Source organism: Actinomadura rudentiformis, from assembly GCF_008923185.1.
Taxonomy (GTDB): domain Bacteria; phylum Actinomycetota; class Actinomycetes; order Streptosporangiales; family Streptosporangiaceae; genus Spirillospora; species Spirillospora rudentiformis.
Map to the genome: position 1 here is coordinate 1 of NZ_WBMT01000011.1, position 56951 is coordinate 56951.

The 56951-nt window shown below is 68.9% G+C and carries 52 protein-coding genes and 1 rRNA gene (1 of these 53 running past the window's edge); 29 read left to right on the forward strand and 24 right to left on the reverse strand.

All coding sequences use genetic code 11. The features are described 5' to 3' along the window. The first annotated feature begins 8 nt into the window (after positions 1 to 8). A 5S ribosomal RNA gene (rrf, locus tag F8566_RS22930) occupies positions 9 to 125 on the forward strand. A gap of 39 nt (positions 126 to 164) precedes the next feature. On the opposite strand, the gene F8566_RS50055 is transcribed toward rrf, so the two are convergent. Beyond that, on the reverse strand, positions 165 to 314 hold the full coding sequence (locus tag F8566_RS50055) for a hypothetical protein (protein ID WP_192809819.1): 150 nt from the start codon (positions 312 to 314) through the stop codon (positions 165 to 167). 135 nt (positions 315 to 449) lie between these two features. Continuing rightward, the gene (locus F8566_RS22935; protein WP_151563166.1) at positions 450 to 647 is read right to left on the reverse strand and encodes a hypothetical protein; all 198 of its coding nucleotides are present in this window, start codon (positions 645 to 647) and stop codon (positions 450 to 452) included. Between the two features lie 452 nt (positions 648 to 1099). Between F8566_RS22935 and F8566_RS22940 the strand changes: the two genes are divergently transcribed. Continuing rightward, positions 1100 to 1375 carry a hypothetical protein gene (locus F8566_RS22940; RefSeq protein WP_151563169.1) on the forward strand — a complete coding sequence of 92 codons (276 nt, stop codon included), beginning with the start codon at positions 1100 to 1102 and terminating at the stop codon, positions 1373 to 1375. 123 nt (positions 1376 to 1498) lie between these two features. On the opposite strand, the gene F8566_RS22945 is transcribed toward F8566_RS22940, so the two are convergent. Together F8566_RS22945 and F8566_RS22950 are read right to left on the reverse strand one after the other, a co-directional pair. After that, the gene (locus F8566_RS22945) at positions 1499 to 2449 is read right to left on the reverse strand and encodes a hypothetical protein (protein ID WP_151563171.1); all 951 of its coding nucleotides are present in this window, start codon (positions 2447 to 2449) and stop codon (positions 1499 to 1501) included. Between the two features lie 56 nt (positions 2450 to 2505). Next, positions 2506 to 3006: a DUF523 domain-containing protein gene (locus tag F8566_RS22950; RefSeq protein ID WP_151563173.1), complete on the reverse strand. Its 501-nt coding sequence runs from the start codon at positions 3004 to 3006 to the stop codon at positions 2506 to 2508. Between the two features lie 117 nt (positions 3007 to 3123). Between F8566_RS22950 and ctaD the strand changes: the two genes are divergently transcribed. From ctaD to F8566_RS22965, 3 genes are all read left to right on the forward strand, one after another. Next, positions 3124 to 4791 (forward strand): aa3-type cytochrome oxidase subunit I, encoded by a 1668-nt coding sequence (ctaD, locus tag F8566_RS22955; protein WP_151563175.1) that lies wholly within the window; start codon positions 3124 to 3126, stop codon positions 4789 to 4791. A gap of 91 nt (positions 4792 to 4882) precedes the next feature. After that, positions 4883 to 5572 carry a class I SAM-dependent methyltransferase family protein gene (locus F8566_RS22960; RefSeq protein ID WP_151563177.1) on the forward strand — a complete coding sequence of 230 codons (690 nt, stop codon included), beginning with the start codon at positions 4883 to 4885 and terminating at the stop codon, positions 5570 to 5572. A gap of 180 nt (positions 5573 to 5752) precedes the next feature. After that, a complete protein-coding gene (locus F8566_RS22965; protein WP_192809820.1) occupies positions 5753 to 6838 on the forward strand; it encodes a PP2C family protein-serine/threonine phosphatase in 1086 nt (361 codons plus the stop codon). A 69-nt stretch (positions 6839 to 6907) separates the two neighbouring features. Here F8566_RS22965 and F8566_RS22970 read toward each other — a convergent pair whose 3' ends face one another. The 3 genes from F8566_RS22970 to F8566_RS22980 all read right to left on the reverse strand — a co-directional run bounded on the left by F8566_RS22970 (position 6908) and on the right by F8566_RS22980 (position 9681). Beyond that, positions 6908 to 7726: an SDR family oxidoreductase gene (locus F8566_RS22970; RefSeq protein WP_151563181.1), complete on the reverse strand. Its 819-nt coding sequence runs from the start codon at positions 7724 to 7726 to the stop codon at positions 6908 to 6910. Between the two features lie 219 nt (positions 7727 to 7945). Beyond that, the gene (locus tag F8566_RS22975; protein ID WP_404800332.1) at positions 7946 to 8992 is read right to left on the reverse strand and encodes an AurF N-oxygenase family protein; all 1047 of its coding nucleotides are present in this window, start codon (positions 8990 to 8992) and stop codon (positions 7946 to 7948) included. Next, positions 8989 to 9681, reverse strand: a complete 693-nt coding sequence (locus F8566_RS22980; RefSeq protein ID WP_225993432.1) for a TetR/AcrR family transcriptional regulator — start codon at positions 9679 to 9681, stop codon at positions 8989 to 8991. Before F8566_RS22980 ends, F8566_RS22975 begins: the two co-directional genes overlap by 4 nt. A gap of 231 nt (positions 9682 to 9912) precedes the next feature. Between F8566_RS22980 and F8566_RS22985 the strand changes: the two genes are divergently transcribed. The 3 genes from F8566_RS22985 (at position 9913) to F8566_RS22995 (ending at position 14530) form a co-directional block, all read left to right on the forward strand. Then, positions 9913 to 10695: an ABC transporter ATP-binding protein gene (locus F8566_RS22985; RefSeq protein ID WP_151563183.1), complete on the forward strand. Its 783-nt coding sequence runs from the start codon at positions 9913 to 9915 to the stop codon at positions 10693 to 10695. Then, positions 10692 to 13214 (forward strand): ABC transporter permease, encoded by a 2523-nt coding sequence (locus F8566_RS22990; protein WP_151563185.1) that lies wholly within the window; start codon positions 10692 to 10694, stop codon positions 13212 to 13214. The genes F8566_RS22985 and F8566_RS22990 overlap by 4 nt, the downstream gene beginning before the upstream one ends. Positions 13215 to 13315: 101 nt before the next feature. After that, positions 13316 to 14530 (forward strand): pyridoxal phosphate-dependent aminotransferase, encoded by a 1215-nt coding sequence (locus F8566_RS22995; RefSeq protein WP_151563187.1) that lies wholly within the window; start codon positions 13316 to 13318, stop codon positions 14528 to 14530. 110 nt (positions 14531 to 14640) lie between these two features. Here F8566_RS22995 and F8566_RS23000 read toward each other — a convergent pair whose 3' ends face one another. From F8566_RS23000 to F8566_RS23010, 3 genes are all read right to left on the reverse strand, one after another. Beyond that, on the reverse strand, positions 14641 to 15570 hold the full coding sequence (locus F8566_RS23000; protein ID WP_225993433.1) for an SGNH/GDSL hydrolase family protein: 930 nt from the start codon (positions 15568 to 15570) through the stop codon (positions 14641 to 14643). Between the two features lie 243 nt (positions 15571 to 15813). After that, positions 15814 to 17469, reverse strand: coding sequence for an alkaline phosphatase D family protein (locus F8566_RS23005; RefSeq protein WP_225993434.1), 1656 nt, complete (start codon positions 17467 to 17469; stop codon positions 15814 to 15816). A gap of 134 nt (positions 17470 to 17603) precedes the next feature. Continuing rightward, a complete protein-coding gene (locus tag F8566_RS23010) occupies positions 17604 to 19703 on the reverse strand; it encodes an ATP-dependent DNA helicase (RefSeq protein ID WP_225993435.1) in 2100 nt (699 codons plus the stop codon). 208 nt (positions 19704 to 19911) lie between these two features. Between F8566_RS23010 and F8566_RS23015 the strand changes: the two genes are divergently transcribed. Next, positions 19912 to 21585: a sulfatase family protein gene (locus F8566_RS23015; RefSeq protein ID WP_225993436.1), complete on the forward strand. Its 1674-nt coding sequence runs from the start codon at positions 19912 to 19914 to the stop codon at positions 21583 to 21585. Positions 21586 to 21597: 12 nt separating this feature from the next. Here F8566_RS23015 and F8566_RS23020 read toward each other — a convergent pair whose 3' ends face one another. Beyond that, positions 21598 to 22659 (reverse strand): fatty acid desaturase family protein, encoded by a 1062-nt coding sequence (locus tag F8566_RS23020; protein ID WP_151563189.1) that lies wholly within the window; start codon positions 22657 to 22659, stop codon positions 21598 to 21600. 259 nt (positions 22660 to 22918) lie between these two features. Here F8566_RS23020 and F8566_RS23025 point away from each other — a divergent pair, with 259 nt between their 5' ends. The 3 genes from F8566_RS23025 to F8566_RS23035 all read left to right on the forward strand — a co-directional run bounded on the left by F8566_RS23025 (position 22919) and on the right by F8566_RS23035 (position 25722). Next, on the forward strand, positions 22919 to 23758 hold the full coding sequence (locus F8566_RS23025) for a hypothetical protein (RefSeq protein ID WP_151563191.1): 840 nt from the start codon (positions 22919 to 22921) through the stop codon (positions 23756 to 23758). Between the two features lie 32 nt (positions 23759 to 23790). Continuing rightward, a complete protein-coding gene (locus F8566_RS23030; RefSeq protein WP_151563193.1) occupies positions 23791 to 24525 on the forward strand; it encodes a hypothetical protein in 735 nt (244 codons plus the stop codon). Between the two features lie 144 nt (positions 24526 to 24669). Continuing rightward, a complete protein-coding gene (locus F8566_RS23035) occupies positions 24670 to 25722 on the forward strand; it encodes an alpha/beta hydrolase (RefSeq protein ID WP_151563195.1) in 1053 nt (350 codons plus the stop codon). On the opposite strand, the gene F8566_RS23040 is transcribed toward F8566_RS23035, so the two are convergent. Further along, positions 25719 to 26924 (reverse strand): helix-turn-helix domain-containing protein, encoded by a 1206-nt coding sequence (locus F8566_RS23040; protein ID WP_151563197.1) that lies wholly within the window; start codon positions 26922 to 26924, stop codon positions 25719 to 25721. The genes F8566_RS23035 and F8566_RS23040 overlap by 4 nt on opposite strands. Before the next feature lie 362 nt (positions 26925 to 27286). Here F8566_RS23040 and F8566_RS23045 point away from each other — a divergent pair, with 362 nt between their 5' ends. The 5 genes from F8566_RS23045 to F8566_RS23065 all read left to right on the forward strand — a co-directional run bounded on the left by F8566_RS23045 (position 27287) and on the right by F8566_RS23065 (position 32302). Then, positions 27287 to 28123: an isocitrate lyase/PEP mutase family protein gene (locus F8566_RS23045; RefSeq protein ID WP_225993437.1), complete on the forward strand. Its 837-nt coding sequence runs from the start codon at positions 27287 to 27289 to the stop codon at positions 28121 to 28123. Positions 28124 to 28690: 567 nt separating this feature from the next. Then, positions 28691 to 29065, forward strand: a complete 375-nt coding sequence (locus tag F8566_RS23050) for a hypothetical protein (RefSeq protein ID WP_151563201.1) — start codon at positions 28691 to 28693, stop codon at positions 29063 to 29065. Positions 29066 to 29124: 59 nt separating this feature from the next. After that, positions 29125 to 30072, forward strand: a complete 948-nt coding sequence (locus F8566_RS23055) for an alpha/beta hydrolase (RefSeq protein ID WP_225993438.1) — start codon at positions 29125 to 29127, stop codon at positions 30070 to 30072. Positions 30073 to 30208: 136 nt separating this feature from the next. After that, positions 30209 to 31204 (forward strand): alpha/beta hydrolase family esterase, encoded by a 996-nt coding sequence (locus F8566_RS23060; RefSeq protein WP_151563203.1) that lies wholly within the window; start codon positions 30209 to 30211, stop codon positions 31202 to 31204. Positions 31205 to 31297: 93 nt separating this feature from the next. Next, positions 31298 to 32302, forward strand: a complete 1005-nt coding sequence (locus F8566_RS23065) for a DUF4192 domain-containing protein (protein ID WP_151563205.1) — start codon at positions 31298 to 31300, stop codon at positions 32300 to 32302. 251 nt (positions 32303 to 32553) lie between these two features. Here the strand turns inward: F8566_RS23065 and F8566_RS23070 are convergent, their stop codons facing one another. From F8566_RS23070 to F8566_RS23085, 4 genes are read right to left on the reverse strand one after another with little or no spacing between them, the layout of a single operon-like run. Beyond that, positions 32554 to 33003 (reverse strand): MaoC family dehydratase, encoded by a 450-nt coding sequence (locus F8566_RS23070; RefSeq protein WP_151563207.1) that lies wholly within the window; start codon positions 33001 to 33003, stop codon positions 32554 to 32556. Continuing rightward, positions 33000 to 34466, reverse strand: coding sequence for an acyl-CoA synthetase (locus F8566_RS23075; protein ID WP_151563209.1), 1467 nt, complete (start codon positions 34464 to 34466; stop codon positions 33000 to 33002). Before F8566_RS23075 ends, F8566_RS23070 begins: the two co-directional genes overlap by 4 nt. A 21-nt stretch (positions 34467 to 34487) precedes the next feature. Further along, entirely contained in the window at positions 34488 to 35369 is an 882-nt protein-coding gene (locus tag F8566_RS23080; RefSeq protein ID WP_151563211.1) for an amidohydrolase family protein, read from the reverse strand. 5 nt (positions 35370 to 35374) lie between these two features. After that, positions 35375 to 36343, reverse strand: a complete 969-nt coding sequence (locus F8566_RS23085) for an SDR family NAD(P)-dependent oxidoreductase (protein WP_151563214.1) — start codon at positions 36341 to 36343, stop codon at positions 35375 to 35377. A gap of 102 nt (positions 36344 to 36445) precedes the next feature. Between F8566_RS23085 and F8566_RS23090 the strand changes: the two genes are divergently transcribed. After that, the gene (locus tag F8566_RS23090) at positions 36446 to 37309 is read left to right on the forward strand and encodes a PaaX family transcriptional regulator (RefSeq protein ID WP_151563216.1); all 864 of its coding nucleotides are present in this window, start codon (positions 36446 to 36448) and stop codon (positions 37307 to 37309) included. Between the two features lie 87 nt (positions 37310 to 37396). Here F8566_RS23090 and F8566_RS23095 read toward each other — a convergent pair whose 3' ends face one another. Next, positions 37397 to 37768, reverse strand: a complete 372-nt coding sequence (locus F8566_RS23095; protein WP_151563218.1) for a hypothetical protein — start codon at positions 37766 to 37768, stop codon at positions 37397 to 37399. A gap of 205 nt (positions 37769 to 37973) precedes the next feature. On the opposite strand from F8566_RS23095, the gene F8566_RS23100 reads away from it, so the two are divergent. From F8566_RS23100 to F8566_RS23120, 5 genes are all read left to right on the forward strand, one after another. Next, positions 37974 to 38762 (forward strand): polysaccharide deacetylase family protein, encoded by a 789-nt coding sequence (locus F8566_RS23100; RefSeq protein WP_225993439.1) that lies wholly within the window; start codon positions 37974 to 37976, stop codon positions 38760 to 38762. 84 nt (positions 38763 to 38846) lie between these two features. Further along, positions 38847 to 39398, forward strand: coding sequence for a DUF1707 and DUF4870 domain-containing protein (locus F8566_RS23105; protein ID WP_151563221.1), 552 nt, complete (start codon positions 38847 to 38849; stop codon positions 39396 to 39398). A gap of 228 nt (positions 39399 to 39626) precedes the next feature. Then, complete coding sequence (locus F8566_RS23110) at positions 39627 to 40994, forward strand: FAD-binding oxidoreductase (protein WP_151563223.1); 1368 nt, start codon at positions 39627 to 39629, stop codon at positions 40992 to 40994. 113 nt (positions 40995 to 41107) lie between these two features. Beyond that, on the forward strand, positions 41108 to 42373 hold the full coding sequence (locus F8566_RS23115) for a class I SAM-dependent methyltransferase (protein ID WP_151563225.1): 1266 nt from the start codon (positions 41108 to 41110) through the stop codon (positions 42371 to 42373). A 202-nt stretch (positions 42374 to 42575) separates the two neighbouring features. Beyond that, on the forward strand, positions 42576 to 43925 hold the full coding sequence (locus F8566_RS23120) for a cytochrome P450 (protein WP_225993440.1): 1350 nt from the start codon (positions 42576 to 42578) through the stop codon (positions 43923 to 43925). 63 nt (positions 43926 to 43988) lie between these two features. On the opposite strand, the gene F8566_RS23125 is transcribed toward F8566_RS23120, so the two are convergent. Continuing rightward, entirely contained in the window at positions 43989 to 45323 is a 1335-nt protein-coding gene (locus F8566_RS23125; protein WP_225993441.1) for a YibE/F family protein, read from the reverse strand. A gap of 154 nt (positions 45324 to 45477) precedes the next feature. Between F8566_RS23125 and F8566_RS23130 the strand changes: the two genes are divergently transcribed. Continuing rightward, positions 45478 to 46095 carry an RNA polymerase sigma factor gene (locus tag F8566_RS23130; protein ID WP_151563229.1) on the forward strand — a complete coding sequence of 206 codons (618 nt, stop codon included), beginning with the start codon at positions 45478 to 45480 and terminating at the stop codon, positions 46093 to 46095. After that, positions 46092 to 47150 carry a CU044_5270 family protein gene (locus tag F8566_RS23135; RefSeq protein WP_151563231.1) on the forward strand — a complete coding sequence of 353 codons (1059 nt, stop codon included), beginning with the start codon at positions 46092 to 46094 and terminating at the stop codon, positions 47148 to 47150. Before F8566_RS23130 ends, F8566_RS23135 begins: the two co-directional genes overlap by 4 nt. Positions 47151 to 47284: 134 nt before the next feature. Here the strand turns inward: F8566_RS23135 and F8566_RS23140 are convergent, their stop codons facing one another. After that, the gene (locus F8566_RS23140) at positions 47285 to 48514 is read right to left on the reverse strand and encodes an MFS transporter (protein WP_151563233.1); all 1230 of its coding nucleotides are present in this window, start codon (positions 48512 to 48514) and stop codon (positions 47285 to 47287) included. A 104-nt stretch (positions 48515 to 48618) separates the two neighbouring features. On the opposite strand from F8566_RS23140, the gene F8566_RS23145 reads away from it, so the two are divergent. Both F8566_RS23145 and F8566_RS23150 read left to right on the forward strand, forming a co-directional pair. Continuing rightward, entirely contained in the window at positions 48619 to 49140 is a 522-nt protein-coding gene (locus F8566_RS23145) for an Lrp/AsnC family transcriptional regulator (RefSeq protein ID WP_151563235.1), read from the forward strand. Positions 49141 to 49253: 113 nt separating this feature from the next. Then, positions 49254 to 49805 carry a YceI family protein gene (locus F8566_RS23150; protein ID WP_151563237.1) on the forward strand — a complete coding sequence of 184 codons (552 nt, stop codon included), beginning with the start codon at positions 49254 to 49256 and terminating at the stop codon, positions 49803 to 49805. Positions 49806 to 49830: 25 nt separating this feature from the next. Here the strand turns inward: F8566_RS23150 and F8566_RS23155 are convergent, their stop codons facing one another. The 4 genes from F8566_RS23155 to F8566_RS23170 all read right to left on the reverse strand — a co-directional run bounded on the left by F8566_RS23155 (position 49831) and on the right by F8566_RS23170 (position 54520). Beyond that, positions 49831 to 50628, reverse strand: coding sequence for an SAM-dependent methyltransferase (locus F8566_RS23155; protein WP_151563239.1), 798 nt, complete (start codon positions 50626 to 50628; stop codon positions 49831 to 49833). Between the two features lie 82 nt (positions 50629 to 50710). Then, a complete protein-coding gene (locus tag F8566_RS23160; protein ID WP_151563241.1) occupies positions 50711 to 51724 on the reverse strand; it encodes a PD40 domain-containing protein in 1014 nt (337 codons plus the stop codon). Continuing rightward, positions 51721 to 53049, reverse strand: coding sequence for an MFS transporter (locus F8566_RS23165; RefSeq protein WP_225993442.1), 1329 nt, complete (start codon positions 53047 to 53049; stop codon positions 51721 to 51723). Before F8566_RS23165 ends, F8566_RS23160 begins: the two co-directional genes overlap by 4 nt. 94 nt (positions 53050 to 53143) lie before the next feature. Further along, positions 53144 to 54520, reverse strand: a complete 1377-nt coding sequence (locus tag F8566_RS23170) for an aspartate aminotransferase family protein (RefSeq protein ID WP_151563243.1) — start codon at positions 54518 to 54520, stop codon at positions 53144 to 53146. A 177-nt stretch (positions 54521 to 54697) separates the two neighbouring features. Here F8566_RS23170 and F8566_RS23175 point away from each other — a divergent pair, with 177 nt between their 5' ends. Further along, positions 54698 to 55558 (forward strand): alpha/beta fold hydrolase, encoded by an 861-nt coding sequence (locus F8566_RS23175; RefSeq protein WP_151563245.1) that lies wholly within the window; start codon positions 54698 to 54700, stop codon positions 55556 to 55558. 508 nt (positions 55559 to 56066) lie between these two features. Further along, a complete protein-coding gene (locus F8566_RS23180; protein ID WP_151563247.1) occupies positions 56067 to 56549 on the forward strand; it encodes a hypothetical protein in 483 nt (160 codons plus the stop codon). Positions 56550 to 56857: 308 nt separating this feature from the next. Here the strand turns inward: F8566_RS23180 and F8566_RS23185 are convergent, their stop codons facing one another. Then, positions 56858 to 56951 carry the 3' portion of an SDR family oxidoreductase gene (locus F8566_RS23185; RefSeq protein ID WP_151563249.1) on the reverse strand. It continues 647 nt past the right edge of the window, so only the last 94 of its 741 coding nucleotides appear in the window; its start codon lies beyond the right edge, outside the window — the gene reads right to left on this strand; the stop codon is at positions 56858 to 56860.

Genomic DNA, 56951 nt, shown 5'->3' on the forward strand with positions numbered 1-56951 from the left:
GTTGGTCGTTCGGTGGTTATGGCGAAGGGGAAACACCCGGTCCCATCCCGAACCCGGAAGTTAAGCCCTTCAGCGCCGATGGTACTGCACGGGAGACTGTGTGGGAGAGTAGGACACCGCCGGACACATATTAGGAAAGGCCCCGCCGTGAGGCGGGGCCTTTCTCATTTCCGTAGGTTCTCAGGAGCGGATTCGGGGTCGTACTCCAGGCGCTTGCGGATCTTCCAGAAGAAGCGGCGGACCCGGCCCCAGGGGGGTGGTTCGACGCCGGTCCTCGCCCACTCGTGCCACCTGGTGAAGAGCTCGACCGTCATGCGGTCATAGCGCGTTCTGGTACCGATTTCCTTGGCCCAGTCGATCTTTCCCCGTCGCCGAAGGCTCGGAGAATGTCCTCCGGCCATGGTTCCTCGGGGCATTCTCTGGGGCGAAGTTTGATCAGCCTCATCGCACTACCTCCCTGCATCACTCAGCGTAGCGCCGAGTGCGATGAACGTCATCGAGATGACGACAATGACCAGGGCTGCCCGCAATGCGAGGCGTCTGCGCACGATTTCTGACGCGATCTTGTCCTCATAGCCCGTTTTGAGCAGGACAAGGTAGCGAATCGTCTCGACGGATTCCTTGACGAGATACCGGCGCAGCCGCATGAGGTTCATCATGCGCCGACGCGGCCAGGGAAAGAGGGCGCAGAGGGCCATTACGGTGGCGGTGACCGCGGTGATGCGGCCCGCTTAGAAGAGTAACCGGTCGTCATTGCGGGTGAGCGTCACCAGTAGGCCGGTAAACGCGAGAGTGGCTGCCGCCTTGGCGTCGTTGCGCTCCGGACGTCTTGTCCAAGACATCCAGCCCACGTTGGGCTTCCTCGTTGACCACGGCCAGTGATGGGTCGTCCTTGTAAGTCATGGCCACAAGACTGACGCAGGCGAATTCGTGGGACCAGGAATTAGGCGTTCTGTGGATAACGCGTTTTAGATCTTGGTTCCGTGTCGGTCGTTCCGGAATTGGCACCCATACCCAATTGGGTAGCCGTCCGGGCTGGTGGTCCCATCTGTGACATCTTGTCCATGCGCACCCATCTGGGCCAGTGCTAGGAGGAACCATGCGCAACCCGAGACAGTTGTCGCAGCATGAGCACACCATGATGCGTAAACAGCTCAAGCGGCTATGGTGGCGCCTGCTCGGTGGGGGTCTTGTTCTTATTGCGGTGTCGATGGGCTTGGCCGTGCTCGATGAGGAGGGGCCGTCGCCCGTGCCGGGCTGGCTGATCAGCGGCGTGGGTTTTGCAGCCACCGTGTTGCTTGCGGGTGCAGCGGTGACGCTCATCATCCTCTACCTGTACTGGGCTGTCTCTCTTCATTCAAAGAGACGGGGATGATGATCTTCGCTGCTCCACGATGCGCGGGCCGCGCAGTCCCCACACGGTCACGTGCCTTCGTACATCCCGCCTGACATGCGCCGGATTTCTCACCCTGCGGGCGCCGGCCGGTTCCGGCAATCGTTACTCGTAGGGGTTGGGAGTGGCGAGGCTCATCCTGCCCAGTTCGATCACGTCGTCCTCGTCGTACTCGGCGGGGAGATCGAGGTCCAGGGCGCGGAAGAGGGCGCGGATCTCCTCGGTGGTGGGTTCCTCGCTAAGCGGCATGTCGCGGACGCGGTGCAGGGGGAGGCGGCGGGCCTGCTGGAGGCTGACGTGCAGTTCCGACTCCCAGCAGTCGTACGTCGGCGTCCCGCAGTCGATGATCGTGGCCGGGAACTCCGGTCCGCGCTGGGTGATGATCAGGCAGCTCTCGGTCAGCTCGTAGCGCAGGAGCGAGAACGTGGACGAGAGCCGGACGTCGATGTCGAGCAGTTCGTAGCGCTGCTGGTGCCAGCATGCCGCCAGGACGGTCGCGTACAGCTCGCGCCGGGTGCCGTCCATGGTCCAGAAACGTTCGGCGCTGTCGGGGCTCGTCGCCAGGCGCTGGTGGAGCGCGACGAACCGGTTGCACAAGCCCTCGTCGGCGGGGTCGAGGATCTCCAGCCGGAACGTGAGCGAACGGCGGGCGCGGCGGGAGCGTTCGACGCACTCGGGCAGCGTGACGGCCCGGACGTAGGTGCCGGTCGAGCCCTTGAAGAACCACCGGGCCGCGCCCTTGCGCGCCTGCGCCAGCGCCTCGCTGCACTCGTCGCCGGTGACCTCGCGCACCACCGCGGCCCGCTCCAGCCGCGCGAGCCGTTCGTTGGCGCGTTCGACCGACGTCAGCACGGCGGCGCCGCGCTCGTCCCCCCGCTGCCGGTCACGGAGCAACACGATCGCCACGACGGCCAGGGTCGCGACGGTCGCGTTCGCGACGACCTTGCTGGAGGCCACGCCGATGACGTCGAGGCCGAGGATCACGACGGCCAGGGTGAGCGCGACGAGGACGTCGATGTAACGGAAGAGCCACTCGAAAGCCCGTTTGATGCGCAACCGTAAGCCTCCGGGGGTGAGCCTTGCGTAGGCCCGATCTTACGGTCCGGGAAGCCTTACGGCCCGAGGGTTTCGAGCTGCTTCAGGCAGGCGGCCGCGGCCACGATCTGGTCCTCGTTGAAGACCCGGACTCCCGCGCGCTCCAGCAGCGCGGTCGTGACGCCGTGGCCAGGAACGGACGTTCCGGTGAAGTGGCCGTTGTAGACGCGCAGGCTGCCGCAGGACGGGCTGCCCTCCTTGAGGAGGGCGATCCGCGCACCGGCGTCCCGGGCGGCCTCGAGCGCCAGGCGTGCGCCGCGTACGAAGGCCTCGGTCACGTCGTCGCCGCGGTCAGTGCGCACGGCGGCGGTGCCGTCGAGGACCGCCGCGCCGTCACCGCCGACGATCTCCGCGGGCGGGCGCGGCACGGGCAGGCCGCCGGACACCTCCGGGCAGAACGAGACCAGGCGGCCCTCGGCCCGCCAGCGGTCGACGAGCTCGTCGTCCACGCGCTTGGCGGCGCCGTCGTAGCGCACCGGCCGGCCCAGCAGACAGGCGCTCACCAGGATCTTTTCCACATCTTTAGCTTATGTCCGGCCTGATGAGGCGGCGGTTGCGGGAGTTCTGGAATGTGTCTTGCGTCTCACTGGACGCTGGCGAATAGTTGAAGGATCCCGTCACCCAGGGAGTCCGGCATGGTCCTGCTCGGCCGTCCGCTCCCGGAGGCGCCGCCGCGGCCGCGTCCCCGGGGTTCCGTCCTGGTGTCCTGGCTCACCACCACCGACCACAAGGTGATCGGGTACCTGTATCTGATCACGTCGTTCGTGTTCTTCCTGCTGGCCGGTCTGATGGCGATGGTCATCCGAGCCGAGCTCGCCGAGCCCGGCACGCAGGTGGTGAGCAACGAGCAGTTCAACCAGATGTTCACCATCCACGGCACGGTGATGTTGCTGCTGTTCGCGACGCCGCTGTTCGTCGGGTTCGCGAACGTGATCATGCCGTTGCAGATCGGGTCGCCGGACGTGGCCTTCCCGCGGCTCAACATGTTCAGCTACTGGCTGTTCCTGCTGGGCGGGCTGATCGTCTTCTCCTCGTTCATCGCGCCGGGCGGGGCGGCGGCGTTCGGCTGGACCGCGTACTCGCCGTTGACGAGCGACATCCGATCGCCGGGTGTGGGCGCGGATCTGTGGATCATGGGGCTGTCGCTGTCCGGCTTCGGCACCATCCTGGGCGGGGTCAACTTCATCACCACGATCATCGGCATGCGCGCCCCGGGCATGACGATGTTCCGGATGCCGATCTTCACCTGGAACATCCTGCTGACCAGCCTGCTGGTGCTGATGGCGTTCCCGATCCTGGCGGCGGCGCTGCTGGTGCTGGAGTCGGACCGGCGGCTCGGCTCGCACGTGTTCGACCCGGCGGTCGGCGGCGCGCTCACCTGGCAGCACCTGTTCTGGTTCTTCGGCCATCCCGAGGTCTACATCATCGCGCTGCCGTTCTTCGGCATCATCACCGAGGTCATCCCGGTCTTCAGCCGCAAGCCGCTGTTCGGCTACTTCGGGATGGTCGGCGCGACGATTCTGATCGCCGGGCTGTCGATGGCGGTCTGGGCGCACCACATGTTCACGACGGGGCAGGTCCTGCTGCCGTTCTTCTCGTTCATGACGTTCCTCATCGCGGTGCCCACGGGGGTGAAGTTCTTCAACTGGGTCGGAACGATGTGGCGAGGAAAGTTGAGCTTCGAGACGCCGATGTTGTTCTCGGTCGGCTTCCTCGTCACGTTCCTCTTCGGGGGTCTGACCGGGATCATCCTCGCCTCGCCGCCGCTGGACTTCCACTTGCAGGACTCCTACTTCGTGGTCGCCCACTTCCATTACGTGGTCTTCGGCACGGTCGTGTTCGCGATGTTCGCGGGCTTCTACTTCTGGTGGCCCAAGATGACCGGGAAGATGCTGAACGAACCTCTGGGCAAGATCCACTTCTGGTTCCTGTTCATCGGGTTCCACACCACGTTCTTCGTCCAGCACATCCTCGGCGCGCAGGGCATGCCGCGGCGGTACGCCGACTACGCCGAGGAGTTCGTCATGCTCAACCGGATCTCCACCGCCGGCGCGTTCATCCTCGGGGTGTCGACCTTGTTCTTCATCTACAACGTCTACCGGACCGCGCGGCACGGCGTCCGGGTCGAGGCCGACGACCCCTGGGGCTTCGGAAACTCGCTGGAGTGGGCGACGTCCTGCCCGCCGCCTCGCCACAACTTCACGTCGATTCCACGGATCCGCTCGGAACGGCCGGCGTTCGACCTGCACTACCCGAGGCTTCCGGCGGAGAAGGTCAAGCACATCTCCGGGCCCGAGGGGTAGCCGTCCCACCCGAATGGGTATGTGGTGACCTAGAGTGGTCAGGTCGTCACGACGACCGCCGGTCTATCACGCTCCGTAATAGCTTGACCGCATGGAGGAACGTAAGGGCTCGGCCGGTCGAGACTGGGCCGAATGGCATGAGGCCTATGACGATCCCGGCTCGCCGCTGTCGCGGCGGCTGCGGACCGTGCAGCAGCGCATCCGGGACGTGCTTGACGAGGCGCCGCCCGGACCTGTCACCGCCGTGAGTCTGTGCGCGGGGCAGGGCCGGGACCTGCTCGGTGTCCTTGCAGATCATCCGCGTGGCGCCGATGTCGCCGCCCGGCTGGTCGAACTGGACGAGCACAACGTCCGGGCGGCGCGGGCCGCGATCGAGGAGGCGGGACTGGCCGCGATCGAGGCGGTGGCCGGCGACGCGTCGTGCACGGACGCCTTCGCCGGGGCGGTCCCGGCCGATCTGGTGCTGGTCTGCGGCGTGTTCGGCAACCTGGCCGACGCCGACATCGAACGGACCATCTCCCTGCTCCCGCAGTTGTGCGCGGAGGGCGCGCACGTGGTGTGGACGCGCAACCGGCGGCCGCCTGACGTGACACCCTGTATCCATTACTGGTTCGAGAAGCACGGCTTCGAGGAACGGTGGTCGTCCCCACCTCTGGAACGCGGCTACGGGGTCGGGCTGCATCGCTACACGGGTGAGCCCGCGCCGCTCGAACGCGGGGTGAGGCTGTTCACCTTCGTCGGATATGACGCCCTCCGGAAGGGGGCACCCTGGCCGAGGTGACGGCGCGCGGGCCACGTCTTCGTGCCGCACCAAATTCCGGGAATCCGTCTCATTCAGTGGCCAGACGGATACAATCGGCCACTGTCCATTCTGGGGTACGTGTCCTTGAGGACGGCGAACTTCATGCCCTGGCCGGAACACCCCTCGCACTGCGACTGCGGGAAAGCGATACCGGCAGCAATGATCCTGATGGTCATGCTGTGCGGGATCTTCTCACTCGATCTCGTGCTGCCGGGCCCGTACACGGCCATGCCCATGCTCGTGGCCGTGCCGTCGCTCGCCATGCTGACGCCGACCTGTCCGCGCTGTGCGGTGCTCATCGGTGTGGCTGTACTGCTGATCGCGGTCCCGCTCGCGCTCCAGCACTGGCCGTCGCGCCCGGTGGTCGTGATGAGCAGCCTCGCCGGCATCGTGCTCTCCGCGACGATGATGTGGGTGGCATGCTGCCGCCAGCAGCGCATCCACTGTGCGCAGGCCGACCTGCGCGAGGTCCTCGAGGCCATGCAGCAGGCGATGCTGCGGCCGGTGCCGCGGCGGCTCGGCCCGCTGGCCGCCGAGGGCCACTATCTCGCGGCGGCCGAGCACGCGCAGGTCGGCGGTGATCTCTACGAGGGGGTCGCCACGCCGTACGGCGTCCGGCTCATCGTCGGTGACGCGATGGGCAAGGGGCTGGGCGCCGTCGAGAAGGCCGCCGACGTGCTGGGGGCGTTCCGCGAACTGGCCTGCAACGAGACGTCCCTGACCGGGATGGCGGCACGGCTCGACGCGTTCCTGGCGGCCGGCGACCTCCGGGAGGAGTTCGTGACCGCGCTGCTCGTCGAGATCGCCCCGGACGGCCTCACCGCCGAGTTCGTGTCCTGCGGGCATCCGCCACCGCTGCTGCTGTCCGGCGGCCGGGTCTCCTTCGTCGACGCCGTGCCGTCCGCACCGCCGCTGGGCTTGTTCGGCATGGGCGAGTGCTGGCCCCACTCCATGACCATTCCGCTGTGCCAAGGAGACCGGCTGCTGCTCTACACCGACGGAGTAACTGAGGCCAGGGAAGGCGGCGGCCGCTTCTATCCGCTCGCCGACAGGGTCGCCGGCTTCTATGACGAGAGCCCCGGCGGTCTGATCGCCAAGCTGGTGGAGGATCTGCGCGCCCATGTCGGCGGGCGGCTCCACGATGACGCGGCGCTGCTGCTCGTCCGGTCCGAGCCCGCCGCCGTCCCCCTGCCGCGTTCCGGTGAACGGGTCGAAGCTGACCAGCGGTCGCGGACGGCGCCGTAGAGCGCCACAAGAAACGGCATCGCAGGACGGCATCGCAGAACGGCGCCGTAGGGCTCCTTGGGCGCCGGGTCAGGACTTGCCGCGGATGCGGTTGACCGCGAACGCGGAGACCTTCACGGCCCCGCCCGGGCTGAGGCGCACGCCGCGCCAGGCGGCACGGCCGTGGGCCGGGGCCACGATGAGAGCCTTGTTCCTGCCCACGCCGCGCATGATGTCGCGGGCCAGCTTCTCGGCTGTGTAGAGTCGGGGAGCGGCCTTCTTGATGTCGTCCTTGGCGTCGCCGCTCATCGATGTCTCCGGCAGACCCGGGTTGACGTTGGTGAGAAGCGGTGTGTCGACGAAACTCGGGCAGACCACGCTGACCTTGACACCGCGACCGGCGGCCTCGGCGCGCAGACCGAGGGAGAGGCCGACGACGGCGTGCTTGGTCGTGGTGTAGGGCAGGCCCAGCGGCATCGGCACCAGGCCTGCGAGCGACGCCGTGTTGACGATGTGGCCGGACCGCTGCTCCAGCATGATCGGGTACGCGGTCTGCACGCCGTGCACGACCCCCTTGAGGTTGATGTCGATGGCGCGGTTCCAGTGCTCGAGGGTGAGCTCCTCGGCCGCGCCGCCGATGGAGATCCCGGCGTTGTTGAAGACCAGGTCGAGCCGGCCGTGCTCGGCCTTCACGCCCTTGTAGAGGTCGGCGACGGCGTCGGCGTCGGTGACGTCGAGGGCGGCGGGGATCGCGCGGCCCTTGTTCAGGGTGCCGAGCCGGTCGGCGACCTTCTCCGCGCCGGCCGCGTCGAGGTCGGCGACGATCACGGTGTCGCCGCGGTTCACCAGGGACGTGGCGATCGCTCGCCCGATGCCGGATGCTCCTCCGGTCACGATCGCAATGCTCATGTGGGTGGCTCCGCTCAAAGCTCGGGGTGCCCACCGGAGGAGGATCCGGGCCGGGGCGGATGGGGAGTGGCCCCGGCCCGGAGCATGGTGGGGGAATCCGATCGCAGTTAATTGGATCAGGTGTTAATAAGAGGGGTAGTCTACTCGCCGGTAGCGAGGTCGTGTTGTGCCTGGGTGATGTTTTTCTTCACGCGACTTAGCACTTCAGCGTGAAATCGCCTAGGCGGCCTTTGCCGGTTTGCCGGCGGTCTTCGTGGCGGCGCCGCGCACCTGGGGTGTGTCCCAGATGCCCATGGCCTTCCAGATCTGCTTGTTGCGCCGGTTGATCAGGCCGAGCTCGGCCATCAGGTCGCGGATCTTGCCGACCGAGGCGGTGATCTCGGCACGGGCGGCTGGGTTCTTGTACGCCTCGCGGACGACGTCCTTGGGGATGCCGAAGTGGCGCACCATCGGGCCGGGCGGGGAGAGCATGATCCGCGCCATGACGCCGAGGATGACCGGGGTGGCCGCGCCCAGGATCCGCCGCCGTACGGGGGGCATGTTCGGCACCCGGTGCCTGAGGTAGTGCCGGGCGAACGAGATGTGCCGGGCCTCCTCGGCGATGTGGATCTTCATGATCGTCTCTTCGAGCGGATGCTTGATGTGCCCGCCCTTGAGCGACTTGCGCTGCACGTAGTCGATCGGGTCCTCGCCGCCGAGCACGAACACGAAGAACAGCTCGGTGTTGACCAGCGGGATCCATGGCGCCACCTGGGCGACCGCGCTGAGCGCCCGCGGCATGCCCTTGATCGGCATCCCGGTGCGGTTGACGAACTCCTGGAACATCATCCCGTGGTGACACTCCTCGGTCGTCTCGTGGTAGACGTACCGGAACTCCGGCCGCCCGTTCGGCAGCCGGTAGGCGTAGTTGAGCAGCCCGCGCTTGAGCAGGTTCTCGAACTGAAGGCCGATCTTCATGGCGGTGGCGACGCGCCACAGCCCGATCTGCGACTGGATCTCCGGCGGCTGCGACCTGTACCACTCGGTCTCGCCCAGCCGGTCGAACGGGGGCAGCACCCAGCGCGGATCGTCCGGGTCGACCTGGAACTCGGGGGCGTCCCAGGGGATGTCGGCGTAGGCCTCCCAGTGCTTGTCCACCGAGGCCTTGTTGAGACGGTCGATGACGCCGAGGTAGGACTTCTTGTCCTTGACCTGCTCGCGCACTTCCTCGGCGAGCTCTGTGGGGGCTTTGCTCATGTTGGGCGCTGTCATGTCGGGCGCTGTCATGTCGGGCGCTCCCTCTCGGGTGATGCGGCGGCGGTGACGCCGGGATCGGGGATGATCAGGCGGGCGACGCTCTTGACCTGGGCCAGCACGGCGGCCTGGTGCCCGTCGCGGTCGTCGTCGAGCGCGTTCTGCACCGACAGGCCGACGAGCATCGCGAAGATGCCGCGCAGGATGGTCGGCACGAAGTCCGCTGGCAGGCTCGTGCTCGGGAACAACCGCTCGAAGGTCTCCAGGATGACCTCGAGGACGCGCTCGTTGAGGTCGCGGCAGAGCGGGCGGAGCTCCTCGTCGGTGCGGGCGGCGACCGCCAGCTCCAGCAGGGCCTTGGCCGGGCGGCCGCGGAAGACCTCCCAGAGCAGGTCGAGCGCGCCCTCGACGTTGCGCCGCTCGGGGGGCAGGATCGCGAACGCGGTCTCGTACGCCAGCCGCTGTGCCTCCAGCATGTGTTCGAGCGCGGCGGCGACCAGCACCATCTTGGTGGGGTAGTGGTGCTGCTGCGCGCCTCGCGAGACCCCCGCCCGGCGGGCGACCTCGGTCGTGGAGGTGCCGGACCAGCCGAGGTCGACCAGGCACTCCATCGTGGCTTCGAGCAGGCGGGCCTGCGTGCGCGACCGCCGTTCCTCCTGGGTCCGGCGGCTGCGGCCCTCGTCGTGCCTGCGCGAATGGCGTCGGCGGTTGCTTACTGACACGCCTATGACGGTACGAGCGCACATACAAGCAAGCAAGCCTGCTTGTATGTTGCGCCCATCACAATTGGACACCGAGTCAATGAGTTCGAGACCGCCTGCCGCTACCGCCGTGGGCGTAGAGGGCCGGCGGCCCGTGCTCCGTGGGGCGCAGCGTCGATGCCTCTCCTCACCCGACGACGCCTCGGGAACCCTGCGGCGACGATCCTCGGCATGGGAAACGCAGCAGAAGCCATGGGAAACGCATCGCAGGCAAGGCATGCCTTGCCCACGACCGGCGCGGCGACGGCGGGTGGCGCCCGCACGGCCGGGCTGGCCAAGGTCTACGGGTCGGGTGACACGGCCGTACGCGCGCTCGACGGGGTCAGCGTGGAGTTCCCGCGCGGCCGGTTCACCGCGATCATGGGGCCCTCCGGGGCCGGCAAGTCCACGCTCATGCACTGCGTCGCCGGGCTCGACTCCGCGACGTCCGGGCAGGTCTTCGTGGGCGACGAGGAGCTCGGGGCGCTCTCCGACCGGCAGCTGACGAAGCTGCGGCGGGAACGGATCGGGTTCGTGTTCCAGGCGTTCAACCTGATCCCGACGCTCACCGCGCGGGAGAACATCCTGCTCCCGATGACGCTCGCGGGCACCAAGCCGGACCAGGAGTGGCTCGGGTCGATCGTGCGGGTGCTGGGGCTCGGCGACCGGCTCGGGCACCGCCCGTCGGAGCTGTCGGGCGGCCAGCAGCAGCGGGTCGCGCTGGCGCGGGCCCTGGCCACCCGGCCGCAGATCATCTTCGCGGACGAGCCCACCGGCAACCTCGACTCGCGGTCGGGCGCGGAGGTGCTGAGGCTGCTGCGGGAGGCGGTGGACGAGCTGCGGCAGACCGTCGCCATGGTCACCCACGACCCGGTCGCGGCGGCCCATGCCGATGCCGTGATCTTCCTGGCCGACGGGCAGGTCGTCGACATCATGACCGGCCCCACCCCCGCCCGCGTCCTGGACCGCATGGGTGAACTCGGAGGCACGTCATGACCGGGCCGGCCTTCACGGGACTCATCGTCAAGGAGCTCTGGGGCCACCGGCGGAGGCTGGCCGGCTCGCTGGTGGCGGTGTTCCTCGGCGTGGCGTTCCTGACCGGGACACTGGTGCTGGGCGACACGATGGCCAAGAGCATCGACCGGTTCTTCGCCAACGCGTACGCGGGCACCGACGTCACCGTGCGCAACGCGACCACCGTCACCGACATGCCGGGCCAGCTGCGCGGCGAGATCGACGGCTCGGCGGTGGATCGGGTCCGGGCGGTCGCGGGTGTGGCGGTGGCCGAGCCGGTCGTGCAGGGCTCGGGCCAGGTGCTGGGCGTGGACGGCAAGATCATCGAATCCGACGGCCCCCGGATCGCGGGGAACTGGATCACCGATCCCGAGCTCAACGCCTACCAGATCGTCGAGGGACGTGCGCCGCGGACCCCCGACGAGGTCGTGATCAACCGGGCCACCGCCGACCGGGGCAAGCTGAAGATCGGGGACCGGACCGTGGTGCTCACTCCACAACGGGTGCCGGTGACCCTGGTCGGAATCACCAAGTTCGGCGAGGACGACGGCTTCGGTGACACGTCGTTCACCGCGTTCACCCTGGAAGGGATGCGCAAACACGTGATCCCGGGCGACGACAAGGTGACCGCCGTGACGATCCGGGCCGCGTCGGGCGTCTCGCAGGAAACGCTCACCGAGCGCATCCGGCCTGTGTTGCCGCCGGGTGCCGAGGCCGTCACGGGCGAAGAACTGGCGGCGCAGGACCGTGAACGGGTCGACCAGTTCCTCGGTATCTTCCGGACCGCGCTTGCGGCGTTCGGCGGCGTCGCGCTGCTGGTGGCCGCGTTCAGCATCCACAACACGTTCGCCATCACGGTCGCCCAGCGCACCCGCGAGTCGGCGCTGCTGCGGGTGGTCGGCGCATCCCGCCGGCAGATCCTCACGCTGGTCAGCGCCGAGGCGGTGGCGATCGGTGCGATCGCGACGGTGGCCGGGCTGGCGGGCGGTATCGGCTGCGCGGCGCTCCTGAAGCTGCTCTTCGCGAGCTTCGGCATGGGACTGGTCGCGCAGGGGCTGGTGATCAGCCTCGGCACGCTGCTGATCGCGGCGCCGGTCGGTCTGGTCGTCACGCTGCTGTCTGCCCTGGGGCCTGCTCTGCGCGCCGCGAAGGTGCCGCCGCTGGCGGCGTTGCGCGAGGTCGCGGCGGAACGGCCCGGCCCGTCGGATTCGCGGATCGTCATCGGGTCGGTGCTGGCGGCGGTCGCCGTGGGCGGCATCGTCTGGGGCGCGCTCACCGAGTCGATGACCATGGCGGGCGCGGGCGCGGTGATGTGCCTGATCGTGATGGTCGTGCTCGGCCCCGTGGTCGCCCGGCCGGCCGCCATGATCGCCGGTGCCCCCGCGGCTCGCTGGCGCGGCGTGCCGGGCGTGCTCGCCCGCGACAATGCGACGCGCAGCCCGCGCCGTACTGCAGGCGCGGCGACCGCGCTCATGGTCGGGGTCGGCGTGGTCACCCTGATGACGGTCTTCGCCGGGTCGCTGCGCGCGTCGGTCGAGGACGGCGTGGCCGGGTCGTTCCACGGCGCGCTCGTGGTCAACGCCGGGTCGAACGAGCGGGGCGGTTACAACCCGCGGGTGGCCGACGAGGTTGCGCGGCTGCCGCAGGTGGAGAACGCGGCGGGGCTCGGGCAGGGCGCCGTCCGTGTCGGCAGCGACAACGCCGACGTGCGCATCGCCGACCCGGCACGGCTCGGCAAGGTGCTGGCGCTGGACGTGGCAGCCGGAAGCCTCGCGACCGCCGACACCTTCGCGGTGTCGCAGGACGCGGCCGACGATCACCGGTGGAGGGTCGGTTCGCCGGTCCCGGTGACCTTCGCCGACGGCTCCAAGCAGACGTTCACGATCGGCGCGATCTACCGGAACGACGACGTCGCGGGCGACTACCTGATGCCGCGCACGGCATGGAGCGCGCACAACCGCCAGGCGCTCGACCGGGTCACGTTCATCGAGCTCAAGCCCGGGGCCTCGGCGGCCGACGCGCACAAGGCGATCGAGGCGCTGGTCAAGCCGTACGGCACGCCCGAGGTGCAGGATCGGGACGCCTACATCGCAAGCCAGTCCGAGGAAATGAACGCGTTCCTCGGCATCGTGTACGCGATGCTGGCGCTGGCGATCATCATCGCGCTGCTGGGCATCGCCAACACCCTGGCGCTGTCGGTCCACGAACGGACCCGCGAGCTCGGCCTGCTGCGCGCGGTCGGCGCGACCCGTGGCCAGGTGCGCTCGATGGTGCGCTGGGAGTCGGTGATCGTCGCCCTCTTCGGCACCGCCGGCGGCATCGGCCTGGGGATCCTCCTCGGCTGGGCGCTCACCCGGGCGCTGGGCAACCCGTTCGCCGCCGAGACCCTGGCCCTGTCGATCATCGCCCTGGTGGGCGCCCTGGCCGGGATCCTGGCGGCCATCCGGCCGGCCCGCCGTGCCTCCCGGCTGGCCGCCCTCACCGCCATCGCGGCGCCGTGAGCCCATCAGCCGTCCTCGTCGGTCGCCGGCTCGTGGCACCCGCCACGGGCCGGCGACAGGCCCGCCGCCCGCGCCGCTGCCGGCCCGACTAGATTTGCTTTATGCAGGTGAAACAGTCGTCGAAGCTCACCAATGTCTGTTACGACATCCGTGGGCCGGTGCTCAAACGTGCGAAAGAGCTCGAAGCCGAGGGGCAGCGGATCCTCAAGCTGCACATCGGCAACCCGGCCCCGTTCGGCTTCGAGGCCCCGCCCGAACTCCTCCAGGACATGATCCGCAACCTGCCGGAGGCGCACGGCTACAGCGATTCCAAGGGGATACTGTCCGCCCGCCGCGCGGTGGTGCAGCGGTACGAGGACGAGCACGGCCTCACCGGTGTGGACATCGAGGACGTCTACCTGGGCAACGGCGTCTCCGAGCTGATCGTGATGACCCTCCAGGCGTTGCTGAACAACGGCGACGAGGTGCTGATCCCGGCCCCCGACTACCCGCTGTGGACGGCGGCGACCTGTCTCGGCGGCGGCACCCCCGTCCACTACCTGTGCGACGAGCTGGCCGACTGGGCCCCGAGCGTCACCGACATCGAGTCGAAGATCACCGACCGCACCCGCGCGCTCGTCCTGATCAACCCGAACAACCCCACCGGTGCCGTCTATCCCCGACCGGTCCTGGAGCAGCTCGTCGAGATCGCCCGCCGCCACAACTTGATCATCTTCGCGGACGAGATCTACGACCGGATCCTGTACGACGGCGCGAAGCACATCTCGGTCGCCTCCCTCGCGCCCGACCTGTTCTGCCTGACGTTCGGCGGCCTCTCCAAGAACTACCGCGTCGCGGGTTTCCGGTCCGGCTGGGTGATCCTGTCCGGCCCCAAGTACCAGGCGGAGTCGTACATCGAGGGCCTCGACATCCTCGCCAACATGCGCCTCTGCCCGAACGTCCCGGGCCAGCACGCGATCCAGGCCGCCCTCGGCGGTCACCAGACCATCGAGGATCTGGTGCTCCCCACCGGCCGCCTGGGCGAGCAGCGCGACCGCGCCTGGAAACTCCTCAACGACATCCCCGGCGTCTCCTGCGTCAAGCCCCAGGGTGCCCTCTATGTCTTCCCGCGCCTCGACCCGGAGATGTACCCGATCGAGGACGACATGCGTTTCGCGCTCGACCTCCTGGAACGGCAGAAGATCCTCGTCGTCCAGGGCACCGGCTTCAACTGGCCCTCCACCGACCACTTCCGCGTCGTCACCCTCCAGCATGCCGACGAACTGGAAGAGGCCATCGGCCGCATGGCCGACTTCCTCCAGTCCTTCCGCCGCTGACATCTTGCCGAGCCCGAAAGGGCCCGTGCGAGTTGGGTCGTCCGACCCCACCTCGCACAGGACCTTCGTCGTCGTTGATCAGGGTGTCGTTGATCAGGCGGACTCGTTGATCAGGCGGCGGCCTCGCGGGAGATCAGGGCCGACCCCCAGAAGCTCCGCGCGTAGGTCTGCTGAGCCAGTACGGCCTGGCCGCTGGCGTTGGGGTGGAAGTAGTCCCAGCTGCTCACCTGGGAAAGGGTGAACGGATAGGAGAAGACCGCGTTGCCGTCGAAGCGGCAGTTCGGCCCGTACTCGGCGCAGACGGACGCCTGCACCTGGTTGAAGGCGATGACGCGTTGGCGGACACGGTCGCGCCTTGCCGTGTCCGCTGCGGCGGTGGAGGTGGGATTGGCCAGCATCGACTGGCAGATGCCGAACGCCGACCAGGCGGTACGGGCGGCGGCGCTGGTCCGGCCGACCTCCCAGAGGCGTTTGATGTCGGGGACGCTCGCGACGAAGACGAGCGCGTTGGGCAGGCCGGACCGCAGCGTGCTCATCGCGGCGCGGAACCGGGTCTCGTAGTCGGCGACCGAGGTCATGCCGGACTCCGACGACGTGCAGGCGTCGTTGGCGCCCATGAGGACGGTGACATAGCCGGCCTGCTGGGACACGGCCGTCTGCGCCTGCCCGTTGAGGTCGGCGATCTTCGCGCCGGAGCGGGCGTCGTTGTAGGCGGTGAGCGCGCTGTTCTGGGCGCGCAGCCGCAGGTAGTGGCTGTTCACCGAGCTGGTGGAGCCGGTCGACCAGGACCGGCTGGGGCAGTCGCTGTACCAGCCGCAGGCGTTGAACGCGCGGGTGATGGAGTCGCCCAGCGAGGCCATCCGGGCGGGTACGGGGGGAGCGGCGGCGGTCCGGGCCTCGGCGGTGGTCCGGGCCTCGGCGGTGGCGGGGATCGTGATCAGGCCGGCGGTGAGTGCGGTCGCGGTGAGTGCGGTGCCGGTGAGTGCGGTCGCGGTGCGGGCCGGGACGAGACGGCGGGGGATCAGGTGGCGGGGAGTCAAGAGGCGGGGGATCGGACGCTGGCGTGGGGTCGGACGACGGGGTGGGTTCAGACCCACGGGACACCTCCGTACGGGGGGAACGGAAGCTTCGCTCTTGCGGCGCCGATGTGAGTGTGAACGTCGTTCTTGTGGTTAACAAGACCTATTTGCGAAGAATGTCAGTGCCAGTCCGAATGATTGTTGAATGTCTGGCTGCGTGACCTGCCTGGAACGCCGCCCTTGAACGCCGCCCTGGAGCGCTGCCTAGAGCGGCTGGTCGTTGTCGGGCGCCGGTGGGCGGATCAGCAGGTGCTTGGAGGTGGGCGGCGTGTCGTGGGTGACCACCTGGACGCCGGGCTTGCCGGATTCGACCCGGAACTCGGCGGCGGTCTTGATGGTGGTGCCGCTCTGCCTGCGGACGGAGTCGACCACGCGGAGCCTGCTGGTCATCTGGTCGGACTGGACGTCGCAGACGAAGTAGCCGCGGCGGCCGTCCCAGTACTTCCAGTGCGGGTTCTCGGCCTGCAGCGGATCCCAGCGGGAGTGGAACGCCGTCTGGTCGGAGTCACCGCCGGAGGAGATCGACGTGCCCACGAACTCGGCGCCGACGGTCGCGGAGGCGGGGTCGTCGAAGTCGAGCTTGAGGTCGCAGACCCAGGTGGCGTGCCGGTCGCCGGTCACCACGACCGGGTTGCGGACGCGGCCGGAGCCGAAGAGCCGCATGAGCCGTGCGCGCTGGACGCGGTAGCCGTCCCACTGGTCCCAGTCACCGAAGTTGCGGGCGGCGCCGAGCGCCCCGTCGCTCTGGGCGATCATCACCTGGTTGGCGAGGATGTTCCAGCGCGCGCCCGAGCGGGTGAGCCCGCGGGTGAGCCAGCGTTCCTGCTCGGCGCCCGTGATCGTCGCCGAGGCGAGGTTCGCCCGCTGCTCGTCGGCGGGCTGGTCGGTCCGGTACTGCCGGGTGTCGAGGACGTGGAACGACACCAGGCGGCCGAAGTCGAGCCGGCGGTACACCTGCATGTCGAGCCCGTTGGGGAGCGACTCGCGGCGGAGCGGCATGTGCTCGTAGTACGCCTGGAACGCGGCGGTCCGGCGGGCGCGGAACCCTTCGGGCGTCTGCACGGCCGGATCCTGCGGGATCTCGTCCCCCCAGTTGTTGTCGATCTCGTGGTCGTCGAGCGTGACGATCCAGGGATGGGCGGCGTGGACCGCCTGGAGGTGCTTGTCGGTGCGGTACTGCCCGTGGCGGTTGCGGTACTGGTCGAGGGTGTACGGCTCGTCCGTGCCCTCGTGGGACCGCACGCCCCTACTGGACGGCCGTGACTCGTAGATGTAGTCGCCCAGGAACGCCACGAACGCCAGGTCCTCCTGGAGCATGTGCTCGTACGGCGTGTAGTAGCCGTCCTGCCAGCTCTGGCACGAGGCGAATGCGAAACGCAGACGGCGCGGGACGCTGTGCGCCCTCGGAGCCGTACGGGTCCGGCCGACCGGGGAGATCTCCTGGCCGACACGAAAGCGGTAGAAGTACTCCCGGTCGGGGAGTAACCCGTTCACCTCGACATGCACCGAATGCCCGAGGTCCGGCCTCGCCACCGTGTCTCCCACCTGGACGCCGCGCTGGAACAGCCTGTCCTTGGCCACCTCCCACCGGACGGTGACGTCCTGCGGCGGCATGCCGCCGCCCTCGGTGGGCTTGGGCGCCAGCCGGGTCCACAACACGACGCCCTCCGGCAAGGGATCGCCCGAGGCGACGCCGAGCGTGAAGAGGCCGGTGGGCACGGGCCCGCCGGCGGCCGTCCGGACTCCGGCGCGCGCGCCGGTCACCGGGTCGAGGAGGACCGGGCCGATGATCCCGCCTGCCGCCACGGCACCGGTCCCGGCCAGGAACCGGCGCCGGGGGAACCGATGGGATCCGGTCACGCCCTACCTCCCGGATCCCGTGGGCCCGCCGAAGATCTTTTACGACCGAGGACAGGGAGTAGTCGACCACACGAATGGCCGGACCCAGGGGCATTGATCCGTGCATGTCGTGCCCCCGGCCGGTCAAATCCTGGTCAATCGGCGGTCGCCGCGGCGGCGTCGAGGCGGCGGAGGGCGCCGCGCACGGTGTCCGCGTCGGTGGTGGCCCAGAACGGCGGCAGCGACGATTTGAGGAAGCCGCCGTAACGGGCCGTCGCCAGCCGCGGATCGAGGATCGCGACCACGCCGCGGTCGTCCATCGAGCGCAGCAGCCGCCCGGAGCCCTGGGCCAGCAGCAGCGCGGCGTGCGTGGCCGCGACGGCCATGAAGCCGTTGCCGCCGCGCGCGGCGACGGCCCGCTGCCGGGCGGAGGACACCGGGTCGTCGGGCCGGGGGAACGGGATACGGTCCATGATCACGAGTTGCAGCGACGGGCCCGGCACGTCCACGCCCTGCCAGAGCGACAACGTGCCGAACAGGCAGGTCCGCTCGTCCTCTGCGAACTGCTTGACCAGCAGGGACGTGGAGTCTTCGCCCTGGCACAGCAGCGGGTGGGACAGATGGTCCTTCAACTCGTCGGCGGCCTGGCGCGCGGCCCGCATCGACGAGAAGAGGCCGAGGGTGCGGCCGCCGGCGGCCTCGATCAGTTCGGTGATCTCGGTGAGGTACGCGTCGGCCAGGCCGTCGCGGCCGGGCTGGGGAAGGTGCCGCGCGACGTACAGGATCCCGGCCCGGGGATGGTCGAACGGGGAGCCCACGTCGATGCCGGACCAGACGAGCTCCTGGTCGTCCTTCTTGTCCTTGTCCGGCTCGTTGCTCTTCTCCGGGTCCTTCTCCGGGTCTTCGGCCGTCACGGCCAGCCCTTCGGCGGCGGTCCGCGCGTCGGGCACGGCCGGCGCCTCCAGCGGCGGCAGGCCCCACTGGCGGGCGAGCGGCTCGAATGATCCGCCGAGTGTCAGGGTCGCCGAGGTGAGGATCGCGGTGCGCTTCTCGAAGAGCGTCGTGCGCAGGAGGCCGCCGACCCCGATGGGCGCGACGTGCAGCGTCGGCGGGCGCTTGGGACGGCCGTCCTGGACGAACGGCTTGTCCAGCCACACCACGTCGAAGCGTGCTGCGATCTCGGGCTGGAACGACTCCAGCATCCGTACGGCCGTGTCGTGCAGGTCGTCGAGCGCGGACCGGGCGGCCTTGCGCGCGGCGGCGTCGCCGGGCTCTTGGTCCTTCTTCTCGGGTCCGAGCGCGCTGAGGCAGGCGTGGGCGGCGTCCCGGACGACCACGAGGGTGTTGCCGAGCGCGTGGGAGAGCACGTCCATCCGGCCTGCGGGCATCTCCTCCAGGAGCAGGGCCAGCCCCTCGGCGGAATCCTTGAGCCGGTCGGCCAGGCCTTCCCCGATGAGACGGCCGCACCGGCGCGCGGCGGTCTCGACCGCGGCGGCGCTCAGGTCGCCGGTGGCGACGGAGGTCACGCGGTCGACCAGCTCGTGCGCCTCGTCCACGATCACCACGTCGTGCTCGGGCAGGACCTGGAACTCCTCCAGCGCGTCGATCGCGAGCAGCGCGTGGTTGGTGACCACGATGTGCGCCTCGCCGGCCTCGGCCCGTGCCAGCTCGGCGAAGCACTCGGTGCCCTGCGGGCAGCGGGTCGCGCCCAGGCACTCCTTGGCGCTGACGGCCACCTGCCGCCACGCCTGCTCGCTCACCCCCGGAACGAGCTCGTCACGGTCGCCGGTGGTGGTCTCGTCGGCCCACTCGTTCAGCCGCTTGACATGGCGGCCCAGGGAGGACAGCTGCTGCGGGTCGAAGAGGCTCTCGCCGCCGTCCTCCGGATCGTCGGGCACCCCGGTCTGCACGCGATGCAGGCACAGGTAATTGCGGCGGCCCTTGAGGATCGCGAACTTCAGCTCCTTGCCGAGCAGCGGGCCGAGCGTCTCGGCCAGCCGGGGCAGGTCGCGGTCCACGAGCTGCCGCTGGAGCGCGATGGTCGCCGTCGACACCACGACCGTGGTGCCCTTGGCGACCGCGTGCCGGATCGCCGGGACGAGGTAGGCGAGGGACTTGCCGGTGCCGGTGCCCGCCTGCGCGGCGAGGTGCCCCTTCGCCTCGATCGACCGTTCAACGGCCTCGGCCATGCGTACCTGGCCTGGGCGCTCGGCCCCTCCGATGGCCTCGACGGCGGCGGCCAGCAGGGTCGCCATGTCCGGAATCTGGGTATCGCTGGGGCTCAACAGATCTGGGGCGGGCACGTCGGCCAACGCTACCGGTCCGTGCGCTCAGCCGCGTCCGGCCGGGTGAGTTGCCGGACTCCGCCAACAGGAATGTAACTGGTTACAGTGTGTCACTTAGCGTGATGACGGCCAGCTCAGGGCAGGATGGGACGTTGTCGCCTGCGCAGGGAGGGGCCCGTTGAACCGTGCCGTTCGCCGTCGCCGCCATCGTCGTCGCAGTCACCGGACCTGGCTCGCCGGGCTCCTGGTTCCGCTGCTGGTGCTCCTCCACGGGGGTTCGGCGGGCGGCGCGCCGTTGCCCGAGGGCGCTGCCGCCGTCGGGACCAAGCCCAACATCGTCGTGGTGCTGGCCGACGACCTCAACAGCATGGACCTGAACCTCTTCCCCAACATCGCCCGGCTCCGGCGCGAGGGCACCAGCCTCACGAACTTCATCGTCTCCGACTCGTGGTGCTGCCCGTCGCGTTCGACGATCCTGCGGTCGCAGTACGTGCACAGCCACGGGGTGCGGACCAACAACCCGCCGAACGGCGGTTTCCAGGAGTTCCACGCCCGCGGGCTCGACCGCTCGACGATCGGCACCTGGCTGCGCCCGGCCGGGTACAGGACGGGCTTCGTGGGCAAGTTCCTCAACGGCTATCCCAAGACCGCAGGCCCCACGTACGTCCCGCCGGGCTGGGACGCCTGGCATGTCCCGGCACCGCGCCGCATGTACCAGCAGAGCGGCTACCAGCTCATCGAGCAGGGCGTGCCCGTCTCCTACGGGACGGCGCCGGCGGACCACCTGGACGACGTCCTCACCCGCAAGGCGGTCTCCTTCGTGCAGGGCGCACCCAAGGCCACGCCGTTCTTCCTCTACGTGGCGCCCATCGCCCCGCACCTGCCCGCGACCTACGCGATCCGTCATGCCGGGGCGTTCCCAGATGCCAAGGCTCCGCGCACCGCCTCGTTCAACCGCGCGGTCACACCCCTCAACAGAGAACCCGGCGAGAGAGAACCCGGCAAGCACCGCCTTGGCCCCGCCGACCTCCAGGTCGAGGCAGGCAAGCCGGGCAGCGGCGCCGCAGGGCTCAGGGAACCGCGCTGGCTCAGCGGCAAGTCGAAGCTCAGCGCCAAGAGCATCCAGAGGATCGACCGCATCTACCGCGACCGCCTGCGGTCCATGTTGTCGGTCGACGACATGGTCGGTGCGCTGATGAAGAGCCTGCGCGACACAGGGCGGCTGCGGAACACCTACTTCTTCTTCACCTCGGACAACGGCTTCCACCTTGGCCAGCACCGGCTGCCGCCCGGCAAGACCACACCCTTCGAGGAGGACATCCGGGTGCCGATGCTCGTCCGCGGCCCCGGCGTTCGGGCGGGCGGCACCATGTCCGCCATGGCCGGGACCGTGGATCTGGCACCGACGTTCGCCCACCTCGCTGGGGCACGCATCCCCGCGTTCGCCGAAGGCCGGCCGCTGACGCCGCTGCTACGCGGCCGCAAGCCCGCCCGCTGGCGGCGCGCGATGCTGGTCGAGTTCTACGCGGGCAGGGCCAAGCACAACCCTGAAGGGCAGGACTGCGACACGCGCCCGAAGCGCGGCCGCGGTTGCCCGCTCCCGCCGACGTACGCCGCGTTGCGCACCGGGCGCTACACCTACGTGGAGTACGTGACGGGTGAGCGCCAGCTGTTCGACCTCGCGGCAGACCCCTACCAGCTGCGCAATCTCGTCGCGGATCCCGCTCTCATCGGCAAGGGCCGATCACCGAAGGCGAACCACGTCCGTGCCCGCATCAAGCGGCTGTCGGCCTGGTTGAAGCGCTACCGCGCGTGCGCGGGGGCCTCGTGCCGCCAGGCTGACCGCGGCTGACCGGAGGGCGCGTCATCTCCCGCCCGGAAAGGACATCCGCACGATTTTCGCCCAGTGTCCGGCGACCTGCCGGCTGAAGCGGCCCGTGTGGTAAGGGAGGCCGTACTTGCCGCACAACTCGCGGACCCGGGGTGCGATCTGGACATAGCGGTTGCTGGGAAGGTCGGGGAAGAGGTGGTGCTCGATCTGGTGGCTGAGGTTGCCGGTCATCAGATGCAGCAGCCGTCCACCCTTGATGTTGGCCGAGCCCAGCAGTTGCCGGACGTACCACTCGCCCTTGGTCTCGCCCTCCAGGGTCTCCTCTTCGAACACCTCAATGCCGTTTGGGAAATGCCCGCAGAAGATGACGGTGTGCGCCCACACGTTCCGCAGCGCGTTGGCGGTGAGGTTGGCGACTAGCACCGGCAGCGCGTTCGGCCCCGCGAGGAGTGGGAACGCGACGTAGTCCTTGAGGACCTGCCGGCCGACCTTGCGGCCGATCTCCTTCAACTGGCGGTCGACCTCCTCCTGGGTCTTCTCGCCGGTCTCGACCTTCTCGACGGCGAGGTCGTGCAGCGCGATCCCGTACTCGTACAGCACCGCGAGCAGCAGGTTGTAGAGGGGCTGGGCCAGGTAGGCGGGGTGCCACTCCTGCTCGGGCGTGACGCGCAGGATGCCGTAGCCGACGTCGCGGTCCTTGCCGAGCACGTTGGTGAACTTGTGGTGGACGACGTTGTGGGAGTGCTTCCACTGGGCGGCGGGGCAGACCGTGTCCCATTCCCAGGTCGTCGAGTGGATCTTCGGGTCGCGCATCCAGTCCCACTGGCCGTGCATGACGTTGTGCCCGATCTCCATGTTCTCCAGGATCTTGGCGACCGTGAGGGTCGCGGTCCCGGTCCACCAGGCCCATCGCCGGGACGAGGCGAACAACACCGCTCGCCCCGCGATCTCCAGCCCGCGCTGGACGGCGATCAGGCGCCGGATGTACGCGGCGTCCCGCTCGCCCAGGCTCCCGGCCACCTCCTGGCGCAGCTTGTCGAGCTCGCGGCCCAGCTCGTCATAGTCGGCCTGCTTCAGGTGCGCGGTCGCGGACACGCTTTGCTCCGATCAGCGAGGGACTCCGGGAGTGTTCCGGGGGCACGGTACGGCGTCGTGCGGCCGTCCTCTTCGGGTCCGTGCGTGGACTTTCCAGCGGGGATGTGAGGCTGCTGACAAAGACGCCTGCCGCGCAGTCGGCGCCTGCCCCTCGGAGCCCGTCCCTGAGGCTCGTGCGGATCGCTACGGCAACACTTTTGCGGTGTACCGTCTTGACCGACGGTAGTGGCCGGTGGCCGCCGTGCGGGCAGGGGTGGGAATGGAAGGCGGCATACGCTACAGAGTCGAGCGGATAGCGCTGGCCATGATGGCCGTGGCGGGCATCGCGGTGCTGCTCGCGGACCTTTTCGGGTGGCTCGACAAACTGGCGCCCGGCGGCGCGCTTCCGAAGGTGACGCTGCTCATACTCAGCACCGTCACCTTGTTTCTCCTGATGGAAGTCGACCGTCTCAAGGTGCTCGACAACGTCAATGCGCAGCTTTCCAAGCTCGATATCGAGTCCATTGCGCTGGAGCGCAAGCAACGGCACTACGGCGGCGTCATCCAGGTGCACCATCGTTTCCCCGAGGCGCTGTTCAGCAGGTATCTGGAGGCCGTGACCACCGAAGTCATGATCCTTCAGACCTGGATACCGAACCTGCGGTTGTTCGTGGACGAGCTCGGGGACGCCATCAAGGACCGCCACGTCCAGGTGCGCATCCTCATCCTGCACCCGTCGTCCCCCGTGGCGCGGCTCCGCGACGAGGCCCTGAGCCGCTTCCGTGACCCCGAGCTCTCCGGCGACGTCGGCGCGAGCGTGCGGCAGTGCCTGGCCAAGCTGGCCGAGCTCCACAGCAACCTTGGCGAGGACGGCGTACGGCTCAAGGTGCGCGTCTACAACTCGCTGCCGTCCATCGCCGTCTACAAGGCCGGCGAGCGCTATCTCGTCAGTTCCTTCCTGCACGGCCAGCTGGCGATCGACTCGACCCAGATCGAGGTCGACGGCAGCGACACCGCGATGGGGCAGGAGGTGCAGCGTGAGCTGGACATGTTGTGGCGCATCGGCTGCGACGTCGACCTCCAGGACTGGCGCCGTTCGATCGGGAACATCAGCCCTTGAGCGGTGACGCGGCAGGGGGAGAGGCTGGGACCATGCACGATGTGGACGAGTTCGAGGACGGGCTCATCGGCCGGTTCAAGCGGCACCTGGTGCTGGCGGACGTCGCGCGGCTCGCGGACGACGACTTCGCCGCGGTCCTCCTGCAGCGGCGGTTCCTCTCCCTCGCGTTCACTCCGGTCTATGACCTGGCGATCGATCTGCTGGAGGACGAGGTCGGCCTGCGGATGGCCCGTGTCATCCTGCGCGAGGAGTATCCCGACGACAGCGGGCACACCCGGTCACACCGCGAGGACATGGCCGAGGATCTGATCCAGCTCGGCATCCCCAGGAAGGAGATTGTCGAGAGCAGGCCCACGGCGGAGACCACCGCCGCGATCACCGGCACGCTCGGCCTGGTCGCCGACGCGGGACGGCAGGGCAACGCCGACCTCCGGCTGCTGGCGTTCCTGCGGTTCTGGGGTGAGGTGCTGGTTTCCGTCGAGTACGAGCTGCTCTGGCCGCGGATGGCACCCATCCTGATCCGGAACGGGAAAAATCGTTCGCGCTTCTACCACCCGCACTACGTTCATGACGCGAAGGCGCATCCGCTCGCGACGGGGTCGCTCCTGTCGGGCACGCATTCCGACCGCCTCGGCCTGCGCGTGAGCGAACTTCTCGCCCGTGAAGAGTCGCCCGACGCATTCAAAGAGGTCGAGGAGGGGGCCCTCCGGCTCAAGGAAGCCTTCTATGACCAGTTCCGGCCGATGCTCTCCGCTTCCGGGAGCTGACGTTCTGACGTTTCGACATGTCGCTGGTCATGTAGCTCCATGAATTCGGAGCAAAGTATTGATTTGTCTGAGTGTTTCGGTTCGCGGCTTTTCTGTATCCTCCACCCATCATGATCGTTTCGGGTGGCACGAAGGGCCGGGGGCATGGGTAGATCGAAGTCGCGAGCGTCGGCCTTGACGGCCGCACTGACCGCGCTCGTCCTGGGTATCGGCCTGGTGCCGGCGATGTCCTCGGCGTCCGCAAGCACGACCGCGCGGGCGGCCGCGCCGGTCCCGGCCGACGACGGGGCGCAGATCACCAGCGAGCGATGGCTGGACCCCTCGACGGTCGATCTGACCGTCCAGTCCCCGGCCGTGGCACAGACGGTGACGGTCCGCGTTCGCGTGCCCCGAGGCTGGCAGCGTGATTCCGCGCGTACGTGGCCGGTGGTGTTCGCTCTCGGCGGCGGCGACAGCGCGGACACCCAGGCCACCTGGATGGAAAGCACCGACATCGAGGACGTGGCCGCGCAGTGGGACGCCCTCGTCGTGATGCCGGATCCGGGTCAGGCGGGCTTCACCGACTGGTACAACTACGGCAACTTCGGCGCCCCGGCGTGGGAGAAGTTCCACACCGTCGAACTGCGCCAGCTCATCGAGCGCAACTTCCGGGGCGGTGACCGCCGGGCGGCCATCGGCATCTCCTCCGGGGGACTCGGCGCGATCACGATGGCGGGCCGGCATCCCGGCGTGTTCAAGTTCGCCGCCTCCTACAGCGGCCTGCTGCACATCACCATGCCGGGGGTCGACGCCTCGCTCATGCTGCTCAACTCCTCCGTCGGAGACCCCTTCCGGATCTGGGGCATCCCCGTGGTGCACGGGGCGAACTGGCGGGCCAACAACCCCTACGACCTGGCCGACAAGTTCCGCGGAACCGGGCTCTACGTCTCGTCCGGCACCACCGGGAACCGCGGCCCGCTCGACCCCACCGACATGACCCTCCCCGAGGCCATCAGGGCGCGGCTGGTCGGCGGTGTCAGCGAGCAGATGACCGGCCTCACCTCGTCCGCCTTCGTCAACAGGCTCAGGTCGCTCGGCATCCCCGTCACCGCGAACCTGTACGGCGACGGCTGGCACCAGTGGAAGTACTGGGACCGCGAGATGAAGGCCTCATGGCCGGCGATCATGCAGGCGGTCGACGCTCAGCGGGTTCCCTAGGGCCGGCCGCGCAGGGCCATCGCGCGGAGCACGGCCTCGATCCCGAAACGCGCCTCGGGGTCCTTGAGCTGGTCGCCGAGGCTCTGGTCGATCCGCCGCATCCGGTAGCGGACGGTCTGCGGGTGGATGTAGAGATGCCGGCCGATCTCGGCGGCCGTGCCCCGGGTCACCAGCCAGGCCTGCAGCGTCTCGGTGATCCGCTCTCGCTGGCCGGGGGTCATGCCGTCCAGGCTCGCCAGCTCGCGCCGCGCGATCTGGTTGATCAGATCGGGTTCCGAGAGCAGCCACAACGTCACGAGATGGTCCTCGCACGCCACGATCGGCCCGTCGTCGATGATCCCGCTGTCGGCCAGGCCGAGCGCCCGGCGCGCCCATCTGAGCGAATCCGCCGCCCGCACCGGCTGGACGGTGAGCCCGGCGGCGAGCCGCCGCCCCGGGATCGCCGCCTGCAACATGGCCTTGCGGGCCATGGTCAGCGGGCCGGGAACCAGCAGGTAGGGCTCGGCGCCGTCCAGGTCCAGCAACACGTCCTCGTCCAGTGCGGCGGGCGCGCACCGCACGCCCGGCCCGGTCGCGACCAGCGTGACCCGCTCGGGGATCTTCCATCGCAGGGCCTCGGCCAGCTCGGTGATGGCCATCCCGTTGCCGGCCGAGTCCTCCATCATCAACCGGAGCAGCCGCCGTCGGCGCCCGTCCATCGCCCCGGCCGGATGGATCTTGGCCTCGGCGTACCCGTTCAACGACAGCGCCACCAGCTCGTCGAGGTAGACGAACACGGCGTCCGCCAGTCGCGACATGATCGATGACGACAGCTCGTACCGCGGTGCGATCTTCATCAGCCGCCGCCACGCCACCTGCCCGCCGATCCGGAACGCCGCCTGCAGGGAGTCCATGCTCCTGCCCTCGTGCGCCTCGATCCTGCCGAGCTTCCGGCAGATGTTCTCGATGCCGTTCTTCGCGCCCGCGCCGTGCGGCACCGCGATCCGGCCGACGAACGTGGCCAGGCACTCCTGGACGCCGAGCTGCAGCACATGGCCGGACGAGCCGTCGATCGGTTCCGCGTATTCGGGGATGGTTCGCCGGATCTCGGCGACGATCTCTTCGGCCAGGCTGGGGAGCTCCGGCCGCAGGAGCGCCGCCAGGCGCCGGGGGAGAGGCAGGGGCGGGTCCTCCAGGAATCCCGGCTCGAGAATCTCAGTCATGGGAGACACCTCCGTACCCACCGCGTGCGCCGCCTGACGCCGGTGCGGGTGGGACACCCGAAAGTCTGTCGCGCGTTGAGCACTTTCTCTCTATGCCGAATGCACTCTCCTGCCGAAAAATGCTCACGCAGGTTAATAGCGCCCGCAGCCGACGGGTGGCGCGCACCTGTACGACCTGGCCAGTGCCGTGTCCCGTCAGGGGAAGGTCTGCGTCGACACCTCTCCATCCACAGTCTGTGATGGAAACATTGCAGAGTGTGCAGGGCAGGAGATCTTGGAGGCGGCGCCTGATGTCCGATTCGACGAGGTGTCAGGGCGGGACGCACGCCGGTACGAAATCCGGGGCCATGCCAGGGGCCGCCTTGCGGGAGGCTGTTCGCGACGGCTCCGTGACGCCGTTGGTCGGCGTGTTCGACATGTTCTCGGCGTCGGTGGCGGCCCAGCATTACGACGGGCTCTTCGTGTCCGGCTACGGGTTTGCCGCCTCCTACTACGGGCTGCCCGACATCGGCTTCATCGCCTGGCCTGACATGGTCGCGTTCGTCCAGCGGCTGCGGCTCGCCTTCCCACAGCACCATCTCCTTGTCGACATCGACGACGGCTACGTGGACGTCGAGACCGCATGCCATGTCGTCGAGCACCTCGAGGCCATCGGCGCCTCCGGCATCATGCTCGAAGACCAGCGGCGTCCTCGCCGGAGCGGACACAGCGACGGCAAGCGCGTTCTTCCGCTGCCCGAGTATCTGGAGAAGCTGGAGTTGGTGCTGCAGACCCGTCGCGACCTGGTCGTTCTGGCTCGTACCGATGCCGTCGACGCCGAGGAGATGGAGCGCCGTGCCGCCGCGCTCGCCGCCACCGACGCCGACATCGTCATGGTCGACGGCATCCGCAGCGCCGAGCAGGTGCGCGGGGTCCGGGCCGCCGTCGACGCGGTCGAGCCCGGAAAGCCGCTGCTGTTCAACCAGATCGCCGGTGGCAAGTCGCCCCGGTGGTCGCTCGCCGAACTCGGCGAGCTGGGCGTGAGTGCGGCCATCTACAGCACACCCTGCCTGTTCGCCGCTCACGCGGCCATCGACGCCGCGATGGCACGGCTCAAAGCCGACGACGGGCGGCTCCCGGACGACCGCGGACAGACCGTCGGCGTGGCCGAGTCGACCGCGCTGCTCGAACGCAATCTCAGCCGTCACCGCCCTCGCTGAGCCCGCAGGTGGCCGTGGTGCGCCTACTGCGGAGGCGGGGACGCCAGCTTGCGCATGCAGTCGGCGACGGCCTTCTGCATCTTGACCTGGTCGGCGGTCGGTGGGGGAGTCCAGTTCTCGCGCCGGTTGGGGATCTTCACTCCGTGCTTCCGCAAGCAAGCGACGAACGAGGCGCTCACCTGCGGCATGGGCCGTGACGGACTGGCCGCGGGCGGCGTGGGCGAGGACACCGTAGAGGGTGACACCGGTGCCGAGGTCGACGGAACGGCCGGTGTGCTCGGAGGCGGAGCGGAGTCCCCTGTGCCCGTGTCATCCCCGCCACAGCCGGCGAGCAGAGCTGTGACCATGACCAATCCCGCACCGAATGCGAGCTTCACGACATGTCCCTTCGACGCACGCTAAAGCGGGAGCCGACACTAGGCGCTCTACCGGCGCGGGTCGATGTCGTCGTCGCTACGTCCACCGGCACCCATTTGTCAGCCAGCTGACAGATGGCACATGTGGAGACCCTGTAGTGGTCCGGTAGAGATCCGGCCTCTGCCACCGATTGCCGCTCAGGATGAGCCCATGGGACGGGTGCGAACGGCCGGATTCATCGTCGCCGGTGCCTGCGCCGGGGTCTGGGCGGCGGTGGTCACCATCGGCAAGCTGGCGGAATCGTGGTCGGCCTGCCGCTCCGAACTCGGGGGCCGGTTCGCGCTCACCCTCCTGAGCGCCACCGCGTTGCTCGTCATGCCGATGGTGGCGGCCGCGGTCGCCGCCCTGGCCGCCGGAGCACGCGCGGCGTTCCGCGGCTCACGCCTCGGGCCGATCCTTGGTGCATCGATCACCGTGCTCGGCGCCGTTTTCGTCCTCCTCCTGGCCGTCGGCTGGATCGCGGTCGGCGTGCCGCCCGCCGGCTATTGCGACGCTGCGCATCACCGGGCCCGAGCTTTGGCGTGAGATGAGCAGCTTTGCCCGAACGGTGCTGCGTAGTGTCGGGCAACCGCAAAGGAGATCCCGTGTTCGAGGAACGTCCTGGGTGCAGCACGAAGGCGCGCCGCTTCTCGGCGTTCATGAAGTACGCCGTCCGGCCGATCTTCCGCTACAGCCCCCTCACCCCGTCCATGCTCCGGTTGGCCGCCGTCCTGGATCTGGGCGCGCCCCTGCTCATGCGGCCGTCCCGCGAGACCGAGATCGAACGGGTCTGGCTGGACGGCTTCCACGGCGAATGGATCCGCCCCGCCGGCGGCACCGGTTCTCATCGCGTGATCCTCTACTTGCACGGCGGCGGATTCTTCTGCTGCGGCCTCCGTACGCACCGCACGCTCGTCGAGCGCATCGCGAAACGCTCGGACGCCACTGCGTTCTCCGTCGCCTACCGCCAGCTCCCGAGGGCGCCCCTTTCGACCTCCATGGCCGATGCCCTCGCCTCGTACCGCTGGCTGCTGGACCAGGGCCACGCCCCTGAGAACATCGTCATCTCCGGCGACTCCGCAGGCGCCTTCCTGGCGTTCACCACGGCCCTGAACGCCATCAAGGGCGACCTTCCCGCCCCCGCCGGCATCGCCGCCCTCTCACCCCTCGTCGACCTGGACCACGAGGCCCGCTCGACCTACGCGCACACCAGGACCGACATCTACATCCCGGTGCACCGCCTCAAATCCCTGAAGCGCCTGCTCCTCGCCGGGATGGAGGGCGACCCCCTCCCGTCCCCCTGTGACCAGGCACTCCAAGACCTCCCGCCGGTCCTCATCATCGTGGGTTCCTGCGAGGGCCTCCGCTGGGACGCCGAGCTCATGGCCGAACGCCTGACCGAAGCCGATGTCCCGCACCGGCTCCAGATCTGGGAGAACCAGATCCACGTCTTCCCCGCCTTCGCCGGCGTCATCCCCGAAGGCCAGGAAGCCATCAACGAGGTGGCCGCCTTCATCCGCGAGACCACCACCCCCGAACACGCCGCCGCCTGACCGGAGACGCCACGCGCTTCGGGCGCCATGCCGGCGGAACGACCTCGAATCCTTAGCCAGATCACACAAACAAGCGATCGTTTTCCACTCGTCCTGCATGTAGCGGAGGGGGCTGCGCGCATCGCAAGATCGCTCCATGAAAATCATCATGCGGGCGGCGCTGATGGCGGTGGTCCTGGGCCTCGTCACCGGCGCCCACCCCCCGCCCGCAGCGGCCGCCGCTTCCACGGCGTCGAGCGTGCCTGCGCCGCCGATCGTGCCTGCGCCGTCGAGCGCGCCCTCGACACCGGTCGTGCCCGGTACGCACGCGCGCACGATCACCATGCCCTCGTTCAACTGGCTCGTGAAGGAGAAGTGGGATCGGCCGTATCTGCTGCACGTGCCGAAGCGCCGCAAAGCCGGCCACCCGCCCCCGCTCGTGATCGCGCTGCACGGCGGCCTCGATGACAGCACGTACATCCAGAAGCAGAGCGGCCTGGACGCCGTGTCCGAACGTCACGGCTTCGTCGTGGCGTACCCCGATGGCTTCCTGCGCACATGGAACGCCGGCGGCTGCTGCTGGTTCGCACGCCTGGCCGGGGTGGACGACGTCGCGTTCATCGACCAGCTCATCACCACACTCATCAAGGAGAAGCTCGCCGATCCCCGGCGGATCTATCTGACCGGGTTCTCCAACGGCGGTGGGCTGGCCTACAAGTACGTGTGTGAACGTCCAGACCGTGTGGCCGCCATAGGCGTGGTCTCCGGTGCGCTCGCCACGTTGTGCCCGTCGCGGCCGAAGGTGTCGTTGCTCGCCTTCCACGGCACGGACGACTTCTCCGTTCCGTACAACGGCGGCGGCAATCTGGACTTCAACGTCAAGGTGCCGTTCCTGCCCGTGCAAGCCGTCGTCGATATCTGGCGGCGGCTGGCCGAGTTGCCCGCGCTGACCCGTACCTACTTCGAGCGGGCGGCGACACACTGCAAGACCACAGGCCGGGGCGCCTCCCGTACCGAGGTCGCCCTGTGCACGGTGACCGGCGGCGGGCACGAATGGCCCGTGCGCACCAAGACCGCCGGTGTCGACGGCAGCGAGATGTTGTGGTCCTTCTTCGCGACACATCCACGATCATCTGCGCCGGCAAAGCCCTGACATCGGGGACTGGAGATCCCGCAAGGGCGAGGGGTTATCCACAGAACGTGATTCTGCTATCACTGAACGTTGTGCCCTGCGAGCATCACCAGCATGAAGACGAAAACGCCGCTGGTGATTCGCTCTCCCCAGGACGCCATAGCCGCCGTGCCCTACCTCCTGGGCTTCCACCCCGCCGACAGCCTGGTGGTGATCGCGTACGACGGTCCGCACAACACCTGTGCGATGCGGCTCGACTTACCGCAGCCCGATGCCAGGGCCGCCGCTGAACGCATAGCCGCACTTCTCACCCAGAACGAGTTCCGCCAAGTCCTCCTTCTCGGTTATGGCACCAATGACGACGTCGCCCCCGTGGTGGCCGCTGCCTGGGAGGTCCTGACCGCCCACAAGCTGCAGATCACCGAAGCCCTCCGCGTGGGCAAGGACCGTTGGTGGTCCCTGACCTGCGTAGACGGTGACTGTTGCCCGCCCGAGGGCCGCCCGTACGACATCTCCACCACGGTCGTCGCGGCCCAAGCCACCCTCTCCGGCCATGTAGCCCTCGACAACAGGGCCGACCTGGCCCGCACGCTGTCCCCCTTGGAAGGCGAGCCCCGCAAGGCGATGCGCGAGGCCACCGACCGAGCCGAGGAACGCTTCCTCTCCTGGACCCGCGAGGCCCTCACCCCCGCCGAGATCCAGTCCCGCCTGGTGACCAGCGGCCTGGCCGCCCTTTCCGCCCTCACCCCCGACCTGACCGACGACGAGGTCGCGTGGCTAGGCGTGACCCTCACCAGCATGCGCGTACGAGACGAAGCCTGGATCCGCGTAGACATAGATGACCCCCAACGCGACATCGACTTCTGGCGTGCCATTCTCCGCCGCATCGAAGAGCCCTACGCCGCAGCCCCCGCCTGCCTGCTGGCCATAGCCGCCTACGCCGCCGGAGACGGAGGCCTGGCCAACCTGGCCCTGGACCGAGCCCAAGACGCCGACCCCACCTACTCCCTGGCCCACTTACTCCGCGCCGTAGTGGATGCAGGCATCCCGCCGTCCCAAATGCGCCTGACCATGACCCCCGAAACCCTGGCCACCGCCTACGAAGACAAACCCCGATAACCAAAAGGCCATCCAGCCCCGAGATCCGCCATCCGTTCATTGGCAGATCCGCCGACCGCCCAAGGAAGGAGGCCGCAGCTCATCCGCACCGGGCAATCAGCAGAGAAAGAGAGAAAGGAGGCCAGCAGGCACCGAAATGAGACGCGGGCGTGGGTGTTACACAACGGCCCCCTTTGCCGCCCACGCCCTGGTCCGGCTCACCCGTCGCCCTCGGCCGCTTCCAGCGTTCCGGGGCAACGGGTCGGGCGGTTTCAGCGGTAGAAGCGGGAGACGCTTTGCAGGACGCACGCGGGTTTGCTGCCGCCCTCGATCTCGATGGTTCCGTCAACCGTGATCTGCACGCCGTTGCCCGCGACCTCTTCGACGGAGGCCAGGCGGGTGGTGAGGCGGATGCGCGAGCCCGCGGGGACGGGAGCGGGAAAGCGCACCTTGTTGAAGCCGTAGTTGACCTTGGTCGTTACTCCATCTACGTCCAGGAGGGCGGTGTGCAGGGGGATGAAGAGCGACAGTGTCAGCATGCCGTGGGCGATGGGTGCCTTGAACGGTCCTTCCTTGGCCCGTTCGACGTCCACATGGATCCACTGGTGGTCGTCGGTGGCGTCGGCGAAGGTGTTGATCTGCTCCTGGGTCACCTCCAGCCAGTCGCCCGGGCCGAACTCCTTGCCGACGAGGCTGGGCAGGTCGTCGATGTGCACGTTCATGTGGGGTCCTCTCGTCCGAACGTTTCGCGCAGGCGGGCCTTGAGCAATTTGCCGGCGGCGTTGCGGGGCAGCGTGTCGGTGAACGCCACCGATTTGGGGATCTTGTATTTGGCGAGGCGGCCGGTGAGGGCGGTCAGGACGTCCTGCTCGGTGAGGGACGGGTCGCCCACGATGACGGCGCGGCCGACCTCGCCCCACGTGTCGTCCGGCACTCCGATGACGGCGCACTCCTGGACCCCGGGGACCGTCATGAGGGCGTGTTCCACTTCGGCGGGGTAGATGTTCTCGCCGCCCGAGATGATCAGGTCTTTGATCCGGTCCACGATGAAGACGTAGCCGTCGTCGTCGACGCGGGCGGCGTCGCCGCTGCGGAACCAGCCGTCGGTGAAGCATCGCGCCGTCTCGTCTGGGAGCCCCCAGTAGCCGGACATCACGTGCGGTCCTTGCACGAGCACTTCACCGTCCCTGATGCAGACGTCGCTGAAGAAGTGCGGGACGCCCGCGGAGCCTGCCTTTGAGACGGCGTGCGCCGCGTCCAGGAAGAGCGTGCCGGGTGACGCCTCGGTCATGCCGTAGCCCTGGAGGAACGTCAGGCCACGTTCCTGGTAGGCCGCGATCAGGGTCGGCGGCACAGGCGAGCCGCCGCAGGTGAGGATCCGCAGGGACGACAGGTCGGCGGTGGCCCATCGGGGCGATCTCACTACTTGCTGGAACATCGCCGGGACGCCGAACATAAAGGTCACCCGGTGCTTCTCGATCAGGTCGAACGTGGCGTCCGGGTCGAAGCCGCCGACGATGACGCACGCTCCTCCTTTGAGGAGGACGGGCAGGGTCAGCATGTTCAGCCCCGCGGTGTGGAACAGCGGAGCCGACACCAGCGCGACCTCGTCCGTGATGAGGTCGGTGTCGACCAGGACGTTGACCGCGTTCCAGGTGATGTTGCCGTGGGTGAGAACGGCGCCCTTGGGCCGTCCCGTCGTCCCGGAGGTGTACATGATCATGCAGGGGTCGTCGAGGCCGACCGGCTCGTCGATCGGGTCGGCGGGGGCACCCCTGAGGAGGTCCTCGTATCGCTCGCCCAGCGCGATCTGGACCCGGACGTCCGACTGGATCTCGGCCACGAGATCGGCGTTGGGGCCGCCGTAGATCAATGCCGAGGCGCCCGAGTCGGCGAGCTGGTAGGCGATCTCCGGGCCGGACAGCCGGATGTTGAGCGGGACGAAGATCCCGCCCAGGCAGCCGGTGGCGAAGAGCGTCTCCAGGAACGTCGGGTGGTTGGGCCCCAGATATGCGACCCGGTCGCCGCGACGTACGCCGAGGCCGTGCAGGGCGTGCGCGAGGCGCGTCACGCGGTCATGGAGCGCCGCGTACGTGAACGGGCGGTCGTCGTGGATCAGGGCCGGACGGTCCGGGGTCTTGCGGGCACGGCGCGCCGGCCATGACCCGAGTCCCTCGTTGCGCATGGTGTGCTCCCTCGCTCTGGATCAGGAGTCCTTGCACAGGCCCAGCAGCCGGGCCGCGTTGTCCTTGAGAATCTTCGGCCGGACCTCGTCCTTCAAGGGGAGTTTGGCAAAATCGGCCAGCCAGCGGTCGGGGCTGATGACCGGGTAGTCCGAGCCGAAGAGCACCTTGTCCTGCAGAAGGCTGTTGGCGTACTGCACGAGCTGCGGCGGGAAGTACTTGGGCGACCAGCCGGACAGGTCGATGTGGACGGTCGGCTTGTGGGTGGCGACGCTGAGCGCCTCGTCCTGCCAGGGGAACGAGGGGTGGGCGAGGATGATCTTCAGATCCGGGAAGTCGACCGCCACGTCGTCCACGTGCAGCGGGTTGGAGTACTTGAGCCGGATGCCGCCACCGCCCGGCACTCCCGCGCCGATCCCGGTCTGGCCGGTGTGGAAGAGCGCGATGCACCCCAGCTCCTCGATCGCCTCGTACAGCCCGTAGGCCAGCCGATCGTTGGGGAAGAACGCCTGGATGTTGGGGTGGAACTTGAAGCCCTTGACCCCGTACTCCTCGACGAGGCGGCGCGCCTGCCGGATCCCGGCCTTGCCCCGGAACGGGTCGATCGAGGCGAACGGGATGAGCACGTCCGGATTGGCGGCGGCCGCCTCGGCGACCTCCTCGTTCGGGACGGGCGGGACGCCGGTGGCGTGCTCGGCGTCCACGGTGAACACCACCGCGGCCATCTTCCGTTCGCGGTAGAAGGCCGCGATCTCTTCGAGCGTCGGCTTGCGTTTCGCGCCGTCCACCTTGAAGTAGGCGCTGGACGCCTCGTGCAGCTCCTCGGCGAGGGAGGATGCGTCCCCGCGGGAGGAGACCTCCGCGTGGGTGTGGACGTCGATGGCGACGAGTTCGTCGATGTTCATCCCGGTCACTCCCCGGGGGATGCGGGGGTTGCGGGGGCGGGGATCGTCGGTGCGGGGATGCCGACGCTCTGCGGCTCGCGTCCGACCGAGGTGGGCCAGGCGGCCGCGATCGTGTCCGGCGTCCAGCCGCCGTCGGCGTAGGCGACCGCCACCTCCTGCGGGTGCGACCACAGCGCGAGCTTGTCGCCGCCGATGCCGACGCACTGGCCGGTGATCTCGCGGGCGGCGTCGGAGGCCAGGAACGGGACGAGCGCCGCGCAGTCGTCGGCGGTCCCGAAGCCCTCTCCCTTGCGCAGGAAGTCGGGGAACGGCTCGCCGCGCTGCTGTGCCTGGACGTACGGCGCGAACGCCGGGATCGTCTCCGTCATCGCGGTCGCCGCGACCGGGACGATGGCGTTGACGGTGATGCGCGCCTTGGCCAGTTCCATCGACCATGTGCGTGCCATGGCGGCGATCCCGGCCTTGGCGGCTGCGTAGTTGGTCTGGCCGAAGTTGCCGCGCTGCCCCGCAGGGGATCCGACCAGGATGAGCGTGCCGCCCTCGCCCTGCTCGCGCATGTAAGTCGCCGCCGCCCGCGCGCAGGTGAACGTTCCGCGCAGGTGGACGCCGATGACGGCGTCGAAGTCCTCGTCGGTCATCTTCCAGAGCACACGGTCGCGCAGGATCCCCGCGTTGGTCACGAGCACGTCGAGCCTGCCGAAGGCCTCCACCGCACGCGCGACCAGCCGTTCGGCCGTCTCCGCCGAGCCGACGGCGGCGACCTCCGCCACCGCTCTGCCGCCCTCCTCGGTGATCGCGTGGACGGCCCGCTTGGCGGCGATCTCGTCGACGTCGTTGACGACCACCGCGGCACCGGCACGGGCGAGGGCGGCGGCGTAGGCCAGGCCAAGGCCCTGCCCGGCGCCGGTCACGACGGCGACCTTGCCGGTCAAATCAATGCCGGTCTGATCAATGCCGGTCGGATCTACGGACATGGGGAGACCTCCTGAGGCGGACGGGTACCTGCGAACATAGGCGTCCAAATTGCAGCCGTCAAGAATGTGCACAACATCGCGAAATGGCCCTACGCTGGCCTCATGCACGAGGACCCGTCTCCGCGGCTGCGGCCCCAGTCGCTCATGTTGACCTTCCTGGGCAACTACGTACTGCGGCGCGACATCGCGGTGTTCTCGGGCAGCTTCATCGAGGTCTTCGCCGGACTGGGCGTGGGTGAACACGCCATACGGTCCACGCTCACCCGCATGACCGGGCGTGGCCTGCTCGCCCGGCACAGGCAGGGCAGGCGCATGTACTTCGGCCTGACCGAACGTTCGGAGCGCATCCTGCTCGACGGCGAGGCCAGAGTCTGGCGGCGCGGAGCGGTCAACGGGGACTGGGACGGCCACTGGACCGTGCTCTCGTTCTCCATGCCCGAGTCCTGGCAGCGGCAGCGGCACGACCTGCGCTCACGCCTGATGTGGGCCGGCTTCGGATCCCTTGGCAACGGAATGTGGATCGCACCGTCGCAGGTCGAACTCGGTCCGGTCCTCAGCTCGCTCAACGGCTCCCTGGAGCATCTCGACCTGAGCCGGCACCTGCGGGTCTTCCACGGGACCGCCGGGGAACCCACGGACGTGTCCCAGATGATGCGCGACGCGTTCGACCTCGACGAGCTGGCCGCCGGATACCAGGAGTTCCTCGATCGCTGGGACCGGCGGGACCCGATCCCCAAGGCGCCCCACGACCTGGCACGCTACCTGTGGATGATGACCGAATGGTTGCAGCTCGTGCGGGTGGACCCGCGGCTGCCCGTCCAGCACCTGCCCGAGGACTGGCCGGCGGTCCGCGCCCAGCGGGTGCTGCATGAGCTGGGCGAACGGTACGACGGTCCCGCCCGTGAGACCGCCGACCGCCTGATCGAGTTCATCCCGGTCAGGAAGCCCGCCGCGCCCGAGGTCTGAGGAAAGAGGCCTGAGGAAACTCGTTCGCCCTCCGGAAAGGGCCCCGTTAGGGGCGCGGCGATGGCCGGCGAAGCGCCCTCTCTTGAGTCAGGAGGAGACGGCTTCTCCTGGGGAGCCTGGGTCGATGCGGCGGTCGCGGTTGCGCTCGTTCCAGGCGCGCATGCGGGGCGGGTAGCCGACGATCTGGACGTCGTAGACGGGGAGGCCCAGGTCGTGGGCCACCTTGTGGATCACTTTGGGGGCGCCGACGCGGCGGCGTGTCCATTCGCCGTCGTGGGCCACGGCCACGGCGGTGGTGTCGGTGGCGAAGGTCTCCGGCTCGACGAAGAACTCGACCCCCTGCTTGCCGCGCGCGAAAGCGATCAGTGCCTCGATGTCGGCGTCGGTGGCCTCCCGGTCGAACTTGGTGACGGTAGAGCCACGGTGCTTGCGGATCCCGAACCGGTCCCGGAACCTCATCGCCTGTCCGTCCTTTGGTGCGGCCCCGGAACGATTCCGGAGCACTGGGGCGAGTACGACAATAACGATCGCCCGTGCGTGCAAGGTTCCATGCTGGTCACGATCTCGGCGACGGCACCCTGTTTTGCGGATCCTGTAAGGGCACCCGACCGTAGGATGACGGGCCGTAAGGATCATCTTTGGTCGGCAGCCGAGAGGACTTGCATTGCGCGAGACGGTCTTGACCAGGCGATGGGCCGGAATGGCCGCCGCGCTGGCCATGTCGGGGTGGCTGAGCACCCTCAACGCGAACGTGCCGCTGGCCGCCGCCCCCCAGGCCGCCGCTAGCAAGGCCGAGCTCATGGCCGTGCGGACACCCCAGCCCGTCGCGGCGCCGCCACGGAAGATCGACTGCCGGAAGCGCAAGTGCGTCGCGCTGACGTTCGACGACGGGCCGATGTCCAGCACCATCAAGCTGCTCACGATCCTCAAGCAGCGGAAGGTGCGCGCGACGTTCTTCCTCATCGGGCAGAACGTGGCCAGGCGGCCGCAGGTCGCGCGGTGGGAGGTGTCGGGCGGGCACGAGGTCGCCAACCACAGCTACACCCACACCGACCTGGCCCGCGCGTCGTCGAGCAGGGTGAGGTCCGAGCTCGCCAGGACCCAGTCGGCGATCAAGCGGGCCACCGGCGTCACGCCCAAGCTCATGCGGCCGCCATACGGATCCACGGACGGCACGGTCGCCTCGGTGACCAAGAAGATGAAGCTGGCGCAGATCCTCTGGACCGTCGACCCGAACGACTGGCGCGACCGCAACAGCAAGACGGTCGAGCGCAGGGTCGTGGCGGCCACCCGGCCGGGTTACATCGTGCTCATGCACGACATCCACCCGACCACCGTCGCGGCCGTCCCCAACATCATCAAGCGGCTGGCCGCCAAGGGGTACGTCTTCGTGACGATCTCCGAGCTCTACGGCAGGCCGCTCACCCCGGGCAAGAAGTACTCCAGGCGCTGACGTCCGGAGGGACGAGGGGAAGTCAGGGGCACCTCAGGGACTTCCCCGATGGCAGGTGGCGCTCCGGGGACCGACGATGAAGTCATGGACAGCAGTCACGCCACCGACCTCCGGGTTTCGGACATCGAACGCGAGCCCGTCATCGAACGGCTCCAAGAGGCCTACGCCGAGGGCAGGCTCGAACACGCCGAGTTCGACATGCGCATGCACCTCGCCATGACGGCCAGGACCAGGGGCGAGCTGGCGGGGGTCCTGTACGACCTCGCTCCGGCGCCCGTGCCGCCCGGCTCACCCAAGAGAGGCCCGGCCCTGCCCGGGGACGGCACGTGGGACGGGCCGCCGCCCACCGGTGAAGACCGGATGCTCGCCGCGGTCGCGCATGCGATCGGATACCCCACCCTCTTCGTCGGCCCGCTGATCATGATGCTGCTGAGCGGCAAGCGCTCGGCGTACGTCCGCCGGCACGCCGTGGAGGCGCTCAACTTCCAGCTCACCGTGCTGCTGATCACGATCGTCACGTTCGGGGTCGGCGGGATGTTGTACGCGATCACCTGGATCGTGGCCGGGATCGCCGCCGTGATCGCGCTCACCGGCAAGTCGTTCCGCTATCCGTGGATCCTGCGCCTGGTGAAGTGACGGCCCGTGACGCCCGCCGAAGACACCCCGTGACGCCCGCCGAAGAGACAGCCTGTGACGCCCGCTGAAGAGACGCCCGCCGGCTGACGCCCGGCGGGTTGGTGGCCCGATGTCCCGAATCGGCTTCCGACTGCGCGCCTATTCCCTTCCCTGCCTGTGATCACCCTCTCGTCCCGCTTATGTGGAACATACATGGGACGATCGGTTTACTGAGTGCGGGAGGGGCACATGACGGAGCTCTTGATCAAGGACGATCACCGGCGGGCGGTCGAGGCACTTCGCAGGTCGTACGAGGCGATTCCGCCCGGTACGCCCGTGCGGCTGGCCAAGAAGACCTCCAATCTCTTCCGGTGGCGCGATCCCTCGGAAGCGCCCGGCCTGGACGTGTCGGGGTTCAACCGGGTCCTGAGCGTCGACCCCGGGTCGCGCACCGCCGAGGTCCAGGGCATGACCACCTACGAGGACCTCGTCGACGCGACCCTCCCGCACGGGCTGATGCCGACCGTCGTGCCGCAGCTCAAGACGATCACGCTCGGCGGCGCGGTGACCGGGCTCGGCATCGAGTCCACCTCGTTCCGGCTCGGGCTGCCGCACGAGGCGGTCCTGGAGATGGACGTGCTCACCGGAGACGGCCAGATCGTCACCGCGACGCGCGACAACGAGCACCGGGACCTGTTCTACGGCTTCCCCAACTCCTACGGCACCCTCGGCTACTCGCTGCGGCTGAAGATCCAGCTCATTCCGGTCAAGCCGTATGTGCGCGTCCGGCACCTCCGGTTCGACGACGCGGCCGAGTGCGCACGGGTGCTCGGCGAGATCACCGAGTCCAAGACCTACGACGGCGAGCCGGTCGACTTCATGGACGGCACCGTCTTCAGCGCCCGCGAGCAGTACATCACGCTGGGCGCCTTCACCGACGAGGCCCCGTACACCTCCGACTACACCGGCCAGGAGATCTACTACCGCTCGATCCAGCAGCGGTCGGTCGACTTCCTCACCGTGCGCGACTACATCTGGCGCTGGGACACCGACTGGTTCTGGTGCTCCGGCGCGTTCGGCGTGCAGAACCCCACCATCCGCCGGATCTGGCCGGACAAGGCCAAACGGTCGGACGTCTACCGCAAGCTCGTCGCGTACGACCGGCGCTTCCAGGTCGTCGCGCGCGTCGAGCGCTGGCGCGGGCTGCGGCCGCGCGAGGACGTCATCCAGGACATCGAGGTTCCGGTCGAGCGGCTATCGGAGTTCCTGGAGTTCTTCCACGACAAGGTGGGGATGAGCCCGATCTGGCTGTGCCCGCTTTCGGCCAGAGAGCGCTGGCCGCTCTACCCGCTGGAGCCGGGCAAGCCGTATGTCAACGTTGGTTTCTGGGGCACGGTACGGCTTCCACCGGGGCAGATCCCCGAGTACCACAACCGTCTGATCGAACGGAAGGTCGCGGCCCTTGACGGCCACAAGTCTCTCTATTCGACTGCTTTTTACAGCCGGGAGGAGTTCTGGCGCCACTACGACGGGGAGACCTATCGACGGCTCAAAGAGTCGTACGACCCCGCCAAGCGGTTGCTGGACCTCTACGACAAGTGCGTGGGCGGGCGCTGAGGTGCGTCCGCCATATCGGGGGAAGGCCCTGAACGGGGCCGAGGGCGGTCCCGGCGGGGGCCGATGGTGATCCCATCGCCCCGTGCCGGGGCGAAGAGAGAGGGAGGCACAAGATGACGCTGGCCAGGGTCTTCGAGCGGCTCGCCGGGGCTGGGGCGCCAGTGGAGTTCACCGCGTACGACGGGTCGCGGGCGGGGGTACCCGGCGCCGACATCCGGTTCGACGTCCGTTCCCCGTACGCGGTGTCCTACCTGGTGCACTCGCCGGGCGCGCTGGGGCTCGCCCGCGCGTACGTCAGCGGCATGATCGACGTCAGCGGCGACATGTACACGGCGCTGTCCACGATGCAGCAGGTGCTCAGCGACGTCACGCCGCGCGACAAGCTCAGGGTCATCGCCGCAGTCGCGCGCGACCCGCTGCTGCGGGGCGCCGTCACCCGGCGGCTCGACCCGCCGCCGCAGGAGGCACCGTTCAGCCGGGTTCCCGACTGGCTCCGCCACTCCAAGAAGCGCGACGCCAAGGCGATCTCACACCACTACGACGTCTCCAACACCTTCTACGAGTGGGTGCTGGGCCCCTCCATGGCCTACACCTGCGCCTGCTACCCCGAGGAGCACTCCACCCTCGAGGAGGCGCAGTTCCACAAGCACGACCTGGTGGCCAAGAAGATCGGCCTCAAGCCGGGCATGCGGCTGCTGGACGTCGGCTGCGGCTGGGGCGGCATGGTCATGCACGCCGCCAAGGAGTACGGGGTCAAGGCGCTCGGCGTCACGCTCTCCAAGCAGCAGGCCGAGTGGGCGCAGAAGGCCATCGCCGACCGGGGGCTCTCCGACCTCGCCGAGGTCCGGCACATGGACTACCGCGACGTCGCCGAGACCGACTTCGACGCGGTGAGCTCGATCGGCCTGACCGAGCACATCGGCAAGGCCAACCTGCCCGCCTACTTCTCGTTCCTCTACGGGAAGCTCAAGCCGGGCGGGCGGATGCTCAACCACACCATCACCCGGCCTGACAACCGGGCACCCGCGATGAAGCAGGACGGGTTCATCAACCGCTACGTCTTCCCCGACGGCGAACTCGAAGGCCCCGGCTACATCCAGATGCAGATGAACGACGCGGGCTTCGAGATCCGTCACCAGGAAAACCTGCGGGAGCACTACGCCCGTACGCTCAAGGGCTGGTGCGACAACCTCGAAGACCACTGGGACGAGGCCGTTGCCGAGGTCGGCGAGGGCACCGCCCGGGTGTGGAAGGTCTACATGGCCGGCTGCATCCTCGGCTTCGAGCAGAACTGGATCCAGCTCCACCAGACCCTGGGCGTCAAGCTGGACGACAACAACAACGCGCGCATGCCGCTGCGCCCGGACTGGGGCGTCTGACACCTCCAGATCAGGCGTCCGGCAGGTCCGCTGTTTCACCGTTCCGAGGCCGTCTCCCGCAGAGGAGACGGCCTCGTTCGCCTACATGCGGGACGTACTGCAGGGTCTCCCGAGACGTTTGCGGGCCCTTGGCTGATCCGGGACGTTTGGGCGCCCTGGGCCGGGAAGACCCTTCGGAAACGAAGGGATCTAGGGGGACTGGATGACGCAGACAATGGAACGTAAGCGGCATGCCCGGCAGGAGGTGCCGCAGGCCTCGGCCGGGGACAGCCTCCGGATCGCTGTGCAGGTGCTGGCGCCCACGCTCGTCAGAGGCATTCTCGCCAGGCGGCCCAGAGTGGTCGCGGCCGCCGAGAGACTCGACGCGGACCGGAAGGCGGGACGCCTGCTCCAGCGGATGCGGGCCAAGTACGGGCCCGGCCCGATCCGTCTGTGGTCGCCGCTGCGGTCCATCGCGCTCGTCCTGTCCGAGGAGGACGTGCGACGGGTCCTGGAGGGGTCACCCGAGCCGTTCGCCGTGGCCAATCGCGAGAAGCGAGCGGCGCTCTGGCACTTCCAGCCGCACGGCCTGCTGACCGCGTCCGGCACTGACCGCACCGACCGGCGGCGGTTCAATGAAGCCGTGCTGAACACCCACCGGCCCGTCCATCAGTACGGGGATCTCATCGCCGGCAAGATCGCGAGCGAGGCGGCCGAGCTGATGGCCGGTACCGACACGCTGACCTGGGACGATTTCCGGGTCGCATGGTGGCGTGTGATCCGCCGGGTGGTGCTCGGCGACGCCGCGCGTGACGACGACCGCGTGAGCGACCTGCTGACCCGGCTCCGCATGGAGGCGAACTGGGCCTTCGCACCGCGCCGCCCGCAGATCTACCGGGAGTTCCGGCAGCGCCTCGACGGGTACGTGCGCAATGCGGAGCACGGCAGCCTCGCCGAACTCGTCGCCACCACGCCCGCCACCGGACGCACCAAGCCGCAGGCACAGATGCCGCAGTGGCTTTTCGCCTTCGAGCCCGCGGGCATGGCCGCCTACTGTGCCCTGGCGCTCCTGGCCACCCATCCCGAGCAGGCCCGGCGGGCGTACGCCGAGATCGAGGGCCGGGATCTGTCGGAGCCCCAGGACCTGCCGTTCCTGCGCGCCTGCGTCCAGGAGTCCGTGCGGCTCTGGCCGACGACGCTCGCCATCCTCCGCGACACCACCACCGCGACCGACTGGGATGGCCGGACACTGCCCGCGCATACGGCGCTGCTGATCCCGACGGCCTTCGTCCAGCGGGACGAGCAGACGTTGCACTACGCGGACACCTTCGCGCCCGATGTCTGGCTTGACGGGACTGCGCAGCGGAACTGGGCTGCGATCCCGTTCAGCGGTGGTCCAGGAGAGTGCCCGGGCCGCAACCTCGTCCTCCTGACGACGTCGCAGTTCCTCGCCCACCTGCTGGCCGGGCATGCCTACCGGCAGACCGGCGGGCAACGCCTGTCGCCGGACCAGCCCTTGCCGCGCACCCTCAACCCGTTCGGGCTCCGGCTGGACGTCGAACGCACGCGCTGACGCGCGCGCAAGACGCTGTACCGCCGTCCGACCGTACGGCTGAACGTCTGCCGAAGAATGTGACTAGACCGAGTCCGATTTGACGGTCTTCGCGTCCTCGCCCGGGGTTGGCTCGTGGTCGTGGTCGTGGTCGTGGTCGGGCTCGTCGGTGTCACCGTCGGCGTGAGCGTCAGTGTCGGTGTGGGCGTCCGTGTCGGCGTGAGCGTGGGCGCGGGTGCGGGCCAGGGCCGCCAGGGCGGTGGTGATCGGGACCGCGGCGATCAGGCCGAGGGTGCCGGCGACGCTGCGGACGATCTCCTGGGCGATGGCGGGCGCGGTGACCACGTCACCGAGAGGCTGCTGGGCGACGCTGAGCAGGAGGAGCAGCGGCAGGGAGGCACCCGCGTACGCCAGGATGATGGTGTTGATCACTGAGGCGATGTGGGCGCGGCCGATCCGGGCGGCGGCCCGGTAGAGCTGCGCGAACCGGTAGGCCGGGTTGGCGTGGGCCAGTTCGTTCACGGTGACGGCCTGCGTCACGGTGACGTCGTCCAGCACGCCGAGCGAACCGATGATGATGCTGGCGAGCAGCAGGCCCTGGCCGTTGATCTGGTACGCCATGTCCAGGTTGAGGGCGTCCTCGTCGCTCAGCCCGCCCAGGTGCGTCAGGTTGATCGCGGCGGTGGCGAGCAGGCCGGTCAGGCTGAGGCTGGCGATGGTGCCGATCACCGCGATCGAGGTGGGCATCGAGAAGCCGTGCGTCAGGTAGAGCACCGCCAGCATGATCGCGGCTGCGCAGACGATGGCGACCAGCAGCGGCGGCCGGCCCTCCATGATCGCCGGAATCAGGAACTGGAGCAGCAGCACGAACGTGATCGCCAGTCCTACCAGGGCGGTCACCCCGCGCCAGCGGCCGAACGCGATCACCGCGAGCGCGAACGCCGCCCCGATCAGCCACAGCGGGCCCGACCGCTGATGGTCGGACAGCTGGTAGGCGATGCCGTCGGGGGCGTCGGTCATGTGCACGACCTGGACGTCGTCGCCGACCGAGTAGCGTTGCGAGCCCGGGTCGCTGGGCAACGGCGCGACCACTTCCTGGCCCGCCTGGTCGCCCGAGGTCAGCTTGACCTTCGCATCGCCGCAACGACGCGGGTCGGGCGGCGCAGCCCGCCGCCCGTCCGTTACGGCGCCGTCCGCTCCGCCGCCCTCTGTGCCCGCCCCTTCCGTGCCCGGCTCGGGCTGCGGGCACGGCTTGAGAGTGATCGCGACGACCGTCCCGTTGATCTCCTTCAGCGGCTCGGAGCCTGCGATCTCCGGCTGGTCCGGCCACAGGAACAGCACCGCGGCCAGCGTCGCGACCGCCACCGGCACGATGACGGCCAGCACGGCGACCCGTACCGATTTCGGCGACTTCGGCACCGTCCCGTCGTGCGAATGATTCGCGCCCACATCCCAGCCTTTCGCGCTCACACAGGCTGAACAGTGTGTCGGGCGCCTCTACCCCCGACAAATCGGCGGACAAAATGATCAGATTGGCCGGGAACCGATCGGGCCGAACGGACACAAGCAGGCCATGACCCTCGAACCCCCAACGGACACGGAGTTGTGGGACCGTGCGCGGGACGGCGACGACCACGCCTTCGGCGAGCTCTTCGACCGGCATTCGCGCACCGTCTACAACTACTGCTTCCGGCGAACGGCGGACTGGACGGCGGCCGAGGACCTCACCTCCGTCGTCTTCCTGGAGACCTGGCGGCGCCGCGACCAGGTGCGGCTGAGCGCCGACTCCCTCCTGCCCTGGCTGTACGGCGTCGCCACCAACGTCCTCCACAACCATCGCCGCAGCCTGCGCCGCCACCGCGCCGCGCTGGACCGGGTCCGCGCCATGCCGGCCGCCCCCAACGACGCGGCGGCCGCCGCCGCGCGGCTGGAGGCCGAACGCGAGATGCGCGTGGTCCTCGACTCGATCAAGAAGCTGTCACGGGGCGACCAGGAGATTCTCGCGCTCTGCGTGTGGGAGGGCCTCGGCTACGCCGAGGCCGCGGCGGCGCTCGGCGTGCCGGTCGGCACCGTGCGGTCACGCCTTGCCAGGGCCCGCAAGCGGCTGCGGCACGACACGGAACCGCATCGGGCGGACGGACATAGGAGAGGCGATCGACCCACCGCGCTCTTCTCGGAGGAAACCTCATGATCGACCAGCAGACCCCCGTCCCCCCGGCCCGGCAGGACATGCCCGCCGGACACCAGGACGCGCGCCGCGTTCACCTCATGGCCGAGATGGCGGACATGACCGGCTCGCGCCGTCGCCTGCCAGGCGGCGGCGGCCGGCGCTGGGCGGTCGGCGGCCTGGCCGCCGCCGGTCTCGCCGGTGCCATGGCCGCCACCCTGATCGCCGTGCCGGACGCCGGGCAGGAGGGCGGGCGGGACGGCGGCGGATCCACACCGGCGACCGTGCCGGTGAGCGCCGTCGAGGTCCTCGACCGCGCCGCCGCGACCGCGGGGCAGTCCGCCGAACCACGTCCTGACCAGTACGTTTACACCGAGACTGAGCAGCGCGACCGGCACCCCGTCGCCAACACGATCCAGTCGAGATCGTGGCGGTCGGTCAGCGGGAAGCGGGTCGGCCTGATCATGGACTCGGCCAACTGGAACGAACGGTTCTGGATGTGCGAGGCGGCCCGGCGGAAGAACAACACCGGCAAGGAGCCGAAGAAGCTCCCCGAGGTCGACCCGTCCAAGGTGCCGAGCGACTGCCGCAACACGCCGTTCTACCGCCGTGACCTGCCGCGCGACCCCAAGGCCATGCGCGCCTGGCTCTACCGGAACAGCCAGGGCGGCAACCCGCCGGACGTGCAGGTCTTCCACACCGTCGAGGAGACCGTTTCCGGTGCCCGGCTGACCCCTGCGGCACAGGCCGCGATCTTCAAGGCGACCGGAACGCTCCCCGGCGTGACCGTGTCCCGGGTGAGCCCCACGGCCATCGCGGTCGGGCAGACCTGGAACGGCATCCGGCTGGAGCTGATCTTCGAGCCCAGGACGTATCGCTTGCTGGGCACGCGCCAGGTCGTCGACCACGACCGTTCGTTCCAGCCGAAGGGCGGCAAGAAGTACCCGAAGGGTCGCGGTCCTTCGGGGTCCGCCGAGATGGCGGGCATGAAGCCGGGCACCCTGCTGCGTCAGTGGACGATCGTCAAGCAGACGGTGGTCGACGAGATCCCGGCCTCCTACTTCAAGCCCGTCGGCTGACGCACATATGACGGGACAACGATCCCGAGCCGGTTCTGTGTCCCCATCCGGCCGGATCGCTGCCCCGTCAGGCGTATCGCTGCCATGGCGTATCGCCGCCATGTGTATCGCCGCCATGTGTATCGCCGGCAGGTCTATGGGGCGACGGCAGGTCGGCCGTCTTTCGGCGCGCTCTGACCGTTCCGGCGAGGCGCGGAAATCGCGGCAATGAGCAGGGCGAAGACGCAGGCACCGGCGGCGAGGACTCGATAGCCGCCTGCGGACAGGACGATCGTGGACAGCAGGCTCGCGGCGGCGGCGAACATCCAGACGGCCGCGTCCACCGCGCCCTCGACATGCGGCCGGTCGGCCGCGGGCACGTCACGGGCCAGGCGTGCGCTGCCGCCCACGAAGCAGAGGTTCCAGGCGTACCCCAGCAGGAACAACGCGGGCAGCTGCGCCCCGTTCGGGCCCAGCGCGGCCAGGGCGCAGGAGGCGGCGAGCGTGAGGAGTCCGGCGAGGATCACCGGAGGCGGGCCGAAGCGGTCGAGCAGCCGTCCCGTGATCGGAGACAGAGCGAACATGCCGAGGGTGTGCGTGGAGAGCGCCACCCCCACCGAGGCCAGGCCGTGGCCGTGCAGGTGCATGTGGAGCGGCGCCGCCGTCATGACGGCCACCATCACGACCTGCGCGGTCGCCATGACCACCAAGGCCGAACGAGCCGTCGACGTGCGCATCAGCGAGCGCAACGTCATGCTGGACGGCGCGACCTCGCCCGCAGGCGCTCTGAACGAGGTGACGGCGGCGATCACACAGGTGACGGCGGCCAGGAGGAAGGGCCCGGCGAAAGGCACGAGGCCCAGCCCGTCCGCCACGTTCCCCGACGGATCCATGAGAAGAGGGCCGCCGACCGCGCCGATGGCCGCCGACCAGACCACGATGCTGATGGCGGTGCCGCGTCGTCCGGGCGGGTACAGCTCGGCGGCGCCATAGCGGGAGAGCTGCGCGCCCGCGTTGCCGAGGCCGAGCAACAACATCCCGAGGCTCAGTCCGAGCACATCGTCGCTGGCGACGGCGACGACCCCGAGGCAGGCGCCCAGCGCCGCCACGACATAGCCGACGATGAGCGCGGTGCGCCGGTTCATCAGTGCGGTCAGGGCGAGCGCGCCGACGCCGGTGCCGACGATGCCCGCCGTGTTGGGTACGCCACCCCATCCCGCGCCCAGCCGGTCACCTGCCACGAGGGTGCTCGTCGCGCTGGAGGCCGCCATCGCCGCGTTCATCATCGCCGAGCCCGAGCACAGCGCCAGCATCGCCCGGGTGCGCGCGACCGGCGGGGCACCAGGCCCGGTCACCGGTGCGGTGTGCACATCCACTTTGGTCATGCTTTAACGCTAGAAAAGCCGGATCCGCCGTGGAATGGGCGATGACTGGTCTTCAGAGGCGATCGCCTTTAGTTTGAACGGAGATATCGCGGAAGGCTTTCCACATGGACAGATCGCTTGATCAGATCGACTGGCGGATCATCGCCGAACTCCAGCGGGACGGCCGGCTCTCGTTCAACAAACTCGCCCAGCGGATCAACCTCTCCGCCCCGGCCGTCGCCGACCGTGTCCGGCGGCTGGAGGAGGCCGGCGTGATCGCGGGCTACCAGGCCCGGATCGACCCCGCCCGGGTCGGCCTGCCGCTCACCGCGTTCGTCCAGATGCGCTGCGCCCACGGGCGCTGCCTGCTCAAGACCACCGCCGCCGAGGACCTCCCGGAGGTCACCGAGATCCACAAGCTCAGCGGCAACTGGTGCTCGATGCTCAAGGTCCGCGTCGCCTCGATGCAGCACCTCGAAGGTCTCCTCGAACGGCTCGGCGACCACGGCGAGATGAACTCCCACGTCGTGCTCTCCACCCCGTACGAGGGCCGGGCCGTCGAGCCGACCGAACCCGGAACCCGCCCGGTCACCGCCTCCACCGGCTGGACCCGCCCCGCCCCGGACGCAGCCCCACCCGATCTGTAGACCCAGCCGATCTGTAGCCGCACCCGATCTGTAGCCGTGTTCGAGCCTGGCCCTGGCAGGGCCAGTCATGACACGGTCTCCCTAGGTCTCGGCGGGCTCGGCACGTTAGAGGCATGACTTCTAACGCGATCAACACTGCGACGACCGAACTCCCGCTGGTGGCCGGGGAGTGGCCGCTCGACCGGTACCACTCGGCGGTCGGGTTCTCCATCCGGCACCTCGGCATCTCCAAGGTCCGCGGCAGCTTCACCGAGTTCGAGGCCGGGCTCGTCGTCGGCGAGACCCTGGCGGAGTGCTCCGTCACCGCCACGATCTCGCTCGCCTCGATCGACACGGGCAACGCGGACCGGGACGCCCACGTCAGCTCCGCCGAAATGCTCGACGTCGAGAGCAGGCCGACGATGGTGTTCCGGTCGACCGAGGTCAGCGGTCAGGGCGAGGACTGGACCATGACCGGCGACCTGACCATCGGCGACGTCACCCGGCCCGTGACGCTCGCGGTCGAGTTCGGCGGGGTCGTCGACTCGGTCGTGGACGGCCGCCGGCATGCCGGGTTCGAGGCCACCGGCGAGATCCGCCGGAGCGAGTTCGGCCTGAAGTTCGCACCCGGCCTGCTGGGCGAGGTCGTCAAGATCTCCCTCGACATGCAGTTCATCGAACCCTGAGAAATCGAGCCCTGAGAAGCAGGGATCAGGGTTTCCGCCCGAGGCCGCAGAACGCGTCGACCTCGGGCGGTTCCCCGAAGGGGGTCGCCTCGGGCCGCCACCGTGACACCGTCACCACACCGGGCTCCACCAGTTCCAGGCCCTCGAAGAACCGGGCGATCTGCTCCGGGGTGCGCGAGATGTACGGGGGCATGCCGCGTTCCTTGGCGGCCTTGATCGCCTCGTCGCGCTGCGAGCCGTGGACCACGCTCGTGCCGTCGTTGAGCGCCATGTAGCTGCCCGAGGGCAGGGCGTCGAGGAAGTGCCGGACGATGCCGTACGCCGCGTCGTCGTCGATCACGTTGCCCATGATCCCCAGCATCATCAACGCGACCGGGCGGTCGAGGTCCAGGGTCTTGGCCGCCCCGTCGAGGATCTTCTGCGGGTCGTTCACGTCGGCGTCGATGTAGTCGGTCGCGCCGCCCGGGGTGCTCGTCAGCAACGCACGGGCGTGCACCAGCACCAGCGGGTCGTTGTCCACGTACACGATGCGGCTCTCGGGCGCGACCCGCTGCGCCACCTCGTGGGTGTTGTCGTGCGTGGGCAGGCCCGTCCCGATGTCGAGGAACTGGCGGATGCCCGCCTCCGCGAGATACCGCGTGGCGCGGCCGAGGAAGGCCCGGGAGTGACGGGCGACCTCGATGATGTTCGGGAAGATCTCCGTCACCTTGTCGCCGACCTCACGGTCGATCGGGTAGTTGTCCTTGCCGCCGACCCAGTAGTTCCACATCCGCGCCGAGTGCGGTCTGGTGGTGTCGATCTGGGGGTTTTGCCCGCTCGTCATGTGGCCTCCTCCGCCGATAGAGCACAACTTATGGCAATTCCTAGGGAAGGGCAGGCCGGTCCTAGGGAAGAACAGGCAGGTCCTAGGGAAGGACGGCGGGAACCTGGGCGGCCTTCATGACCAGTGCCGGTGAGCCCGTCCCGTCGGCGGGCACGCGGTACTGGTCGGACTCGTACTCGGCGGGGATCGCGTACATGAGCGTCCGGTCGTCCAGCCAGCTGACCTGGTCGTCCAGCGGCCGCGTCTCGGCCGTGGCGGTCTCCGTCATCGTGCGCAGGTCCAGCACGTGCAGCCGCCAGGGCAGGGCCGACATGTCTCCCTTGACGCGGTGCTTGAACGCGATGCGCGTGCCGTCTGGGGAGAGCGACGGGCATTCGGCGTTCTCCCGCAGTGTCCGCACGGTCCGGGTGGAGACGTTGCCGCGAACCAGGTAGGTCTTCCCCTTGGTCGCCAGCGTCGCATAGAAGAGGTCGTCGTCGGCGAACGTGACCCCCCAGAAGTTGACGTCCACGGATCGGTAGGGTTTGCCGTCCTTGATGACCCGGAACCTCTCCATGTTGCTGTGCAGCTTCCACGTACGGGTGTCGAGGATGGCCGTCCGTGTGGAGAAGTTCACTCCGGCGTACGAGTCGCCGCTCACGAACACCGTCCACGCCACCATGCGGCCACTGGGGGAGACCCGTGTCCGGCTCGGCCCGCCGCCCGCCGCGTACCGGCGTATCTCGCGCAGCCGCGAGTCGAGGATGAGCACCGAGAACGTCTTGACCGGCCCTCGCTTGGCCTGGACGCAGACGCCCGTACCGCCCGAGGTGTGGAACTTATAGCACCTGAGCGGCATGGCCGTGCGCGGGCCGCCGGTGCCGCCCAGCGGTACGGAGGCGAGATGATCGCGATGCGGACCCCACGCCATGTTGCGGAAGAGGATCTGCCGGCGGCCGCTCAGGTCGAACGTGCCTGCGGCAATGGCCGGCCCGCCGGGACGAGCCTTGTCGCGGGCGTCGGTACGGCCCGCCGCGTACAACGTGTAGGTCACCGCGACGGCCGTGAGGGCGGCGAACGCGACGACCAGGATGCGCCAACGTGCGGCGGTGCTCAAACGGACGACTCCTCGGCAAGAACAGGGCCAGAACCAGAACCGAGTCCAGAACCAGAACCGGGCCCAGAACCAGGACGCAGGACGAGGGCGACAACGGCGGAGGCGGCCAGAGCGACGGCCGCGACGGTGATCGCTGGAGTCACGCCCCACATCGTCCACGCGGCCCCGAACGCCAGCGACGAGACGAACCGGGTGGCGGCCTGCCCGGTCTGGACGAGTGCGAGGCCGCTGGCCCGCAGGCCGGCGGGCAGGTGCGGCCCGGCGGCCGCCATCAGGACCCCGTCGGTCGCCGCGTAGAACACCCCGTGCAGCACCAGCACGCCGACGACCATGCCTGTGCCGCCGGCCGGGCTGAGCAGCAGCGCGTACGCCCCCAGCAGCGCGGCGTGCCCGCCCACGAACACCGGCCACCGTCCGATCCGGTCCGCGAGCAGGCCGAGTGGCATGGCCAGCGCGAGGAAACCCGCGGCCGTGCCGAGCGGCAACAACGGAAACCACTGCGGCGCCAGATCGAGCTTCTTCTGGATGAGCAGGAAGATGAACGCGTCGCTGATGGTCACGAGGCCGAGCAGCGCCGCGCAACCGCAGATCCTCCGCATGGCGCTGATCCGGAGCAGCCCGAGCGCCGCCCGCAACGACACCCGCGCTTCCCCGGCCGGCCCGTCATCCGGCGGCGGCCGGTGAACGAAGAGCACGAGCACCAGCACGCCTGCCACGGCGATGCAGCCACTGACCACGAACACCGCGTCGTAGGCGTCCGTGGCGGCCCAGAGGAGACCGAACGCCACCAGAGGGCCGAGCAGCGCTCCGGCCGTGTCCATGCTGCGGTGCACGCCGAACGCGCGGCCCTGGTCGCCGGGACGGGCGGACAGCGAGATCAGCGCGTCGCGCGGGGCGGTCCGCAGGCCCTTGCCGGCCCGATCCACCGCGAGCACGGCCGCGATCGCGGGGATGGTAGACGCCAGGAGCAGCACCGGCTTGGCGGCGGCCGACAACCCGTATCCGAGCCCCGCGACGAGCTTGTGGCGGCGGCCCCGGTCGGCGGCGTGCCCGCCGGCGAGCCGCACCAGCGCCGTGACCCCGCCGTACACCCCGTCCAGCAGCCCGAAGGCGAGCGGGCTCAGCCCGAGCTGGACCACCACGTAGATCGGCAGGACCGCCGTCACCATCTCCGCCGACACGTCGGTGAGCAGGCTGACCGCGCCGAGCGCGAAGACGGTCGCCGGAACGCCCCGTACGGCCGCCGAGTCAGGCACCCGGTCACGCTCGACGCCCTTGGCGGCGTCCGTGGCGCGCGCCGTCGACAGGTACACCGGCTCCCTCACCCCCGTGGAACGTGAACGGTCAAGACCGGTCGACGGTGATCCTAGAGTCGGCCGGCCTCGACCGCTCTCGGGAGCGGCGGAATGTATCAGCGGATCAGATCCGGGACCAGGCCTCGCTCAGAACGGACCGCAGGATCTGCTCGATCTCATCGAAGTGGGACTGGTCGCAGATCAGCGGTGGCGCGAGCTGGACGACGGGGTCGCCGCGGTCGTCGGCGCGGCAGTAGAGCCCCGCCTCGTACAGCGCCTTGTCGAGGAAGCCGCGCAGCAGCCGCTCGCTCTCGTCGTCGTCGAACGTCTCGCGCGTGGTCTTGTCCTTGACCAGCTCGATCCCGTAGAAGAACCCGTCGCCGCGGACGTCGCCGACGATCGGCAGGTCGTGCAGCCTCTCCAGCGTCGAGCGGAAGGCGCCCTCGTTGCGCCGCACGTGCCCGAGCAGGTCCTCGCGTTCGAACAGATCGAGATTGGCCAGCGCGACGGCGGCCGAGACGGGGTGGCCGCCGAACGTGTAGCCGTGCGCGAACATGGCCTTGTCGCGCTTGAACGGCTCGAACAGCCGGTCGCTCACGAGCATCCCGCCCAGCGGCGAGTAACCCGAGGTCACGCCCTTGGCGAAGGTGATGATGTCGGGCCGGTAGCCGAACTTCTCCGCCCCGAACATCGAGCCGAGCCGCCCGTACGCGCAGATCACCTCGTCGGAGACCAGCAGCACGTCGTGGCGGTCGCAGATCTCCCGTACCCGCTGGAAGTAGCCGGGCGGCGGCGGGAAGCAGCCTCCCGAGTTCTGCACCGGCTCCAGGAAGACCGCGGCGACGGTGTCGGGCCCCTCGAAGAGGATGGCCTCCTCGATACGGTCCGCAGCCCACCGGCCGAACGCCTCCGGATCGTCGCGGTGCTCGTTCGCCCGGTAGATGTTGGTGTTGGGGACACGGAACGCGCTGGGCACGAGCGGCTCGTACGGCGCCTTGATGCCCGGCAGGCCCGTCAGCGACAGCGCCCCGTGCGGCGTGCCGTGGTAGGCCACTGACCGGCTGAGCACCTTGTGCTTGGTCGGCTTGCCGGTGAGCTTGAAGTAGTGCTTGGCCAGCTTCCAGGCGCTCTCGACCGCCTCCCCGCCCCCCGAGGTGAAGAACGTGCGGTTGAGTCCCTCGGGCGCGAGCCCCGCCAGCCGTTCGGCGAGCTCGGCGGCCTTGGGGTGGGCGTATGACCAGAGCGGGAAGAACGCGAGCTCGGCGGCCTGCTTGGCGGCGGCCTGCGCCAGCTCCTCGCGGCCGTGCCCCACCTGGACCACGAAGAGGCCGGAGAGCCCATCGAGGTAGCGGCGGCCCTGCGCGTCGTAGATGTAGGCACCGTCCCCACGAACGATCACGGGAACCTCGCCGCCGTTCTCGTACGCCGAGTGGCGGGCGAAGTGCATCCAGAGGTGGTCGCGGGCCGCTCTCTGTAGGTTCTCCTGCGTCGCGTCCGTCATTGCACACTTCCCTGTCGCGAGTGATCCAGTTGTATTGATGCTAGATGACTTCGGAATCAGCTGTAAATACGCATTCAAGCGGCGAGATCCGAAGTACTCAGCGTGATCTCCCTTCGTACTCCACCCCGCCGCCAGGCGGTAACGTCACGCCGAGCAGGCTCGCGAGGGAGGAACGGCATGGACACAGCAGTGGTCAAGGCGAACGGACTGGAGTTCGGATACCTCTCGATCGGAGACGGCCCTCTGGCCTTGTGCCTGCACGGCTTCCCGGATTCGGCGCACACCTGGCGGCATCTGATGCCCGAGCTGGCCGCCGCGGGCTACCGAGCCGTCGCCCCGTTCATGCGCGGTTACGCCCCGACGAGCATCCCGCCTGACGGCGCGTACCAGAGCGGCGCCCTCGCCGCGGACGCCGTGGCCCTCCACGAGGCCCTGGGCGGCGACTCCGACGCCGTGATCATCGGCCACGACTGGGGCGCCTTCGCCACCTACGGCGCCGCCGCGTTCGCCCCCGACCGGTGGCGCAAAGCGGTCACCCTCGCCGTCCCGCCCGTGAACGCGATGATGGGCACCTTCTTCAGCTACGAGCAGCTGAAGCGCTCGTTCTACATCTTCCTCTTCCAGACACCGCTGGCCGAGATGGCGTTCGACCGCTCGTTCGTCGAGGGGCTCTGGCGCGACTGGTCACCCGGCTTCGACGCGGCCGAGGAGATCGACAACGTCATGGACTGCCTCGCCACCCCCGACAACATCGCCGCGGCCATCGGCTACTACCGCGCGATGCTCGACCCGACCCGCCTGGTCAATGCCTACGCTGCCGAACAGGCATCCGCCTCCACCACCGGCGAACGCCCCATCCTCTACCTGCACGGCGCCCAGGACGGCTGCCTGGGTGCCGACGTGGTGGACCCGTCCGCCGTCCTGCCCCACCTCCCACCCGGCTCCCGCGCCGAGATCGTCCCCGACGCCGGCCACTTCCTCCAGTTGGAACGCCCCGCGGACGTCAACCGCCGCATCCTCGACTGGCTGCTGCCCTAAGCCCAAGACGAATCTGAGCCAAGGCGAAGCGCACTGCCGTGTGAGTGTTCGACACATCCCCAAGAAAAGAGGTGTTCCAGCGGGCTGCGGAAGCCTGCGTACGGGCCGCGTGTAGCCGGCCACGCGCGGTGTGGTCGCGTTGGGTGCTTCGGGCGCAACCCGCAATGGAAGATTACCGAGCGCGGCTGAAAGCTTACTCTCTTGGGCCAGATGTGGGTGCGGCAAATGCCATCACGTGTGGACGGTAGTGCAATCTATCCAATTAGGTCCCCTTTGAGTATTGACCACCCAGTTGCCATTACGTACGTTCCCTGTAGAACGCGTTCTACCTGGCTGACCGGGACCTCATGTCGAAGAGGAAAGTCGGATCCCGTTCGCCTGGTCCCTGATTCGCGGTGTCTTCAACGTCCATTCGACAGGGACGGAAGCGGCACCTCGGATTACGGACATCCCACCCCACCCCTTGGGCGCTGGCGCGACGCCCACCCTTCCTGAAACGAGGACTTCCTTGTCCCGCACCAAGAAGCTGGCCGCGGTCTCCGCAGCCACAATCGCCGCCGCTCTCGCCGTCGCCGTCCAGACCGCTCCCGCCCAGGCCGAGGCCGCCGGCCCGATCTCGGCCACCCTCTCCGGCAACATGACGATCAACGCAGGCATCAACTGGACCTGCACCAGCTCCACGATGGGCGGCACCATCGCCGACGATGGAACGCTCTCCATCACCTCGGCCACCGTCGGTGGCTGCGGTGTGACCGTCACTCCCTCCAACCTGCCCTGGAGCGGCAGCCTCAGCGGCGGTGTCGTCACCCTCAGCGGCTTCCGGATGACCGCAGTCGGCTGTACCTACGGAGGCAGCTTGACGGGCAGCTACGTCGACGGCCCGCTCCCCGTCACCGCCACTTTCAACAACCAGAGCGTCCCCAGGACCAGCGGCATCTTCTGCCCGTCCTCCGTAAGCCTCACCGCCTCCTACGTCTTCAGCCAGCCGTGATCTGGCAGTTGAACGGAAGCGCAGGCTGAGTCCTGCCCTCACCGCCGTGGCCCCGGTAGTCATTTCCGGGGTCACGGCTCTGGGCAGTGTTACCCGGGGCGGCTTCACTCTCTGGACGCCAACTCTGGTTTTCGTGGCGCCGCCATACCGAAACCCGCGTCACGGTGAGATTCGAGCTGTCTTCATCTTTGGGCTAGAGGATGTGCTCATGAATTCTCTGCCGGCGCGTCAGCCTTGCCATTTATTCGCCCATCCTAAGGTCGTGCCCCGCAATTCCAGTTTTGCCGACTTCTTGGCATCCCTGGGAGTCACCAGGGGAGTGGCGCGCCTAGTTGGTCGTTTGAGCCGCCGGTGAAGGTGCCTGTGGGGCCGTCGGCGGCGAGGGTGGCCAGACGGACGATC

Bases quoted from the DNA above. Each gene is read 5' to 3' on its own strand.
- F8566_RS23110 (WP_151563223.1), top strand. From the start codon at position 39,627: ATGACGGAGCTCTTGATCAAGGACGATCACCGGCGGGCGGTCGAGGCA.
- F8566_RS22935 (WP_151563166.1), bottom strand. From the start codon at position 647: ATGCGGCTGCGCCGGTATCTCGTCAAGGAATCCGTCGAGACGATTCGC.
- F8566_RS23075 (WP_151563209.1), bottom strand. From the start codon at position 34,466: ATGCGCAACGAGGGACTCGGGTCATGGCCGGCGCGCCGTGCCCGCAAG.
- F8566_RS23140 (WP_151563233.1), bottom strand. From the start codon at position 48,514: ATGACCAAAGTGGATGTGCACACCGCACCGGTGACCGGGCCTGGTGCC.
- F8566_RS22985 (WP_151563183.1), top strand. From the start codon at position 9,913: ATGGGAAACGCATCGCAGGCAAGGCATGCCTTGCCCACGACCGGCGCG.
- F8566_RS23145 (WP_151563235.1), top strand. From the start codon at position 48,619: ATGGACAGATCGCTTGATCAGATCGACTGGCGGATCATCGCCGAACTC.
- F8566_RS23010 (WP_225993435.1), bottom strand. From the start codon at position 19,703: ATGGCGACCCTGCTGGCCGCCGCCGTCGAGGCCATCGGAGGGGCCGAG.
- F8566_RS23025 (WP_151563191.1), top strand. From the start codon at position 22,919: ATGGAAGGCGGCATACGCTACAGAGTCGAGCGGATAGCGCTGGCCATG.
- F8566_RS22965 (WP_192809820.1), top strand. From the start codon at position 5,753: ATGATCCTGATGGTCATGCTGTGCGGGATCTTCTCACTCGATCTCGTG.
- F8566_RS23095 (WP_151563218.1), bottom strand. From the start codon at position 37,768: ATGAGGTTCCGGGACCGGTTCGGGATCCGCAAGCACCGTGGCTCTACC.
- F8566_RS23150 (WP_151563237.1), top strand. From the start codon at position 49,254: ATGACTTCTAACGCGATCAACACTGCGACGACCGAACTCCCGCTGGTG.
- F8566_RS23060 (WP_151563203.1), top strand. From the start codon at position 30,209: ATGAAAATCATCATGCGGGCGGCGCTGATGGCGGTGGTCCTGGGCCTC.
- F8566_RS23030 (WP_151563193.1), top strand. From the start codon at position 23,791: ATGCACGATGTGGACGAGTTCGAGGACGGGCTCATCGGCCGGTTCAAG.
- ctaD (WP_151563175.1), top strand. From the start codon at position 3,124: ATGGTCCTGCTCGGCCGTCCGCTCCCGGAGGCGCCGCCGCGGCCGCGT.
- F8566_RS22960 (WP_151563177.1), top strand. From the start codon at position 4,883: ATGGAGGAACGTAAGGGCTCGGCCGGTCGAGACTGGGCCGAATGGCAT.
- F8566_RS23080 (WP_151563211.1), bottom strand. From the start codon at position 35,369: ATGAACATCGACGAACTCGTCGCCATCGACGTCCACACCCACGCGGAG.
- F8566_RS23035 (WP_151563195.1), top strand. From the start codon at position 24,670: ATGGGTAGATCGAAGTCGCGAGCGTCGGCCTTGACGGCCGCACTGACC.
- F8566_RS23155 (WP_151563239.1), bottom strand. From the start codon at position 50,628: ATGACGAGCGGGCAAAACCCCCAGATCGACACCACCAGACCGCACTCG.
- F8566_RS23065 (WP_151563205.1), top strand. From the start codon at position 31,298: ATGAAGACGAAAACGCCGCTGGTGATTCGCTCTCCCCAGGACGCCATA.
- F8566_RS23070 (WP_151563207.1), bottom strand. From the start codon at position 33,003: ATGAACGTGCACATCGACGACCTGCCCAGCCTCGTCGGCAAGGAGTTC.
- F8566_RS23120 (WP_225993440.1), top strand. From the start codon at position 42,576: ATGACGCAGACAATGGAACGTAAGCGGCATGCCCGGCAGGAGGTGCCG.
- F8566_RS23040 (WP_151563197.1), bottom strand. From the start codon at position 26,924: ATGACTGAGATTCTCGAGCCGGGATTCCTGGAGGACCCGCCCCTGCCT.
- F8566_RS23090 (WP_151563216.1), top strand. From the start codon at position 36,446: ATGCACGAGGACCCGTCTCCGCGGCTGCGGCCCCAGTCGCTCATGTTG.
- F8566_RS23085 (WP_151563214.1), bottom strand. From the start codon at position 36,343: ATGTCCGTAGATCCGACCGGCATTGATCAGACCGGCATTGATTTGACC.
- F8566_RS22940 (WP_151563169.1), top strand. From the start codon at position 1,100: ATGCGCAACCCGAGACAGTTGTCGCAGCATGAGCACACCATGATGCGT.
- F8566_RS22995 (WP_151563187.1), top strand. From the start codon at position 13,316: ATGCAGGTGAAACAGTCGTCGAAGCTCACCAATGTCTGTTACGACATC.
- F8566_RS50055 (WP_192809819.1), bottom strand. From the start codon at position 314: ATGACGGTCGAGCTCTTCACCAGGTGGCACGAGTGGGCGAGGACCGGC.
- F8566_RS23115 (WP_151563225.1), top strand. From the start codon at position 41,108: ATGACGCTGGCCAGGGTCTTCGAGCGGCTCGCCGGGGCTGGGGCGCCA.
- F8566_RS23105 (WP_151563221.1), top strand. From the start codon at position 38,847: ATGGACAGCAGTCACGCCACCGACCTCCGGGTTTCGGACATCGAACGC.
- F8566_RS22970 (WP_151563181.1), bottom strand. From the start codon at position 7,726: ATGAGCATTGCGATCGTGACCGGAGGAGCATCCGGCATCGGGCGAGCG.
- F8566_RS23130 (WP_151563229.1), top strand. From the start codon at position 45,478: ATGACCCTCGAACCCCCAACGGACACGGAGTTGTGGGACCGTGCGCGG.
- F8566_RS23170 (WP_151563243.1), bottom strand. From the start codon at position 54,520: ATGACGGACGCGACGCAGGAGAACCTACAGAGAGCGGCCCGCGACCAC.
- F8566_RS23050 (WP_151563201.1), top strand. From the start codon at position 28,691: ATGGGACGGGTGCGAACGGCCGGATTCATCGTCGCCGGTGCCTGCGCC.
- F8566_RS23135 (WP_151563231.1), top strand. From the start codon at position 46,092: ATGATCGACCAGCAGACCCCCGTCCCCCCGGCCCGGCAGGACATGCCC.
- F8566_RS22990 (WP_151563185.1), top strand. From the start codon at position 10,692: ATGACCGGGCCGGCCTTCACGGGACTCATCGTCAAGGAGCTCTGGGGC.
- F8566_RS23175 (WP_151563245.1), top strand. From the start codon at position 54,698: ATGGACACAGCAGTGGTCAAGGCGAACGGACTGGAGTTCGGATACCTC.
- F8566_RS22975 (WP_404800332.1), bottom strand. From the start codon at position 8,992: ATGACAGCGCCCGACATGACAGCGCCCAACATGAGCAAAGCCCCCACA.